The sequence below is a fragment of the Novosphingobium sp. RL4 genome (genome assembly GCF_035658495.1).
Taxonomy (GTDB): domain Bacteria; phylum Pseudomonadota; class Alphaproteobacteria; order Sphingomonadales; family Sphingomonadaceae; genus Novosphingobium.
In genome coordinates this window covers 995858-1053528 of sequence record NZ_CP141945.1, presented here as the reverse complement: position 1 = coordinate 1053528, position 57671 = coordinate 995858, and the positions used below count along the sequence as shown (strand labels likewise).

Below are 57671 nucleotides of genomic sequence, written 5' to 3'. Positions count from 1 at the left end.
CTCGGCGTAGGGAACCTGCATCGCCAGCGCCCGGTCGTTGAACAGGCTGCCGGCGCAGGACGTGAAGGGGGAGCCCAGCGTCCGCCCGATCAGGAGCGCGCTGAAGCCCGAGCAGTCGAGGAAGAAATCGCCTTCGATCCGGCGGCCATCGGCCAGCATCAGGGCGGTGATGTCGCCGCTGCCGTCCTTGCGCTCGACCGCGGCTACCGTGCCTTCGATGCGGGTAACGCCGGCGGCCACCGAAATGTCGCGCAGATAGGCGGCGAAACGGGCGGCGTCGAAGTGATAGGCATAGTTCATCGGGCCGGAGAAATCGGGGTCTTCCGCCCGTTTCGGCGCGCGACCGGCGCGGATGACCTGTTCCTGCACGGTGACCGCATCGGCCCATGACGGGCGCGCGGCGCTGTCATCGCCGATCCAGTGCGGCAGCAGCGCCTCGTCCTCCCCGCCGACGGGCAGGTTGAACGGGTGGAAGTAGCTGTCGCTGCCGGTGGCCCAGCCATCGAACAGCACGCCCTGCTTGAAGGTGGCGTCGGCACGGGCGAGGAATTCCGCCTCGCCGATGCCGAGGCCGGCCAGTGTCGTGCGGATGGTGGGAAAAGTGCCTTCCCCCACGCCGATGATGCCGATCTCGCCGGATTCCACCAGCGTGACGTCGGCCATCTTCAGCGTGCGGGAAAGATAGGCGGCGGACAGCCATCCGGCCGTGCCGCCGCCCAGGATGACGACGCGACCGGAAGAGGGATAGTCGGTCGTCATTGTCCTGTCCTTTCAGCTTTCGATCAGAAGCTCGCGCGGGCGCGGACGCCCCAGGTACGCGGCGGCTGGAGGTTCGAGAGGAACACCGGATCGTAGCGCGGCGCGCCGAAGGCGCCGGCACCGGTGCGGATGTGTCCGTTCTCGATGTTCTGGACGAAGGCTTCGACCGAGTACTTGCCGTCAGCCGGCTCGAAACGGATCGAGGCGTCCGAGCGGAAGTAGGCCTTCTGCTTGTCCCACGAGGTGCCGTTGGTGCCGCGGTCGGGCATGTTGTCCGCCGGATCGTTGGCATTCACGAAGGGATTGGCATCGCCGTTGAAGTAGCTCAGCCAGCTCTTGGTCTCGTAGTGCGTGGTGAAGCGCGGGGTGATCCGCGCGCCGCTCGCCAGTTCGAAGTCGTGCTCGTAGCTCAGCGTCGCCGAGAAGCGCGGCGCGTGGGCCAGTTCGTTGCCCTTGAGCTGCACGATCGAGGAGGCCTTGCCGCCGTCGTAGAGACGACCGTCGACGCTTTCCAGATCGTCCAGCTTGGTCTTCTGCAGCGTGGCCGAGAAGTTCAGGCGGTCCGCGGCGGTGAAGGCCGCATTCATTTCCGCTTCCAGGCCGTAAGCCTTCGCGCCCTTGGCGTTCTGGGTCACGATCTGGCTGCGCACGACATTGCCTTCATCGTCGCGGAAGGTGACGGCCTGGTTGACCTGGTATCCCTTGAAGTCGGAATAGTAGGCGGCCAGGTTCAGCGTCACGGCCCGGTCGAGCAGGCGGGTCTTGAGGCCGACTTCGTAGTTGGTCAGGGTTTCCGGATCGGTCAGCCCGGCATTGTCCTGGATGTTGCCCGACTTGAAGCCGGTGGAGATGCTGGCATAGCCCAGGGTGTCGGCCGCGATGTCGGCATCGACGCGGGCGAGGTAGGTCAGCTTGTCCCACTTGCCCTTCACGTCGTTGTTCGAGATCGAGAAGCCGGGCAGCAGGTCCACCAGCTGCGCGGCGGTGGCGCCGGGATAGGCGCCGAAGATGCCGCCGGTGCAGGCGCCGCCGGGGGCCTTGTCGGCATCGGTGCAGCCTTCGCCAGAGAAGGTCACGTTACGGCCGCCGATGTCCTGCTTCTTGTCGGAGGTGTAGCGCAGGCCGCCGGTGAAGCGCAGCCAGTCAGACGCATGCCACACGGCCTGGCCGAACACGGCGCGGCTATCGATCTGGCGATTGGCCTGGATGAAGCTGCCCGCCCAGCTGAAGGTGCCGTCGCGGTAGCCGTTGCGCTGGTCGATATCGAAGCGGATCTTGTTCTTCTCGTGGCTGTAATAGGCGCCGAGGATCCAGTCGATGTCGTTCTCGCCGGTGGACTTGAGCTGGAGTTCGTGGCTCTGGAAGTCATAGCGCGAGGAGAGCGTGGCGTTCTCGTTGAAGGCGCCGAGCGGCAGGTCGTTGCCGTCCGCGTCCACCTGGCCGGTCGGGGGCAGGGCGCCCGCGTCGGCGTCGGTGCGGGTGCTGCCGCCGATGCGCGACCAGCCACCGATGTAGCTGAGCTGGATGCCGTCCGTGATGTCGTAGTTCATCGTGCTGCGCACGGCGACCGAGTAACGATCGGTTTCAGGCGCGGTATCGCTGAGCGTGGACCAGCGCTTGGTGCCCGCGCGCGGGGTCTGGAGCAGGCCGATGACCGGCGCGCCGTTGTCGAGGAAACCTTCGGCCGAAAGGTTCCAGCTGAAGCGGTCGCTCGGCTGCCAGAGCATCGAGACGCGGCCCGACTGCTGGTCCGCCGCGTAGTACTTCTTGCCCGAAGTGACGAAGGCGGACTTGTTGATGCCGACGATGTCGGGCGCGGCCTGGTAATCGGCATAGCCGTCATGACGGTCGCTGACGAAGGCGACGCGGAAGGCCAGCGTATCGGTGACGGGGATGTTGATCGCGCCGCGCATGCCGAAGCGGTCGTAATTGCCCGCGGTCAGTTCGAGGTTGCCGCTGAATTCGCCGAGCTTGGGCTTGGCCGAGATCAGGCTGAGCGCGCCGACGGTGGCGTTGCGGCCGAACAGCGTGCCCTGCGGGCCGCGCAGCACTTCGACGCGTTCCATGTCGTACATCAGCACCGATGCGCCCTGCGAGCGCGGCGAGTATACGCCGTCGATGTAGATGGCGACTTCGGGGTCGGCCACTTCGGTATAGGCGCTGTCGTTGCCGATGCCGCGCAAGGTCAGCAGCACGGCCGACTGGTCGCCCTGTTGGTTGAACTGCAACGAGGGGACGAAACGGGCAAGGTCGGTCACGTCCTTGACGCCGTTCTTGGTCAGCGTTTCCTGGCTGAAGGCCGAGATCGCGATCGGGGTCGATTGCAGGGTGGTTTCGCGGCGGGTCGCGGTAACGATGATATCGTTGTCGGAAACGGTCTGCTGCGCCGATGCCGCGGCATCCTGGGCGTGAGCGGCAGATACGGAAAATAGGCAAGCCGCGAGCGCTGTGCCCGCGACGAGATCGTGCCTCGTCATGTCATCCTCCCGAATGTTTGTTACTTGTGAGGGTGCAATGCCCAAGCCCTGACATCGTTGTCAAGCCTGATTTGACATCGATGTCAGGGCTTGGGTCAGGATAAGGCCGGCGCTGTGTCTTCGGGGAAACAGTCCTTTTGCCATCCCGGGCGCAGTGCCATAGATGCCTCACATGTCGCGCACCGCCCCACCCGTTCTGCCGTCCGATGCGCAGGAATCCCTCGTCAGGCGGCTGTTCTGGCTTTCGATCGGCGTGTTCTTCATCGGCGGCTTCCTGAGCGCATCCGTCAGCCTGCTGGTGCCGCAGCTCAAGGCGGTGCTGGGGCTGGACTACAAGGGCGCGCTGCTCGTCCAGCTTGCCTTCCATTCGAGCTATCTCCTGTTCGCCCTACCGGCGGCGCTGGCGGTGGTGCGAATCGGGTACATGCGGGCGATCGCCATCGGCCTGTCGGTCATGACGGCGGGATGCCTGTCGCTGGCGCTGGCGCAGGGGATGCGGCAGTTCCTGCTGGTACTGGGCGCGCTGCTGCTGCTTTCGGCGGGGCAGACGGTCCTGCAGATCGCGTCCAACACCGTGGTCACGGTGATCGGGCCGTCTCGCGGGGCGGCGGTGCGGCTCAACCTGCTGCAGGGCTTCAATTCCCTGGGCACGGTGCTGGGCCCCGTGCTGAGCGCGCCGTTCCTGCTGGCGAACATCACGCCGGGGGATCGGGGCGGCGGAACGGCATCCGTCCCGTTCGTGGCGATCGGCGCGGTGCTGGCGGTGCTGTCGGCCCTCTATGTCGGCCACCGCGCCCTGCTGTCGGCGGCGCCTGCCGGCGCGGGCAGGATGCTCCCGCCGGACTGGTCGCGGCAGATATTCTCCGTCCTGCGCGATCGCCGGCTGCGATGGGGGACGGCGGCGATCTTCGTCTATGTGGGCGCGGAAGTGACGATCGGAACCCTGATGACGAACGTGCTGATGCTGCCCGAACGCCTGGCGCTGGAACCGGTCAGCGCGGGGAGGCTGGTCGGCCTCTACTGGGCCGGCGCCATGGTCGGGCGCTTCGCGGGCGCGTGGATGCTGACGCGCATGGCCGAGGCGCGCCTGCTGCTTTACGCCGCGCTGGCGGCGATCGCGCTGACGGTGGCTGCCACCGTGCTGCCCGGAGCGGCAGGCGCCGCCGCGCTGATCGCGGTGGGGCTCTGCAACGCGATCATGTATCCCACCATCTATGCCCTGGCGATGCCGCAGGACAGCCGGCAGGCGCCGCTCGCCTCGATGTGGCTGTGCATGGCCGTGGTCGGCGGAGCGGTGGTTCCGATCCTGACCGGGGCCGCCGCCGATGCCGCGGGCCTGCTTCCGGCCTTGCTGCTTCCGGCGCTGTGCTATGCGGGGATCGCGGGGTTCGCGGGCATGTGCCGGCGGCCGAGGGAGGTGGCGGCATGAGTATCGTGACGATCAAGGATGTCGCCGCAAGGGCAGGCGTCTCGCCGAAAACCGTTTCGCGCGTCATCAATGGCGAAGCGCATGTCCGCCCGGAACTGCGCGATCTGGTGCAGCGGATCGTGGCGGAGCTGGACTACCGGCCCAATGCCTTCGCCCGCAGCCTTTCAAGCTCGCGCTCCTATCTGCTGGGTCTGTTCATCGACGATCCGGTGTCCGGCTATGCCGCCGATGTCCAGCACGGCGCCCTGATGGGCTGCCGCGCGCGCAGCTATCACCTGGTGGTGGAGCCGGTCGACCTTGCCGCGCCGGACTGGGCGCTTGAAGTGCGCGCCAGCATTGCGGCGCTGCGGCTGGACGGGGCGATAGTCGCCCCGCCGATTTGCGACGATGCGGCGCTGATGGCGATCTTCGCGGAGGCGGGGCTGCCCACCGTACTGGTCGCCCCCAGCAAGGCCCCCGCCGGTTCCGGCACGGTGCGCATGGACGATCGCGGCGCGGCGCGGGAAGTGACCGAATACCTGCTGGGCCTCGGCCATCGCCGCATCGGCTTCGTGCAGGGGCCGCTCAGCCACAGCGCATCGGCCCGCCGTGAGGAAGGCTTCCGCGCGGCCATGGCGGCCGCCGGCGTCGATATCGACGAGGCCAGCGTGGTGCGGGGAGATTTCACCTCGCGGTCCGGGTTGGCGCTGGGCGAACGGCTGCTGGCGCTGAAGGACCGGCCGACGGCGATCTTCGCCTCCAACGACGACATGGCGCTGGGCGTGCTCATCACCGCCATGAAGCACGGCATCGCCGTTCCCGAAACGCTGTCCCTGTGCGGGTTCGACGATGCGCCCTCGTCGCGCGCGGCATGGCCGCAATTGACCACGGTGCGCCAGCCCAAGGCGGAAATGGCGGCGGCGGCGGTGGATATCCTCGTCGATCCGCAATTCCGCCGCACCGCCGGGGGAGAAGGTTCGCACCTGATGCTGCCGCACGAACTGATCGTCCGGGGCAGCACCGGACCGGCCTGAGAGCAGCGCGGCGGCGCGAAAGCCATTGACGGTCCGCCCGCGCCGCGCAACGTTGATTTATCGGCAGATCTGGCTTCGATTCAGGGGGATATGATGGGGGCAATGGGTTCGGTGAAACGTGCGGCGGCGATCGCATGCAGTGTGCTGGCGCTTGCCGCCGGCGCGTGTGGCAGCGCGGGCGCGAAGGATATCGTCATCCATGCCGGCCGCTTCATCGACGGCACCGGCGCGGCCGCGCGCCAGAACGTGTCGATCCTGATTACCGATGAGCGCATCACCGCGATCCAGCCCGGCTTCGTCACGCCGCAAGGCGCCGAAGTGGTGGACCTTTCCGGCAAGACGGTCCTGCCCGGCCTCATCGATACGCATGATCACATCACGGCGGGGTGGCATTCCGGCGATCCGATCCGCAACAGCGTGACCCGCAGCGCTTTCGAGGATGCGATCGAGGCCACGGTCTTTACCCGCGACACCCTGCTGGCCGGGTTCACCTCGGTGCGCGATTGCGGGGCCGATACCCAGGTGGTCGTCGCGCTCAGGAAGTCGATCGAGGGCGGCGTGGTTCCCGGTCCGCGCATGTGGGTTGCGGGCACTCCGCTCGGCCCGACCGGCGGCCACGGCGATGCGGTGAACGGCCTGCGGGTGGAATTCGCCGATATTCCCCATGTCAGCGACAATGTGGTCGATAGCCCCGAATCCGCCCGGCTGGCGGTGCGGCGCCTGAAGCGCGAAGGCGTGGACCTTATCAAGATCATGCCGTCTGGCGGGGTCATGTCCATCGGCGACGATCCCCGGCACCAGCTGATGACGGACGAGGAGATCAAGGCGGTGATCGACACCGCCCACGCGCTGGGGATGAAGGTGGCTGCCCACGCCCATGGCAAGGAGGCGATCGACCATACCATCGAGCTGGGCGTGGATTCGATCGAGCATGGCTCCTACGCCGATGCGGCAAGCTACAAGCTGTTCAAGCAGCACGGGACCTATCTCGTGCCGACGATGCTGGTCGGCGAGCGGGTCTACCAGCGCGCGAAGGAGCATCCCGAGCAGCTCAACCCCTCCACCGCGGAAAAAGCGCTCGCCATTGCGCCGCTGCTGCGCCGCAACCTGCACGATGCCTATGCCGCGGGCGTGAAGATCGCCTTCGGCACGGATACCTTCGGCCTTTCCCGGCACGGCGAGAATGCGCAGGAATTCGCGCTGCTGGTAAACGCGGGGATGACCCCGATGGACGCGATCAAGACGGCGACCGGGAATGCCGCCGACCTTCTGGGCAGCACCGATGTCGGCACGCTGCAGGTTGGCCGCTATGCCGACGTCATCGCCGTGGACGGCGATCCGCTGGCCGACGTCAAGGTGCTGGAAAACGTCGGCTTCGTGATGAAGGGCGGCGCGATCGTCAAATCGGCGGGAAAGCCCCTGATCTGAGGGCTTCCGTTTCGGGAACCGGGGCAGGTCGCCGGGCGGACACGCCGAACCCGGCGATCACCGCGTAGCACAGCGCGGGGAGAACCAGCGCCATGCCCAGGTTGCCGCCGGTCAGGTCTGCCAGCGCCCCGGTGGCGAGCGGCACCAGCGCGCCGCCGCAGATCGCCACGTTGATGATGCCCGAACCGTCCGCCGCGCGGGCGCCCAGCTTCTCGCAGGCGAGGCTGAAGATCGTGGGGAACATGATCGAGTTCATCAGGCCCACGGCCAGCAGCGCATAGCCCGAGACGGTGCCGGTGCTCGCCACCGAAAGCGCGAGCAGGGCGATGGCCGTGAAGGCATTGACGGCAAGCACCCGTCCGGGATCGAGGACGCGCAGGACGGCAGAGCCGATGAAGCGCCCCAGCATCGCACCGCCCCAGTAAAGCCCGATCAGCTTGCCGGCGGACTGTTCCGGCAGGGCCATGACGTGGTCCTGCATGAGGTAGCTGACGATCAGCGACCCGATGGAGACTTCGGCGCCGACGTAAAGGAAGATGCACAGTGTGCCGAAGCGGAAACGCGGGCGCTTCAGCAGGTCGAACCCGGCGAATCCTGCATGGTCGCCGTGCTGCTGCGGCGGCAGGCGGTTGCGGAAGGCCCAGACGGCGGCGATGACGAGCGCGAGCGCGCCGGCAATGGCAAGATAGCCGTGGACGATCGCCTGGCTTTCGGCGCGGCGATAGGCATCGAGCGCGGCGCCGGAAAGGTCGTGCGCCGAAACGGCGGCAAGGCTGCCCAGGATCAGCACGGCGCCGGCGATCGGGAAGATGGTGGTGCCCAGCGAATTGAAGGCCTGCGCGAAGGTCAGGCGCGAACTGGTCGTTTCCGGCTTGCCCAGCAGGCTGATGAGCGGGTTGGCCACCACCTGGACGATCACCACGCCCGCCGCGAGCACGAAGTAGGCGGCGAGGAACAGCCAGTAGGTGGCGGTCTGCGATGCCGGAATGAAGGCCAGGCAGCCCACGATCATGATCGCCAGCCCGGCCGCTGCCCCGCGCATGTAGCCGATCCCGCGTACCAGCATCGCGCCGGGAATGCCGATCACCGCATAGGCCGTGAAGAAGCAGAACTGCACCAGCATCGCTTCGGTGTAGCTGAGCGTGAACAGCTCCTTCAGCTTGGGAATGATGACGTCGTTCAGGCTGGTTATGCCGCCGAAGATGAAGAACAGCGCCATGACGAAATAGCGCAGCTCCGGCGCGTCGACATGACCGCCGGGGGCTTCCTCGCTCGGTTCGGAACTTGTGATCGCTGACGTGAAGGCCATGATTTTTGCTCGACTCGCGCTGCCGGGCGCGTTCCACGCGCCAATTCAGGGATGAAGGGTGGGGACGCGCGGGCGTCCGGGGCGATGGTTCAGCCCGAGCCGGTGTCGGCTGCCGTGGTGAGCACCGCGATATCTCCCATGTCGTTCTTATTGGTTTGTCATCCCGGGTGCGATCGATTCGCCTTTCGGCGAAAGGGCCGCACCCGGGATTCCAGCGCTGTCGGCTTTGGAGGAGATGACAACGTTGTACCGGATGATTAGCGCGCAATGCGCGATCGATCAAGGCAATCCTGCAGGGAGGCATTCACGCCGCGATTATGCGACGATCCCGGAGAACGGCCGGGAATTTCCGTAAAACCATTCTCAACCGCAATCTTGTGTGGCAAGGCCTGCAAATGACCAGCATTCGTGACGTTGCTGCCGCGGCAGGCGTATCCATCAAGACCGTGTCCCGCGTTGTCAACAAAGCGCCGAATGTGAGCGAGGATCTGCGCACGCGGGTGACCGAAGCGATCGACCGGCTCGGCTACAGGCCGAATCAGTCGGCACGCCGCCTGGCCGGGGGGCGCTCGTTCATGCTGGCCTTCCTCTACAACAACCCCACCCCCGGCTACACTTCCGCAATCCAGGTGGGCGCGGCAAACCGCTGCCGCGAACTGGGCTACCATCTCGTTGTCGAACCGATGCCGCTGTCCGGTGACGAGCGCTTCGAGATACTCGACCGGCTGGTGGCGGCGCTTCGGCCCGACGGCGTATTCGTGGCCCCGCCGCTGTCGGACGACAGGGCGTTGCTGCAAAGGCTTTCGGAACTCGACTTGCCCTGTGCGCGGCTGGCAGGATCGCTGGTGACGGAGAGCTTCAACATTCCCACACCGGAGCGGGCGGCGGGGCGGATGATCGCCGATCACCTGATCGAACTGGGGCACCGCCGGATCGGCGTGATCGCGCCGCCGGCGGACCACCGCGCGGCGCTCGCCCGGGTCGAGGGTTTCCGGGACGGGCTGGAAGCAGCGGGCATCCCGGCCGGGGACGTCCGGTTCGTGCCGGGCAGCTTCGATTTCGATTCCGGCCTTCGCGCCGGGGAACAATTGCTCGCCGGCGAAGCGCCGCCCACCGCGATCTTCGCCACGAACGACGCCATGGCGCTGGGCGTGCTCACATATGCGCATCGCACCGGGCTGAGCGTGCCGGATGACGTGTCGATCGTCGGCTTTGACGATACGTCCGCCAGCGCCACCACCTGGCCGCCGCTCACCACGATCCGTCAGCCGCTGGAGGAGATGGGGCGCGCCGTCGTGGATGCGCTGGTCGGCGCGCCGGACGAAGCGCCCGTGTTCCGGTTCGAGCTGGTCCGGCGCGAAAGCAGCGGGCCGGCCCCCACTGGCTGACGATCTAGTGTAGCTTCAGGCGGGGGCGGACGATGCGGTTGACGTGGCTGACCGCGATCAGCGCCGAACCCTTGATCCAGCCATGGATCGCCAGCAGGTGCATCCGGTACAGCGATAGGTAGATGAACCGGGCGAGCCGCCCTTCCACCGCCATGCGGCCGCCCACCAGATTGCCCATGAGCGTGCCCACGGTCGAGAACCGGCTCAGCGACACCAGCGAACCATGGTCCTTGTAGACGAAATCGACGAGCGGCTTGCCTTCCATCGCGCGTTTGAGGTTCGCGAAGGCGGCGTCCGCCATCTGGTGCGCCGCCTGCGCGCGCGGCGGGATCGGCCGGTCGCGGCCCGGCAGGATGCAGGAGGCGCAGTCGCCGATGGCGAAAATCCTGTCGTCAGTGGCGCTTTGCAGGGTGGGGCGGACCACGATCTGGCCCGATCTGGCAAGTTCCAGCCCGCCAAGGCCCTCGGCGATGGGCTGGGCCTTCACGCCCGCCGCCCAGACCTGAAGGTCGGCGTCAATCCGCTCTCCCGAGCGCGTGACCATTCCTTCGGCGGTGGATTCGACGATGGGCGTATCGACAAGGACGCGCACCCCCAGCGTTTCCAGTTCCTGATGCGCGGCTCCGGCCAGTCGGTCCGGCAATTGCGGCAGGATGCGGGGACCGGCTTCGACGAGAGTCACGTCAAGGCGGCCCCGGTCGAACACTTCCAGCCCGTAATATCCCAGTGCATCGGCGGCGTTGAACAGTTCAGCGGCCAGTTCCACCCCGGTTGCTCCGCCGCCGACGATCGCCACCTTGACCCGCGCATCGCTGGCCGGATCGGCGGTCATCGCGCGCGAGACGCGCAGGCACTGGTCCAGCAGCTTGTCGCGGAAACGGTCGGCCTGCGCGCGGCTGTCGAGGAAAGTGCAGTTCTCGGCAACACCGGGCGTGCCGAAGTCGTTGGTGACGGAGCCGAAGGCCAGCACCAGGTAATCGTAGCGGATCGAATGCGGGGCAAGCACTTCGCGCCCTTTTTCGTCCTGCACCGCGGCAAGGTGGACGCGGCGGTTCGTGCGGTCGATCCCCGAGAGCGTGCCGTAGAAATAGCGATAGCCCCAGCGGTGGCAGTGGCTGCGATAGCCCACCTCGTCGAGATTGGCGTCAAGCGAGCCGGTCGCCACCTCATGGAGCAGCGGTTTCCAGATATGCGTCCGGTTGCGGTCCACCAGGATGATGTCGTGGCGCTTGCGGCCGTAACGGGCGCCGAGCTTGGCGGCGAGTTCCAGTCCGGCGGCACCGCCGCCGACGATCACGATCTGGGTCTTGCTCGGGAGCAGGGGGCATTCCTTCCGCGCAGGTGTTGCCCCGCTCCTATGGCACAGCGGCGCACGCCCTAGAAGTCCTTCCGCAGGCCCGCGAACTCAGGCGTAGCGATAGGGGCCGCCCGCCGCCAGCGCGGCCTGATAGGCGGGGCGCGCATGGATCTTCTCCAGCCAGGCCGTCGTTGCCGGGCGCGAGGCGTCCAGTCCGGCCCGGTCGCGCGCGGCCTCCAGCGGGAAGCTCATCATCACGTCGGCGGCGGTGAAGGCATCGCCGGCGAACCAGGGGCGGGAGGCGAGTTCGCTTTCCACGAAATCGAGGTGGACGTCGATCATCGGCTGGACCTTCTTCTGCGCGAAGCCGCCGACCACCGGGATCATGCCGAGCACCAGCTTGATGAGCAGCGGCGGCATGAGCGAGCCTTCGGCATAGTGCAGGTAATAGCGATAGCGCAGCGCGGCCTCCCGTGCCTCCGGCGCACTTGCGCCTTGTGCCTCCGGCACAGCCCCGATTTGTGCCTCCGGCACACCCAGCCTCCCGTCCGCCTTCCCGACGAGGTATTCGATGATCGCGCCGGTTTCGGCGATGGTGAGAGGCCCGTCCCCGGCATCCTCGTCGACGATGACCGGCGATTTGCCGAGCGGGTGCACCGCGCGCAGTTCCGGCGGGGCGAGCATCGTCGCCTTGTCGCGCGCGTAATGCACCACGCGGTAGGGCAGGCCGAGTTCCTCCAGCAGCCAGAGGATGCGCTGCGAGCGTGAATTCTCCAGATGGTGGACTGCGATCATCGGTCTTTCCTCCAGCGGGCGCCGGGTCATGAGGCGCCGCGATCATAACGCGGGCGGTGCAACAAGGTGCCGCGCCGCCCGGTGGCCGGCATTTACCGCCATGGCGGGCCAACCTGCCGGGCGCCCCATTGACGGTGGCGCCGGACGGTATAGAGCTTGGTGGAACAATTGGAGTCACGTCCCGCAAAGTGGGTATCCCAGGGGATGAGTCTCTCCGGAAAGACGGGAACTATGACACCTCGCGACGATAAACCCGAAGTCGAGGTCAAGGGCACGCAGACGCTGATGCGCGCGCTCGACATCATGGACGAAGTGATCGGCGGACCGATCCGCGCCGCCGACCTCGCCCGCAAGCTGGGCATGAGCAAGACCACCGCACACCGGCTGGTGCAGGCGCTGAAATCGCGCGGCTATCTCTCCGTCACGAACGACGGGTTCGGCCTTGGCCCCAAGCTGCTCGAACTGGGCGTGATGGCCACCGAGCAGATCGACTATGTGCGCGTGGCCCGCCCCTTCATGGAAAAGCTTTCGGAAGAGACCGGCTTCTGCGTCTTCGTGGGCAAGCGCGAGGGAGACTGGTCCCGGCACCTTGACCGTGTGACCGGCCGCCAGCGCCTGCGCGTGGCCACCGCGCCGGGCGATCGCCGCCCCATCGCCGAAACCGGCCTGGGCAAGGCGTTGCTGCTGGATGAGGATGAAAAGATCTGGGAAGACCTCTACCGCGACGCCAATGGCGGCAAGGTCCCGGCGAAGGCGGTGAAGGAATACGTCGCCCTGATGCGCGAGCACAAGGCGCGCGGCTATGTGCTCCATGACAGCGAACTGGGTGACGGCGTGCGCTCGATCGCGGTGCCGATCCGCGACGCGCGGCGCCAGATCTGCATCGCGATCTCGATCGCCAGCGCGGCCCACTACCTCACGGACGACATCGTCGACGATCTCGTCGCCGCCATCGTCGCCACTGCGGGACAGATCGGCGCAGCGGTGGGCTATCGCGCGCCGCGCGGATAGGGCGCTGGCCCCAGGTCGTAAGCTTTTCAAGCACCGGCGGGTTTGCCGACTTCGCTGCCGCATTCATCGTGCCGGACCAGCGAATTGCGGCCCCAGAGCTGGTCGTAGCGCCAGCCCGACAGGTCCTCCACCACGGCCTGCGCCTCGGGGCTGGTCGGCGTGCGGGCGCCCGAGCGCAAGTGTTCGATCTCGTGCATCAGCACGGCGTGAGTTGCGGGCGAAAGCCGGAAGCGCAGCGAGACGATCACCCCGAAGACCAGCATTCCCACGGTCCCCAGCCCGAGCAGCACCGCGATGGTGCGGATCGCGCCGTCGGACTGCTGCGCCGCGCCGGAAACGAAGCCGCCGGCCTGCATCACGAAGCCCACGCCCGCCACCGCGGCCGCCTGCGTGGCCTTGCGCACGAAAGTCATGACGCCTGCGAAGCTGCCTTCGCGGCGGGTGCCGGTGACGATCTCGTCCACGTCGGCCATGTAGTTGTAGGTTGCCCAGGGGATGTAGTTGAGCGCGCCGCGCCCCAGCCCTGCCAGTCCGATCGACAGCCAGATCGTATGGCTCGTTGCCGTGATGCCCATGGCCCACAGCCCGATCAGGGTGAGCGCGCCCGCGCCGAAGCTGGCGGCGGCGATCTGGTAGGCCCGGCTGGGAGAGGCGCGCAGGGCCATGTTGATGGCGATGATGACGGCGACGAACTGCACGATGTACATGGTGCCGAGCAGGCCGGAGGCGATCGCGGTGGTGCCTGCCAGCGCGAAGATCACGAAGAAGGTGAAGGCGGCGTTGAACACGTCCTGGCTGATGTAGCCACCCAGGTACATGCCCAGATGCAGGCGGAAGGCGCGGATGCGCATGGTGGAGAACAGGTTGCGGTAAAGCGCCTTCAGCGCGTCCAGCGGGCTGGCCGAATGGCGCTGTTCGGCGGGGAGGGGGACACCGCCCGGCATGTGACGTTCCCAGCTGAACAGATAGAGCATCGCCGCCGTCACCATGAACAGTGCGGCGAAGATCAGGCCCATGTAGAAGAACGTGTCCGCACTGTCCCGGCCCAGCGCCTCGATCAGCCAGAGCGGCAGGAAACCGGCGAGGATCGCCGCGGCCTGTCCGAACAGGATGCGCCAGCCCGCGAACTTCGCCTTGGTGCGGTAGTCGCTCGACATCTCCGCGGCGAGGGTCTCGAACGGGATGATCTCCATCGCGTAGACCAGTTCGAACAGCACGTAACTGACGAGGTAGTACCAGAAGCTCTGGCCCGGCAGCCACATCAGGCCGAAACTGGGCAGGAGCGGGATCGCGGCGAGGATGAAGAAACGCCGCCGCCCGAAACGGCGGCCCAGCGCGGTCGTGCCGAAGTGGTCGGAGATATAGCCGATCATCGGCGATGCAAAGGCATCGAGCACGCGCGCCACGGCGAAGATGGTGGCAGCCTGCCCCGCCGAAAGCCCGCAGAATTGCGTGTAGAAAATGAGCACCCAGCCCGAGATGACCGCCATCGACCCGGCCCCGAGCACGTCGTTGGAGCCATAGGCGAGGTAGTTTCGGAGGCGCACGGGACGCACGGCCGTATCAGGGCTCTGGGGCACTACAGGATCCTTCACCGTCTTGTTCTTCGCGCGGTTCGCCTTCGTGGGCGGACCGATTGGTTTCGACTATTAAGTCGGAGTAATTGTCTTGTCAGCAGGTATGAAACGAATGGCCTCGATCTTCACGGCGGGATCGCCGGCTTCGAGCGAAACCTCATGGCGACCCGCGCCGAGCGTTGGGGCGAGCGGCATGGCGATGCGGTTGTCGAGCACGGCCATGGCCCAGTCCCGGTCGCCGGTGCGGCGCGGAATTTCGAGGGTCTGCGCCGCGCCGTCGATGCGGACGGTGAGACGCAGCACGTCTCCGTTGTCGGACGGATAGGCGGGCAGCAGGTCGATCACGGCGCGCCAGTTTCCGGCAGGCAGGGTGACGGATGCGCGCGCCGGGGCGGAAGGCGAACCGGCGGCGAGAAGCGCGCCGTTACGCCCGAGGCCGTCAATCAGCCGCCAGCCTTTTGCGCGGGTGAATGCGTCCGGCCGCAAGAGCGGGAGAGGCGCGGCGGGGGAGGGGGCCGGGCGCCCGGCATCATCCCCATCGGGTATCGAGGCCGCGGCGGGCACTACCGGCAGGCTCTGGCGGAAGCTGCGCCATTGGCCGTCGGCGGGCTCGACCGCCATGATCCCGCGCCATTTCCCGCCGGCGACCTCGCGGTTGTAGCGGCGGGTCAGCGCGGTGAGGGTCTCCTGCGCCTCTGCCGCGATCCGCGCGCGGCGCCAGCTTTCGGCCGGGTCGGCATCGCGCAGGGCATCGTGGGCCTCGGCAGCGAAGAAGCGGCGATTGGCGGCGGCCGAGGCGGAGAGCGGATAGTCCAGCAGTTCGAAGAAAGCGTCCGCGCGGGCCGGGGGAATCAGCGGGCGAAGCGCGGCCACTCGCCGCTCCATCGCCGCGAACCCGGCAAGGCGCTCGTCCGCCTCGGCAATGGTCAGCGGGCTGGCATGGGGCTTTTCTCCCGGCAGGTACCATTGCAGATGTTCGGGGCGGCGCGCGAAGTTGAGCCGGTAATAATCGCCCAGCAGCGCCGCCGCCTGCTTGCCGGTGCCATTGCCAAGCGCATCTTGGGCCCATTGTCCCACCCATGTCTCGATCGGCTGGGCGCGTGTCCCTTCGATGTCCCAGGCAAGGCTCAGGAAATAGTCGATCTGGAGTTCGGCGGGCTTGATGTCTCCCGCGTTGGCGATCCACATCCGGCGCGCGCCCATGTCCCAGGCACGTCCCATCTCCTCGCGGATCAGCGCGGGCGGCGTCGTCGACAGCCAGAGGTAGGAGAGCGGCGCGCCAAGGTAGGAGAGGTGGTAGTAGATGCCGTTGCCGCCCGCGCGCGCCCGTTCGGGGGCATCGGGGAAATGGCGGATGTAGCCGAAGTTGTCGTCCGTCCACATCAGGGTCACGTCGTCCGGCACTTTCAGCCCGGCGCGGTAGATGCCCAGAACTTCCTTGTAGGGCGTGAAGACCTGCGGCGCGCCGGCGAGGCCGGCCCGGCCCAGCATGTCCCGCTGGTCGGCGAAGACCTGTTCGAGGGTGCGGCGGCGCTCCTCGTCGGTGTTCGGGCCGATCATGCCGCTGTCGTGAATGCCGCGCAGGCCCAGCGTCCAGATCGTTTCGTAGGCGGCATGGCCGCGCACCCGCTCGCGCCAGTATTCGCCGATGGCGGCGCGATGGGTCAGGTAGTTGAAATCCTCCGCCCTGCCGGTCCATTCGCTCACGTTGTTGCGAAGCATGGGCTCGGCGTGGCTGGTGCCCATGACCACGCCGTAGCGTTCGGCCAGCGCGGCATTGGCGGGATCGGCGTTGAAGGCGCGGCTGGCCTTGTGCATCGCGGGCCAGAGCGTGTTGGCCCTGAGCCGCAGCAGCAGGTCGAAGACTTTCTCGTAAGTCCCGGGGCCCGGCGCGGGCTCGCCGGGGAAGGCACCCTGAGCCCAGGGCACGAGGCCCCAGTCCTCGTCATTGATGAAGATGCCGCGATACTGCACCGAAGGCGGGCCGAAACGGCGGGTTCCGGCGGCAACGAAAAGGCCATCGTGATGTTCGGGCGGCACGTCCGCCCACCAGTGCCACGGCGATACGCCGATGGCGCGGGACAGTTCGTAAGCGCCATAGGCGGTGCCGCGCCGGTCGCTGCCCACGATCACCAGCGCCTGCCGGATGCCGGGCGCGGGATCGGACAGGGGCACGATCAGGAAGCTTTCCCAGGCGCCCTTCAGCTTCGCCGCGTCGATCCTGCCGCTGGAAACCAGCCGGTCGATGGCAGGATTGCGGCCCAGCGTGCCGATCCAGACTTGCGCGCCGGACGCGGCCATATCCGCCTTGCTCGCGGGCTGGCCGGTCACTGCCGCAAGGTCCGCGCGCAGCCCTTCGGCGGCGATGCGGACGAGTTCGTGATCCTGCGGCGCGGTGACGATCCGCGCCGTCCGGCCGTTTTGCGCGAGCGCAAAATCGCCTCGGGAATAGGCAAAGCGCACCAGTTCCGGCGTTTCCGCCCTTACCGGCGCGCCGACCAGCATGGTCGCAGCCAGGGCAAGGGCGGAAACGCCGCGCATCGTCAGATGTAGGTCCGCAGGAACTCGGCCAGAGCGCAGATCGCCAGGCTCTGACCGTACGGCATGGAGGTGAGGGCGATGTCCTTGTAGAACTGCAGGCTGTCGCCCATCGCCGTGCCGAAGCTGACCTGCTGAAGCTCGCCGGCATCGTCGATATTGGCCAGCACGCCGCGCACCGCCTTGATGCCCACCGCCTCGTATTCGCGCGGGAGGTAACCCTTGCGGACGGCCTTCAGGATGCCATAGGCGAAGCCCGCCGTGGCGGAGGCTTCGAGGTAACTGGTGGGATCGTCGATCAGCGTGTGCCACAGGCCGGTGTCGCCATCCTGCGTGGCGGCCAGGGTGCGGACCTGCGCGGCCAGCGTGTCGATCAGGAACGAGCGGAAAGCATCGCCCGGTTCGAGATCGAGCAGTTCGATGATCTCGGGAATGGCGATCGTCACCCAGCAGTTGCCGCGCGCCCAGAGCGCCTCGGCAAAGTTGTGGCGTCCGTTGAAGTCCCATCCGTGGAACCACAGGCCGGTCTTGCGATCTGCCAGATACTTGATGTGGACGAGGAACTGGCGCTTGGCTTCCTCGATATAGTGCGGGCGGTCCAGCAGCAGGCCGATCTTGGCCAGCGGCAGCACGCTCATCATCAGCGTGTCGTCCCACAGTTCGCCGGGGTTCTCATCGTTGTAGACGATGTGCTGGAAGCCGCCTTCCTCGGTCTTGGGCAGTCCGTCCGGCGCCATCAGCCATTCGGCCCAGGTATCGAGATAGGGGATGTAGCTGGGATCGCCGTCCAGTTCGTAAAGGTAGGCGAGGGTGATGAAGGGCGCCACCGTGTTGATGTTCTTGGTGGGCGTGCCTTCGGCGAAGCGGTCCTCGAACCACTGGCGGATGATGTTCAGCGCGGTCTCATCGCCGGTCTGCTCGAAATAGCGCCACATGCCGAACAGGCCGACGCCGTGGGTCCATTCCCAACCGGCCCAGCCCTTGGTGTCGATCACGCGGCCATCTTCGAGGCGGAGCAGGAATTCGCCGGTCTCGTCCTTGATATGGACGAGGTTGTGCATCAGCTTGCCGATGGCGTCGGTGATATTCGCGCGCGGAATATCGTGCGTTAGCGCGGCCAATTAAGGTCTCCTGGTCATGGTTCTGGTGGCGCTCGCGGAGCGCCGGATAAGGGGCTGGCGGCTCATTTGAGCTCTGCCGGTGTCTGGGGGGCGGGCACCGTCTTCACGGCAATGCCGCCGCGCGCGTTGTGCAGGGTGACAAGTTTTACCGCCTCCAGCGCATCGCCGGGGGCGCCGTCGCTCGTCACGGCCAGCGCCACGTGGTTGGTGCCGTGGTGGCTGAGGATACCCTCGGGGATGGGGAACACGCGCTGCGGGCCGACATGGGCGATGAACTGGCCCATGTTCCAGCCGTTGACGAAGATCAGAACGCGGTATTTCGCGGCCGAGCGCGGGGTTTCGGTATCGCCGAAGGCCAGCGCGATGGTGGCGTCCTGCCCCTTGGGCACGGCCAGGTCGAAGGTGGTGCGATACCATGTCGTGCCGGGATTGGCGCTGCTTGCCGGAACTTGCGCGGCAGACCACCGGCTGTCGTCGAACAGCGGCAGGTGCCAGCCCATGCGCTCGCCATGGAGACCGCCGTTGTTGGCGGGGCCGCGCACGGGGTCGGCCAAGTCCTCGCCGCCGCGCTGGCCCTGGATCTTCCACGCGATCGGCACCGCGAAGCTGCGCCCGCCGGGCTGCGAGATCGACGCGGAGATCAGCCCGCGCGCTTCCTTGTGGAAGTCGTCGGAATCGAGGTCCCAGTTATGGCCGTTGTTGCGCACCATCACCGAAAGCACATGGCTTCCGTCCGCCTGCGCTTCGGGCGGCAGGTCCAAGGTGACGGTGCCGGTGGTGATCGGGCGGGGGAGGCCACTCGGCGTCTCGGCCTCGCCGATGAACTTGCCGTCCAGCCAGGCCTGCACCAGCCCAGAGCCGCCGGCGCCGTAGAACAGCGAGACGGTTTTCGCCCCGGCATTGCCCTCGAACTTGCCGCGATACCAGACGTCGCCCTCGTGGAAGCCATAGGCATCCATCGCCATGTTCGGCTGGCCGTCAGGGCGCTGGGTGATGGTCGCATTGGGACGATTACCGCCCACGGCCTGCCAACCGCTGTCGTCGAATTTCGGATCGGCCTCCGGCGAACCCTTGGCCATGCGCCAGCCGGTGAGGGCGGGAAGCACGACGGGGACAGGGCCGGGCAAGGGCGCGGTGGAGGAGATGCTGCCAACGGCAGATGCCTTGGCAGGGACACGGGCGCCATTCCATGACAGCGCGCGAACGGCACCGGGCGCCCAGACTTCGAGATTGCCCTCTTCGCCGGTGTCGCCGGTCAGCGCCAGCGCGCCGGATTTGAGCGACGCGTGACGGACCAGCTGCGGACCGCGAACGAGAACGGGTCCGGCAGCGGTGTCGGCGCGGGTGTAGCGGGTGGCTTCGGCCTCGCCGGCAAGGATCAGGATCAGGTCGCCGCGCCCGCCGCCGGTCAGGCGCAGCACGGTGCGGCCTGCCTGACCACTGGCGTGCGTGTAGGTGACTTTCAGGTCGCCCTTGGTGTCGTTGAAGGCGGTTTCTGCCGCGCCTTCCAGAACCGTGATTTTGGGGGCCGAGGCATAGCGCAGCACGGTCTCGCCCGGCTCCCCGGCACGGCCGTAGAGCAGCAGGAGATCGGCGGTTCCCGCCTTCGATGCCGATTGCAGTTCGGAGGTCGAATAGACCAGCCGCTGCCCGCCAAGGTTCACACCCGCGACCAGCCACTTGGCATCGAAGCCATTGAGACGTATCGGAAAAGTATATCGCCCGTCGGGCAGGGCGGCGGTGACGGTGAAGCTGTCGTCGGTCTGCCCGTTCGACGGCTTGTGCGCCACCAGCAGGAAGCGCGCGTCGGTCTCCGGGCTCTTGTTGTGGTAGATCTGGATGTTGGGCGAAGAGGCCTCAGGCGCGCCCGCCGGGATCATGCCCGCAAGGTCCGGGACGGAGGCGATGAGCCCGCCCAGCTGCTTCATCTCCAGCGCCTTTTCGCGCAGGTTCCGCGCCTCGGAAATGGCGGCGCCATAGTCGTAGCTGGTGAACACCACCGGGGCCGGAAGCCAGCCCCAGCTGGTGCCGCCATAGGTCATGTAGAAGCTCTGGATGCCGATGCCGTTGGCCAGATTGGTGCCGTAGAACACCCGCTGGAATCGCTTGCCCCGCTGCACCGCGTTGCATTCGTAGCCGCCGTTGGAACCCCAGTAATCGAACCAGCCGCCGCCGAATTCGGCCAGGAATCCGGGCGTTTTCGGCGAAGCGGAGGCGCCACCCTTGGCGCCGCCGGGGCCGTAGAAGCCCCAGTCCGGCGCAGCCACGCTGCGCGTCGGCTTGCCTTCCACGGTGCAGGTGCCGCCGGGGTAACCGTCGAACGCATACATGTCGTTGGGGCCGTGGACGACTTTGTCGACGGGCGAGCCTTCCGGCACCCAGTAGCCGTTGCGGCCCTGATCGTTGTGGAAGATCGGTACGGTAATGCCGTCGGCACGCGCCTTGGCATAGAGGTGGTCCATGTAGCGGCGCTGCGCGGGGGTGGTCAGCGCCAGTTCGTTCTCGATCTGGTGGAGGATCACCGATCCCTTATGACCTTTGCCATCGCCGTTGATCTGGTGGCGGGCAATGATCGCGTTGATCTGCGTCAGCCACTCGTCGGCTGCGGCGAGATACTCCGGATCGTCGGTGCGGGCGCGGGCCTTCTGGTTGACCAGCCAGCCCGGAAAACCGCCGCGCGACAGTTCCGCGTTCACATAAGGCCCGGCGCGGGTCATCACCCACAGGCCCTCTTCCTCAGCCATCGTCAGCAGGCGGTCGAGGTCGCGAATTCCGCTGAAATCGTAGACGCCCTGCCTGGGCGAGTGGTAGCCCCAGTCGAAATAGAGCGCGACGGTGTTGAACCCGCTGGCCTTCATCTTCTGCAGCACGTCCCGCCAGAGGTCGGGGCTGGGCAGTCGGAAGGGGTGAAACTCGCCCGACCAGATCACTTGCCGCTTGCCGTCGATCATCAGCGATCGCGCATCGAACGAGACGCGGCCGAAGGTCCGGGCCGGGGCGGAAAGGTCGGCGGTCTGCTTCGCGTCCTGTGCCGATGCGGCCGAGGGCGAGGCAATCGGAACGGCGGAAAGCAGCAGGGCGGTGAGGAAAGCGCGCTTCATCGGCTCAATCCATATGGAACATGAGCGGGAGCGAGCGCTCGACCGGGCGGTTGCCAGGCTCCACTTCCATCAGCGGCGCCATATAGTCCCACCAGCGGCGCATCACCGGGTGGTCGGGCAGGGCTTCGCGGCTATTGTCCGGCAGGACGCGCAGCACGGCGAAGAGGGCAAGGCTGTCCTCGTCCAGGAAGATCGAATAGTCACGGATGCCTGCCTCGATCAGCAGCGCGGAGAGTTCCGGCCAGATCGCGTCGTGACGGCGGCGGTATTCCTCAACCGTGCCGGGCTTCAACTGCATCCTGAAGGCGTGGATCGACCCCGTCCCAGTATCCGGCACTCCATTCTCCCATTTGTTCCATTATGTGGATATCAATGCCGTTATTTGGTAACTGCTCCGCACGCGTCCGTCAATCGCCATTCTGCCGGAGGGGTGTGTTCGAAAAGCGCGGAAATGCCACGTTTTCGAGCCGGATCGGCGCGCGGACGTCCTTCAGGATCGTTTCGGCGTGGAACTTGTCGACAGTCAGGCGTTCCACATGGCGGACCCAGAGCGCCCATGCCGGGAGCACCCCGAACATGCTGGGTTCGGGGTAGGCCCCTGCAAGTTCAGGCACTTGCCGGACGGGTGCGGGCGCAGAATCGCGTCTTTTTCCGGCCTCGCCGTAAACGAGGTGGATGTCGCGCATCTCGATCGATTCGATAGGGTGTCCGGCAAGGCCCGCGAAAGTTGCAGGAAAGCGCGGGTCGATTCCCCTTGCGTCGATCTCCGATATGACCACGCGGCGCACCGCGCCCACGCCGGTGCCGTCCGGCCCGCGCCGCCGGTCTCCCAGTCTCACGAAAAGGGGGGCGGTGGTCACGTCCCGCATGGTGAGACGGCTTGCGACGACGTTCTCCATCACCCCGCCGTCCACGGTCTCCAGCGCGAGGCCCCGGCAGCGGGTGAAAGTGCAGTCCTGAACCACGACATTGCGATAACCGCCGTTGCTTTCCGTGCCGAGCTTGATCCTACCGGTAACGCGATCGCGGTCGGGCGCGATGTGCTGCGCGGTTCCATGGGTGCCGTCCAGCATCGTACCCATGTCATAGCCGGAGACGGCGCAGTCGCGGATCAACACGTTTTCGGCGGGGAGCGGTTCGCTCAGCGCCAGGCTGGACTTCACGACGATGCCGTCGTCATTGGGCGAATTGACCTTGCAGCCACGCACAAGGGTGTCTTTCACGCAGTCCAGGTCGATGCCGTCCCGGTCCGTGTCGATGGTGAGGCTTTCGATCAGCAAGGCGCTGGTGCCGGTGGCGAGAATGGCGAAGTGCCCGCCTTTCAGCACGGTGAAGCCGGACAACCGGATATTGCGCCCCCGTTTCAGCGCAATGGCCTTGTTGCCGAGCCCCTGCATCGCCGCCACGGCGGGTTCGAGGTCGGCGATATCCCTTTCGCTCATGCCCTGCATCGAAAGCGGCCGCTCGCCGGTCTGCGCTTTCCAGCGTGCGCCGGGCCCATCGCGGGTGAGACCAAGCCCATGGATCAGGCCGGGGCCTTCAATGGCCATGTCCTCAATGTCTTCGCCCCAGATCAGGCTGTTGCGCCAGTGGCTATGGCCAAAGTCCTGGTAGAGGCCGGGGGCAGGTTCGGGCAGATCGTAGCTGCCGCCATGAAGCGCGGGGTCGGCGGCCACGATCGTGGCGCCCTGTTCGAACACGATCCTGATGCGGCTTTGCAGGCGGATCGAGAAACAGAGATAGCGGCCCGCCGGAACCAGCACCGTGCCGCCTCGGCGTGCGGCCTCGGCGATTGCGGCATTGAAGGCCGGACTGTCGATGGCCGTCCCGTCGCCCTTTGCGCCGAAATGGCGCACGTCGAAGCGGCCTTCAGCCCCGAGTGCGGCCCGGGGCATCAGCGGCGTCAGTGCTCCTGCCATGCAGAGGCCGGAGAACATGCGACGGGGAAGGTCCATCGGCTCAACTCCCTTCCGGCTTGCTTTCCTCGAGCGAGATGCTCGGCGCGATCGGCAAGGCTTCGGGCAGAGGCGGATGCGCGGGATCGAAGTTCCCCGGCACGACATTGGGCGCCAGTTCGGGGATCTTCTCGCGCACCTGCCGGGCGATGGCGGCGGCGAAGAGCCAGGCGCCGTAGTTGTTGTTGTGCGTCCTGTCCTTGCCATTATCGGCGAAAGCGCGGGGCGAGATGTCCGGGCCGAGCGCCTGCATGATCGCGATGCTGTCCCGGTTGAGATCGATCAGCGGCACGTTCTCTTCCGCCGCAACCTTGCGCACTGCCGCGGCATAGGCGCCGAGCGTGTCCTTGATCCTGCCGGCATCGTCGAAATTGCGCCGCTCGGGCGAAGTCACCAGCACCGGATGAACGCCTCTGCGGCGGACTTCGGCGATATAGCTGCGCAAATAGGAAGGGTAAGTCAGTTCGGGATCGAGATAGGTCATCGGCCACTCGGCCTTCTGGTCGTTGTGGCCGAACTGGATGAACAGCCAGTCGCCTTCCTGCATCTGGGTCAGGAGCTTGGAGAAACGGAGTTGGGCGATGAACGACTTCAGAGTCGCGCCCGACTTGGCGTGATTGGCAACGGCAACGCGATCGTCCAGCATCGCGGGCAGCATCTGGCCCCAACTCGTGAAGGGCTCGGTGTACTGGTCGGCCACGGTCGAATCGCCGGCGAGGAACAGGCGGGGGGCCTTGGCGGGCTCGATGTGGATCGCCGAGACGCGGGGCTGGCCGAGGAACTCGAATGTCAGCTTGTCATCCCAGCTGAAACTGGCGAGGTCGCGCTCGTCCAGCAGCACGGTCTGGCCGAACCGGGGGGCGCCGGCAGGCTGGGCCGGGAGACGTGCGTTGCGCACATCGACAAGAAAGCTACGCGTTACCGTCTGCCCGCGCCGGGTTGCGACGTCGCGCAGGACCAGGCGGCGGCTTTCGGTCTTCACGGTGGTGCGTCCGGCGCTGCGCCTGTCGCCCAGGGTCAGGGTGACCCGGTACAAGCCCTCGGGCAGCGCCACCGAGTAGAGAAATTCACCCGATTCATCGCGCCGCTCCACCCCGGATCCGCCGGCGCGGTATACCGGCATCTGCTCGGGCGACCTGCCGCCGAGGTCGATGTCTATCGTGGGACTGGCCGCCACGCTCGCGGTCAGGACTAGGGCGAGAGCCGGACTCAAGGGCATTGGGATGATCCTCTCCTGGGTTTCCGGCTGCATCGATTATCAGCGGAATATCCCACATGGCGATTTATTACGGCATATATCGGGATGAAGGAGAGTCAATCGCGGCGAGCGCTGCTATTTGGCCGCGTCTTGCGATGAAATGCACCGCTGCTGCGTGGAATCGCCGGCCGCCCATCGGATCGGTAGCGATTTTGACTGGAACTGAGCGAAAATGTCGTATAATGTAAAACTCAATCCCACATAGTGGGTAATGTTCGAAACAAGAACAAAAATTGGGAGTGAGGAAATGGGAAGGGCTTTCTCGAAATCCGTCATGCGCAGCCGCGTCTCCGCGCCGGCGCTGGTTGCGGCATTTCTTGTCACGCTGCCGCTTTCGGCCTTTGCGCAGGACGGTGCGGCCGCTGCCGGGCAGGACACCTCCCGGGCCAGCGATTCCCCCAGCACTTCGGAAATCATCGTCACCGGTTTTCGCGCCTCGCTGAATGCGGCATTGGCCGACAAGCGCGTGGAAACGGCCGCGATCGACACCATCAAGGCCGAAGACCTCGGCAAGTTCCCCGATTCCAACCTTGCGGAATCGATGCAGCGAATTCCCGGCGTGGCACTTCAGCGCGGTGACGGCGGCGAAGGCAAGAACATCTCCGTGCGCGGCCTCGGCGCCGATTTCACCCGCGTGCGGATCAATGGCATGGAAGCTGCCGCGCAGACCGGCGGTTCGGATATCTACGGCGCAGGCAACAACGGGCGCAGCTTCGACTTCAACGTGTTCCCGACAGAAATCTTCTCGGCGCTGACCGTGCGCAAAACCCCTTCGGCCGATATCGAGGAGGGGTCGCTCGGCGCCACGGTGGATCTCAGCGCTCCGAGGCCGATGGACCAGGCCAGGGATTTCGTGTTTTCCGCCACGGCTCGCGGCGTGTGGAACGAACTGTCGAAGAAGGTCGATCCACGCGCATCGGCGCTCGTTTCCAAGCAATTCGGGGACAGCGGCTTCGGCATTCTCGGCTCGCTCGCCTACCAGAAGCGCCACACCCGCGAAGTGGGCTATTCGGCGGTGGACATCCTTTCGGCCAACCAGAACGGCATGTTCTGCTCACCCATCGGCTTCACGCCGCAAAGCCCGGCAAACAGCGCGACGACCGGGGCCGATGCCGCCAACTGCTCCACAGGCAATCCGCGCACAAGCGATCCCGCTGCCTATCAGACCGTCTATGATGCCCGGCGCGACGATATGCCGAACACCCCCGGCAGCGGCGCGTTCTTCCCGCGTATTCCGCGTTACCTGAACTCGCAGCAGACGCAGGAGCGCATCGGCGGCACGCTGACCCTGCAGTACAAGCCCGACGACGACACCGACATCTCGCTCGACATGCTCTATTCGCGCTTCAACGTCACGCGGGACGACAATTACATCGAGGCGATCTCGTTCGGCCGTTCCGCGTCGAACCAGGGCTATCCGATGATGTCGCTCAAGGACGTGCAACTCTCGGACCTGGGCTCGGTCGAATATGCCCTGCTCGATGGCGTGGACGTTCGCTCGGAAGGTCTTCATTCGAAATATTCGACGACCTTCAAGCAGATGAATTTCAACTTCATGCACCGCTTCACCGACAGGCTGACGGTCGATGCCAGATTTGGCCTCAACCGCTCGGTCTGGAAGGACAAGGTCCGCATGCAGTACTTCATGGATGCGCTGGACACCGACAATTTCTCGATCGACTATACCGGAGGCGGGCGCACGCCGGTGCTGGGCTTCGGCTTCGACGTGTCCGACCCGAACAACTTCCTCTATGGTCCCACACCGGGCGCAGGCGTCGTCACCGGCGGGTTCAGTCTTCAGGGCAAGCCTGGCACCAATACCACCAACGGTCTGATGGCCGAATGGAACGCTCATTACGAATTTTCCGACGCCTTCAAGCTTCATTTCGGTGGCCAGTACAGGTCCAGTGACTTCAAGCAGCGCCTGACGACTTACTACACGGCCGATACGCTGGTTCAGGCGCTGCCGGCCGGGGTTTCGCTAGCCGACCTGACGACCCAGATCACCGGGGTGGACAGTCTTTGGGGTCACGGCGCGCCGGCGAGCTGGGCGACGCTGGACTGGCAGAAGCTGGCCGATACCTACAATCTTTTCGACGCGCGCACCTGCACCGGCTGCGGCGAGATCAATCCCGCCGTCAGGGAGGAGGAGACCAGCGCCTTCGCGATGGGAACGTTCGACCTGACGGACGCCGTGGGCATCGGCCTGCGCGGCGACGTGGGCGTGCGATACATCCACACCTCGCAGCGCTCCTCGGGCTATCTCAACCTTTCGGACGCAACTTCGCCCACGGGCCTGTCCGGTCAGTATCGTTCCGCGACGCGCAGCTATGACGATTGGCTGCCATCCGCGAATATCGTGGTGGAGCCGGTCCAGAACCTGCTGCTGCGTTTCTCTGCCGCGAAGGTCATGTCCCGCCCGGCGTTGACCGTGCTGGCGCCTACGGTGACGATCAATGCCGTGACCCGGTCGGGCTCGCTGGGCAATCCCTACCTCAAGCCCATCCGCGCCAACACCTTCGATGCGGCCGTGGAATGGTACTTCCGCCCCGGATCGCTGATCTCGGCGGCCTTCTTCTACAAGGACATCAAGACCTACGTCCAGAACGTGAACTCGCTGATTCCATTCAACGAACTGGGCCTTCCGGTCGAACTGCTCACGGGCAGCAACACCACGCCGGACGAAGAATTCAACATCGCCACGCCCACCAACACGCCGGGCGGCAAGTTGAAGGGCATCGAACTGAACGCGCAGCTCCCGTTCAACTTCGTGTCCGGCTTCATCAGCCACTTCGGCGTTCTGGCGAACTACACGCACGTGATGTCGAAGATCAATTACTGCCTCGTCAGTTCCGAGGGCGTCTGCACCGAGACGACCAAGGACGATCTGGTCGGCCTGTCCAAGGATACGGCGTCGGGAACGCTCTATTGGGAAGACAGCAAGTTCTCGATCCGCGGCACCGTGAACTATCGCGGGCCGTTCATTCGCGGCATTCCTGCCTCGCCGGGCAGCGATCTGGTGGGCAACCGCTCGACCGTGTTCGTCGATGCCTCGGCTTCCTACAACATCTCGGACAGCATCAAGCTGATCGTCGAGGGCACCAACCTCACGGACGAGCAGAACAGCCTCTACACCGACAGCCAGCGGCAGGACACGCTGTTCCAGACCCGCGTCGGCCGGACGATTTCGGCAGGCGTGAATGTGAAATTCTGAATTTGACGACCTCGGCGGGGCCCTCCCACGCCGGAACTGAAGGCTCCCGGGTCCTCCACCCGGGAGCCGCTTTTTCAGGCCCTCTCTGTTCAGGATTCGTCTGTTCAGGTTTCGAGCGCGGAGAGCAGCCTGCGGTCGATCCGCACAAGGGAACCGTGACGTGCGCCTTGCGGCATGACGAGCCGGTCGCTGACGTCATGCCAGGTCACCATGTCGCGCGTGGTCTTCGCGCCCCAGCGGCCATCGCGATAGACATCGTAGTAGCAGACCAGTTCCGCGCCGGCCTGCGCCGTCATCGGGCCTTCCACCCAAGGCGGCGTGAACGGCTCGCCGAGCGGTGCGAACGGTCCGAGAGGCCCGCGCGCGGATGCGGCGCGCAGCCATTTGCGGGGCGGGTTCAGGGTCTCGTCCTTGACCACCAGCCAGAGTCCGCCGTTCGGCGCATGAGAGAACGTACCGTCGATCACGCTGAAGCCGGGGTCATAGAGCACTTGCGCCGGGGCAAAGCTCTCGAAGTCGGCGGTGGTGGTGTACCAGAGCCGGTGGTTGTAGCCGCCTTCGGATGTGCCGGCGGTTTCGCGAAAGCGGCCTTCCACGGTGCTGGACCAGAAGATCACCGTGCGGCGCGTGGCGGGATCGTAGATCGCCTCGGGCGCCCAGCAGTTGCGGGTGCCGGGAACGGCGGCCATGACCGGGATCGCGCGCTGGGGTGTCCAGTTCACGAAATCGCGCGTGGTTGCATGGCCTATCGTCACGCCCTCCCACGCCGTGGTCCAGATGCAATGCCAGGGCGCATCCGGTCCCTCGCCGCGCCAGAGGAAGGGATCGCGCAGGAGCTTCTTCTCGCCGACCTGCGGCACGAGGAAGGGCTTGCCCCCGCCGAGCGTGCGGAAGGTGAAGCCGTCCTCGCTCACCGCCAGTTTCAGCCCGTCCGCCTCGCCCTTGCCGGTGCTGAAATAGGCGAAGAGCAGCGGACCTGCCGGTTCCACCGTGCCGGTGCGCGTGGTCGCGCAGCCGGCCAGTGCGGCCGCGCCCAGGCAGAGCGCGCGGCGGTCAAGCAGCGGGTTCATCGGCGCGCTTCCTTCGGCGGCACGAGTTTTACGTGGGTAGCGCTGTCACGGTCCACGGCGATCACTCCGTCCTTCTCCTTCAGTTCCGCGATCTGGAGCACGCTGCGGCGGTTCCAGTCGGGGTTTGCCTTTGCCTCGTCCTCGCCGCCCTGATGCACGAAGTAGACGATATAGGCACGGCCCTCCGAGACGATCACATCGGGATGCTGGCCCTTGGCGCGGTCGGTCGGTGCCTGTCCGGGCGTGGCAAGGATGTGGCCGGGCTGGGTGGTCCATTGCTTGCCGTCATCGCTGCGCATGACGAGCAGCCCCTTCCAGGCGTCGGAAACCAGCCACCAGCGGCCTTTCCACCGGAACGCCTTGGGGCCTTCGCCGGGGGTCGCGGTGAGGCGGTCCTTCACGCTCCAGTGGACGAGATCCTTGCTGTCCGCCGTGCGGATCGCCTTGCCCATGCGCTCGTCATTGAAGAACAGGCGGTAGCCGCCCTCCGGCAGCGCGACGACACTGGCGTCGATCACCCTGTCCGAACCGAGATCGAGACGGTCGCCGCATGTCCACGATTTCAGGTCGGGGCTGGTGAGATGGACGATGAAGCGCGGGGCGTTCCAGTCGCGGAACACGCCGGGTACGACCGTCAGCCACATGTGCCACTCACCGTTGAAACGCTCGATATCCGGCGCCCACAGCGTTTCGCCGGTGCAACTAGTGGGGATCGAGGCGGTGCCGCCGTAGCGCCAGTGCACGCCGTCTTTCGACCGCGCGGTGCCGATCGCGGTGCCGTGGACCCAGCGCACGTCCTTTTCGTCCTCCATCGGCAGGTCGGCGCGGCGGTTCGTGTAGAACATCACCCATTCGCGTGTGGCGGGATCGTAGACCGTGCTGGGATCTGCAGCGCCGTCATGCACCGGATCGCGGAACAGTGGCTTCGGCGCGACGTCGGCGGCCGGAGCGGTCGCGGCGGCGAGCAGGAGCAGCGAAGCGCCGATCATGCCGCGCGGTCCAAAAGTCGAATGAATTTCAACATGTTCCAATGCATAGAAAGACCTTCCGAGGAGAGTGCAATATGTCGAGTGATCGCCGCCGGTTTCTTGGCCAATATCTGGCTGCGTTGGCCGCTGCGCCGCTGCTGTCCGGCCGCGCGATGGCGGCGGCTCAAGGCGGCATCGCCGTGGGCGAGCGCTTTCCGATCTGGCCGGGCTTCCCGCCCGGACTGCCCAAAGCGGGCGTGAAACAGGAAAGCGTCCTGCGCTCCGGTCCCGCAAACCCGGACGACCTTGCCTGGCCGCATGTCGAGACACCGATGCTCACGGTCTGTCCTGCGGCGAAACCCACCGGCGCGGCGGTGCTTGTCATTCCGGGCGGTGGTTATGCCCGCGTCGCCATGGGAACCAGGCCCTCCGCGATTGCGCGCTGGTTCGCCGGGCAAGGAGTGACCGCGTTCGAACTGCTCTACCGCCTGCCGCACGACGGCTGGGCCGGCGGGCCGGACACGCCCCTGCAGGATGCCCAGCGCGCGATGCGCGTGATCCGCGTCCATGCGGCGAAATGGGGGGGGGATCCTGCCAACGTCGCCGCCATCGGTTTTTCGGCGGGCGGACACTTGTGCGGCAGCCTCGCGACGCGCTTTGCGGCCAAGGTCTACGATCCGGTCGACGCCGCCGATGGGCAGGATGCGCGGCCGATCGTGGCGGGCATGTTCTTTCCAGTCGTCAGCATGGTGCCGCCGCTCGCCCACGGGCAGTCGCGCCGGGAACTGCTGGGAGCGAGCCCGGGCGACGACCTGTCGCGCCGCTATTCGGTGAACCTCGATGTTCCGGCTGTCACGCCGCCGATCCTGCTGGGTCATGCCGCCGACGATGCGGTGGTCGATTGCGGTAATAGCCTCGCCATGTTCGAGGGCTGCAGGGCGGCGAAAGTTCCTTCGGAACTGCACATTATAGAGAAGGGCGGGCACGGCGCCCCGCTGTTCGAGCCGGATGGCCGTGCCGGACTGTGGTTGACGCGGTTTGCCCGTTTCGCGGCCCGGCATGGGCTGCGGATTCCCTCCGACGGGGCGTGATATGCGGGAGCGACGATTGAATTGAAGCGATGGGACTTTGAGGAGCGGCATCTTGCGGCCCATCAGCGTCCCGTCCCGAGCGGAACGATCCGGAAATTGCGGATGCGCAAGTGGCTCCTGGTCGTGCGCAACGCGAACCAGCCCCGGCGGTAGGGCGCGGTATCGGCCATCGTGAAAAGCCGCTTGCCGCCGAAGTCCACCGTCACAGTCACGCCATCGGCGGCAAGGCGCATCGGCACCCAGCGATTGGCAACGAGCCGCGCAGCCGGATCGGTCCGGTCATGCTCGGGCCGCAGCGGACGATTGCCCGGTTCGCCCACATAGCGGCGCATCCGCGTGGTCGTGTTGCGATTGCCGCCGATGCCCACGTAGTAAGTCTTGAGTGTGTCGTAGTCGGCAAAGGCCCCGCTGCGGGGGCGGGCCAGGGGCGATCCGTCCCGCGCGGCGGGGTCGGTGGCCATCCAGAAGGCGTTGACGTCGCTCACCGCATCGTTCGGCCCGCCGGCCGAAACGGCCATGACCTCGTATTCGATGGCGACGGCGCCGCGCAGTTCCTCGTCCCACCAGACCGAGAGCCCTTCCGGCGTATCGATGTCCATCACGCCGCCCTGCACGGTGATGCGCGGGGGCGCTTCCGCCTCGACGCGCCAGTGCGAGAGGCCGTGGCGGAAGTCGTCCGTTAGAGGGTTCGTCGCCGCCGACAGCGACACAAGTATCAGGGCGGCAGCGAGGCGCTTCACTCCAGCGCATCCCCGATCAGCGTCAGGTTCACGGTCGCGGCGATGCCCCACTGCGCGGCATCGTTGGTGGAGACTTCGGCGATTTCGTCCACCGGCTTGAGCACGGCAGCGCCCGCCACCTTGTTCGCGCCGCGCGACTGGTCGCGCCCTTCGCGGTCGCCTGCGCCGAAGAACTCGCTCCAGGCGCGCTTGACGAGGTCCGGCTTGCCGAGCTGGACCCCGGCATAGGCGGTGTAGCGCGAATGCGCCTGCGTCAGCGCGCGGCCCTTGCCCGATGCACCGGTGCGCGCGCGGAATTCCGCCTCCGGCGCGTTGTAGAGTTCGCAGTATTCGAGCCAGGTCTTGCGGAACGCCGGTTCGTCCAGCAGTTCCAGCAGTTCGGCAGTGATCTCGAACACGCCGAACACGCCGTTGAGGTGGCTCATGTTCACTTCGCTGCCGCCGCCAACGAAGCGGCCCGAGGCAAGGTCGAAGGCGCCGCCGCCAGCCAGCCAGCCCTTGGGCAGGGCGGCGATGGAGCGCATTCCGGCGACGATGCGGTCGCGCCATCTGGTGTCTCGCGTGCGTTCCCATTCGGTGAGCCAAGCGCCCAGCAGCGAGCCCCACACCGTGCCGAACTGCATGAAGATCTGGCCATCGGGCAGCGGCTGGTCGGCCACTACCGCGCCGGTTCCGGCGAGCGGTCCTGCGCGGTGGAGGACCTTGCGGCCGATATCGACCGTTTTCAGCGCATGATCGCTGTCCACCAGACCGCGCATCAGGTCGCCGCAACGCTCATCGGTGGTGAGATAATAGTAGAAACGGCGATAGGCGGCGTTGGAGATGCGCGGCTGCTTCGAACTGTCCGCCCAGTGCTGCACCCCGTGGCGCGTGCCCAGGCCCTTGAAGCGGCCGGAGTGATAGACGTCCACCTCGCCGGTGTGGCGCGTCATCGCTTCGGCGAGGCGGAACACGTCGGCGCGACCCGTGCGCAGGAAGCCGTACCACAGCCACATGTCGGTCGAGAGTTCGCTGTTGTCCCACGCGAAACCGCCGATGTCGTAGCGCCAGACGTGCCGGTCGTTGTCATAGCTGTGCATGACGTCGCCGTAGTTCCAGAAGCCGTACCAGCGGCGCTGATCCACTTGCCCGATGTAGAAATCGAGTTCCTGGTTCGCCCGCGCCTCGATCTTTCCGCGCAGCGGGCCGCCGGCAGCAATCGGACTCCACGGGCCGAACAGCCCGGCGGAATGGACTCGCGCGACATTGGCGACCAGACGCGGCGGTGTGGCAAGGCCCTTGCCCATCTCGGCCAGACGTTCGCGCGGCGGCGTGGCGGGCAGGGCCCAGATGCGGAATTCGGTGGTGCGGGCGATGCCCGAGGCATCTCCCCAGCCCGGTTCGTAATCCTCGTAAGTCACGTCGAGCCCGCGGTTCTGCGCTTCGAAGCTCTCCATGCCCATGACGTCGTGATAGAAGCGCAGGTCCATCGCCGGGGCATCGGGGGCGTGGTACCAGACGGTGAAGCGGGCAGTGTCGCCCGCCGCATCCGAGATGTCGAGGCCGACAGGGCAGCGCTGCCAGAAATCGTGCATTCCGAAAGCGACGCCGCCCGATGGACCGCCGATATAGCCGAATCCCGGCGCGCGGCCTGCAGTATCGACGTCGATCCAGCCGCAGCCCGGCTTGGTGCGCTTGACGATGGAAAAGCCGTCCGAATTGGGCTGACGCAGGCGGAAATCGCCCCATGCGGGAATGTATTCGATGTTCTGGCGCACCGCCGCGCCCATCTGGTCGAGCGGGGGCGTGGCCGCGCCCGCCACTTGCGCATCGCGGAAGGCCTTGCCAGGATCGCGGCGCAGGCCGGTCAGCGGGCGCACGGCCTCGCCCCAGAGGCCGCCATTCTCGCCCGCAAAACGAACGTGGCGATCGTGCAGCTTGTCGCGCATCGGCACCGCGCCTTCGAGGCCCAGCCCGCGAATGAAGCGCCTGGCGGGATCGCCATCGAATATCATCGAATGGACCAGCCGCACACTGTCCGAGCCGGTGTGGAAATAGAGGCGGACGGAGAAGGGCATCCAGTCTCCGGGCTCGTTGCCCATTTGGCCGCGATGGCGCCCGTCGAGCTTGATGACCGCGCGGATCGGGCCGCTCTGTTCTACCGTGGCGCTTTCGATGGCGCTGGTCCAGCGGGCGAGTGTGGGAGCGCCGTCCTCGTCATCGGGGCGGTCCTGCGCGCTGGCGAGCAGGCGTACCGATTGCAGCACTTCGCTCGCCCCCACCCGCGCCGAGCGGATCAGGGCCTCGCCGGATTTGCCTACGTTCCAGACGGTCTGGCCCACGGTGACAGTGATCGCATCGCCCGCCTCATACACGGAGAGCGTCTGCTCCGGTTTGGCAGTGCCGGGAACGACGCGCAGCGAGCCGGTGCGGGCCCCATTGGCGGCTGTCGCATGTCCGGTCCACTTGATAGAGCCGTCCGGCCACCAGGCCATTGGCCAGGTCTGCACCGCCTCGCGCTTGCCGCCTGCGGCTTCGAGAACATAGCCGCGCTTGTCGAGCCGGGTGCCGCGCGGCCAGGGTTGGCCCCAGGACTGGCCCTCGTGCGCGGAGGGTGCGCCGCCGTCGAGCCAGACCACGTCGTCACCCGGGGAAATGCGGGAGCCCAACGGCTCTTTCGTGGCGAGCGGTGCAGCTTCGACGCGCCCGGCCGTGAGCGCCATCGAACCGACAACGGCGGATGATGCCAGGCTTTGCGCCAACATCTCGCGGCGGCTCCAGACCAGCTTGCTCATGTTCTCTCCCTTCCCGAACGGGTATCTTATGTGGGATGGTATTTCATCATGTGGGTTTAACCGTCAACCGGCCGGATAAGAAAAAGTGTGCCGGCGACTTGGTCGCAGCCGATCTGTTTTCGAGGATTGCCAACCACGGCGCGCGCCGCCATGCCCGCTTCATGCCTCTTTCGCGAATGCACGAGCCCGGCACAGCGGTGCCGAAGCGCTCTTTGCCGGTCTGGTTTCCTCTGCTTGCCCTGATCGTTCTGGGTTGCAACTTGCGCAGCCCGTTGACAGCGATCCAGCCGGTTCTTGGCGAGCTTCGCGCCAGTCTCGGACTGGGCAGCGTAGGCGCGGGACTGCTGACCAGCATTCCGGTGCTGTGCTTCGGCTTGCTGCCGCCGCTGATGTCGCCCTTGATTGGGCGTATGGGCATCGACCGGTCGATTCGACTCGTACTGATCGGCGTGGCTGCGGCGGCCGTGATCCGGCCCTATACCGGGATCATCGGCATGTTTGGCGGAACGCTGGTGATCGGTGTCTGCATCGCAATGGGCAACATCGTTTCGCTGATGCTGATCGCGCGCGATTTCCGGCGCAATGTGAACGGGGTTACCGGGTTCTACACCGTATCGCTCAATCTGGGCGCGATGCTGACACTGGGCTTTACCGCACCGATTGCTGCATGGGGAGGCTGGCAGATCGCGCTTGCCGGGTGGGTCTGGCTGACGCTGCTGGCTTTGGCATCGCGGTGGCTGATCGACCGGCAGGGGCGCCTGGCGGAGCAGGTCGAGCCCGATGCAAGTGACGCATCGAAATCACAAGCCGCTCCTGAAAGCGCGATGCCCGCCATGGTCGTCTGGCTCATGATCGCGGCATTCGCGATCCATATCTTCGCTTATTACGGCCTCACCGCCTGGCTGCCGACCTTCCTGAAAACGGCCGCGGGAATGAGCGGCACGCAGGCGGGAGTGGTGGCATCCTCGTTCCAGATTCTCTCGCTTACCGGCTCGCTGGGCATTCCGGTGCTGGCGCGGCGCGTTTCATTGGGGCGGTTGCTTGTGCTGATGGGAGCGGTCTGGACGGTGACGCCGCTGTGGATCGTGGCAGCGCCCAGTCAGTGGATGTTGTGGTCGCCGATCGGCAGTATCGCGCATGGAGGCACGTTTGTGCTCATCTTCATGATGATCATGAAGTTCTCCCGCACGCTGGACGAGAACCGCAGGATTTCGACGAAAGTTCAAAGCGCGGGCTATTGCTTTGCGGCGCTGGGGCCGGTCCTCATCGGGTGGCTTCAGGGATGGCCCGAGGGCTGGTGGCTGGCGTTCGGGCTGCTGGCCGTACTGACCCTTGGCCTGATCCCGGCAGGGCTGGCGATCGATCGGTACGAACAGCGGCGAGGCTAGCCTCGCCGCTGGAATTTCGGGTCATTTGCCCGGCGGCGGCGCACCGAGGTAGAAACCGGTGTGTGGCGGCTGGTTATAGGCCGTGTTCTGCCATGCCACGCCCGCACGATAGACGGGGTCCTGCATCAGTGCGACGAAGCGGTGCTCGGTCGGATAAGGCGTCGTGTAGATGCGCAGTTCGCGGTTGTCGGCCCGGCGCCAGATCACTTCCTCGCGCCAGTCGCCGATGAGATCGGCCTGGAGTGCCGGGTTCGCCTTGGTGCCGTTGTTCGATGCAAGCCCTTCAGGGGCGAGAATCGGTGTCGCCACGCCGCGCTCCCAGTCCCATTTGGAAATGGTGGTGCCGTCCAGCAGTTCGCGCAGCAGGTCGCCATCCCACCAGATCGCGAAATTCATCTGGCGCGGGCGTGGGCCGATCGGCTGGCCCTTGGTGTCGAAAAGACGGTCCGAGTTTGAGCCCCAGAACTCCGCGCCGTAATGCCGGGGATCGATGTCGGCGGCGACACCGCGCCCGGTGTCCTGTTCGGCCGGCGTCGTCCAGAGCACTTCGCCGGTCCGCGCGTCGAGCAGGGCTGAGCCGAGCCCGCCATTGCTGCGGATATCCTCGAAGACGCCGAACTTCTCGAGCCCGGGACGCGCCGGGTCGAGGTCGCCGACATGCATCGTGTCGCCGTGGTACAGCGGCCGGGTCCAGAGGCCCTTGCCGTCATCATCGATCGCCATCGAGCCGTAGATCACCTCTTCGCGCCCATCTTCATCGACGTCGGCGATGGAAAGCTGATGATTGCCGCGCCCGGCGTAGTCACCGTTGCCCGGAGCGGAACTGTCGAACAGCCAGCGCTGGGTCAGTTTGCCGCCGCGCCAGTCCCAGGCGGCAATCGCGGTGCGGGCGTAGTAGCCGCGTCCGAACACCATGCTCGGCAAGTGCCCGTCGAGATAGGCGACGCCGGCAAGAAAGCGGTCGGAACGGTTGGCGTAGCCATCTCCCCATGCGGCAGCGAGCTGTTCCGGCGTCGGATTGCCGCCCGGATAGCGCGGGGGATCGTAAGGTGCGGTAGCCAGCGCCTTGCCGGTTGCGCCTTCGAAAACGGTCAGGAATTCCGGACCTTTGACGATCCGCCCCTGCATCGGCGCGACCTTGGTGCCATCGGCCAGCACTTTGGCCCCGGTGCGGTCCTGCTGCGGCACTTCGCCGCCGCTGCTGCGCCAGTCCGCCCTGGCGTCGCCCATGACCTTGCCCGTGCCGTCCATGGTGCCGTCGGCGGTTTTCATCGCCACTTCGGCGCGGCCGTCCCCATCGAAATCGAAGACGAGGAACTGGGTATAGTGCGCTCCGGCGCGAATGTTCCGGCCGAGGTCGATGCGCCAGAGGCGGGTGCCGTCGAGGCGATAGGCGTCAAGGAAAACGCTGCCGGTATAGCCGGTGTGGGCATTGTCGTGGCTGTTAGTGGGGTCCCACTTGAGCACGACCTCATACTGGCCGTCTCCGTCGAGATCGCCCAGGCTCGCATCGTTGGCGGTATAGGAAAAGGCCTCTCCGGCCGGAGTCACGCCGTCGGCAGGGGGAACGAGCGGGATCGACAGATAGCCCTTGTCCCACATCATGGCACGCTGCGGGCCCGCGCGATCACCGATGCGCTCCACCGAATAGCTGCTTTGCGGCGTGCCGTGGGCATCGACGAATGTTGTTGCCGCGCCGGCTTTCGTGAGGTGAATCTGCTTGCCGTCACGCAGCACGCGGAAGCGGGAATCCTGCGGATCGTCGGCAAGAAATCGCCAGTTTACAAGGATTCCACCGTCCTTTGCGGGGAGAGCGACTGCCCCCCGGTCCAACCGTTCGGCGGCAAGGCGGCCGGGCGGATTCGCGCCGAGCGCGGGGCCGGTTCCCGCTGCGAGGCAAACAAGCCCGATCATCAGGTTCAGTGCGCGGATTTTGGCCGCCATTTGCAACATCCTCCGGGTTTGGAACCATCGTGGTCCAAATTATAGCATTGCATCCCACATATCGGTTCAATAAGTGTCCGTCTAGAAACTGATTCGATCAGCGACCGGAAAACCGGAACAGACAAGATCGACAGGGGTAAAAGAGGGGATTGGATATGCGTAAGCATGCCGTTGGAAATACGAGGATTTCGCGCACATCGAAGTTCACCGGCCATGCCTTGAGAGGCGTTTCCGGACTGGCTCTGGCAGGAGCCCTCGGCGTATCCCTCCCCGCATATGCTCAGACTAGTTCCGAAGATCAGGGCGCTGTTGCCGAAGAACCGGCCAAGAAGCCGATAGACGACAAGACAGCGGAAAAGATCATCACTACCGCCAACGACATCGTCGTCGTCGGTACGCGGGCCTCGCTGCAATCGGCAACCAACCGCAAGCGCGAAGCGAGTACCATCGTCGATTCCATCGTGGCGGACGATATCGCCAGTTTCCCTGACAAGAACATCGGAGATTCGCTGGCCCGCATCACCGGCGTCCAGCTTACCCGCGATTTCGGCGAGGGAACCGCAGTCTCGATCCGAGGTGTCGAGCCGGACCTCAACCGCGTGGAGATCAATGGTGTCAGCCAGGTCAGCGCCACCGGCAGCCGCGCGGGTGACTTCCGCGAACTGGCGACCGAACTGGTTAAGTCGATCGACGTCTACAAAGGCTATGCGGCCGACCTTACCGAGGGCGGCATCGGCGGCACCGTGCGCGTGGAGACGCGCAAGCCGCTCGACCTGAAGGCCCCGCTGATGACGGGGGTGGTTTCATACCAGAACCTCGATACGGCGGAGACCTGGAAGCCGCGCATGACCTTCGTGGCCGGCACACCGAAATTCCTGATCGACGGCCTCGGCGTGCTGGTGAACGTCACTTACAGTGACGTGGATACCCGGCAGGATTATATCAGCAATACCAACTGGTCGCGCCTTGCCGACTTCGATCATTCGACCGAAAAGACCGTCGCGAACCCGCTTTACGCCAACTACAACACTTACGAGAGCTGCGCCGGCGTAGGCGGGGTGACCACTTCGGCGGCGACCGCCAACCGGCTGGCTTGCGAAACCCAGTTCTTCGACTGGGCACCAACGGTTCCGCGCTATCGTAGCTGGGTTCGCAATGACAAGCGCATTTCCGGCGATCTCGCGCTGCAATACCAGATCGCTCCGAACTTCCGGGCCTATGGCCAGGTGCAGATTAACAAGCGCAACCAGAACCTGCAGGATACCAATTATTCCGTCGACCTGACCCGTGTCGAGCGATTCAACCTCGATCCGGCATTGCCGGCGGGCGCAAACGGCGGAACTTCGCGCCGCCAGGTCCAGCTCGGTACTTCGACGGTCAATGAGAACCATGTCGTTACCAGTGTGCAGACCGCGCTGAATGCCGTGAACATCGGCACGGTGGCCGTGCCCAACTGGAACGGCGCTGCGAATATCGTCGGCGTGCAGCGCCGCGATTTCAGCTACGATCAGGATTCAAAGTACTTCACCGGTGGTTTCCGCTGGGACCTGAACCGCCTGCATATCGATTTCATGGGCTCGCACGCCAAGGCGACCACCGTGTCGGAAAGCAACCTGATCTCGCTTGGCACCAGCGTTGCCGGCATCACCGTCGATCGCAACAACGAGCAGGGAATCCCGGTCTTCACTTTCCCGTCGGAGTTCGATCCCGCCGATCCGGCCGTCTATTCGGACTTCACGCGGACGGGCGCCAACGGGCAGGTCCTGCCGGTCTACGGCCCGGCGCTGCAGTATCGCCCTTCGCAGGCAAGCAATACCGAGGACCAGCTCAAGTTCGATGCGGACTGGGAAATCGATCACCCGATCGTCAGCAAGTTCGAGTTCGGCGGACAGTTCCGCAAGCAGAAGTACGTCAGCTATAACGGCGGCGGCACCCGTCTTATCGACCCGGCGACCCTGACCTACCAGCAGAGCGCCAACGTGTCCTATACGACCCAGATCCAGGACAATCCCGCCCAGATCCGCAACGGCAACACCTGGTATCTGACCCCGGCGCAGTATCAGTCGCTGATTTCCGCGGTCGGCGGCACGCTGGGCGGGGCTCCGCTGTTCAGCGGCCTCAAGAATGCGCCTTCCGGCATTCCCTCCAACATCGCGTTCCCGAATTTCGATGCCGATGTGCTGTCGCAGTATTACGACCTCTCCGGCTTCGACCAGGATCTGGTGCGCAATGCGGACGGCCTCTCGCAGATTCCGGCCTATCTCATCAAGGAGACGGTCTACGCCGGTTACATCATGGCGGATATCGACACCGAGATCTTCGGCATGCGCCTGACGGGCAATGCCGGCTTGCGGTGGACGCAGACCAAGGATCAGGGGCTAGGCACCAACATCTCGCGCGTGACGCGCACGACGGCGACCGGCGGCACCGAAACCGTGGTTATCGCAGCCCAGGAAGCGCGTATTTCCAATACTTACACGGACTTCCTGCCCGCCTTCAACGCCAACCTGGCGATTACGCCGGACCTGTCGCTCCGCGCCAACTACGCCAAGAACCTGGCGCGTCCGCGGCCGACGGATCTGGTGCCGAACATCAACTGCCTCGACGACCAGACACTGACCGGCGCCGAGGATGTCTGCACCGCAGGCAATCCAGACCTCAAGCCCTATCGCGCCGATCAATGGGAAGTGAACCTGGCGTGGTATCCCAACGCCGATACCATGATCAGCCTCGGCTACTACAAGAAGTACGAATCCAGCTTCGTCATCCCGAACGTGGTGCGCAGCGGCGTGGACCTGTTCCACGACGGCATCACCTATACGGTGCGTCAGGCGGTAAACGGCTACGGCGCGCTGCTCGACGGGATCGAGGTAAGCGGCCAGACCGTGTTTACCTTCCTGCCACAGCCCTTCGACGGGCTCGGCCTGACCGGCAACATGACCTATGCCCGCGCAATCCGCACGAACCTGACGAACAGCGCGACGGGTCAGGAACTGAAGGAATATCCGGGGCTTTCGAAGTACACCTACAATGCCAGCGTTTTCTACGACAAGGGCTTCCTGAACGCACGCCTCAGCTACAACTATCGCTCCAAGTGGCTGAGCACCGTGCTGGATGCGGCGAATGGCAATAACCCCTTGTACCGCAAGGCGGAAGGCTATCTCGATGGCAAGGTAACGCTACGGTTCCCGAAGTATCACTTCAACGTTTTCTTCGAGATGCAGAACATCAACAAGGAATACTCGAAAGTCTACATCAACAAGGATATGCCGGTGGATCTCTACTATCCCGGTCGCCGCATGTTCATCGGTGTGCAGGCCAAGCTCTGACCTGAGCCGGAATTTTCGGTATCTGTTGCGGATCGCCCGTCCTGCCGATCAGGCAGGGCGGGCGATCCGCATTCAGGCATGGCGGTTCAGTCCGCCGCCTTCGCAACTCGGGCAAGGCGGCGCCGCACGAGAACGATCGTGCCGGCAGCAAGGACCGCCAGCCCCGCTGCGGCCATGGCGACATGTTCGATGCGACCCAGCTTTCCGAATGCCATTTCTATCGCCTGCCCGAAGGTATAGCCGATAGCTGCAATGACGATGCCCCATACCGTTGCGGCCAGCGCATTCAGGACGATGAAGCGGCGTGCGGGAATGGACGAGGTGCCGATAGCGATGGGGCTCACGGTTCTCAGCCCGTAGAGGAAGCGAAAGGCCAGGATGAAGCCCACCGGGTGCCGCTCGAGCAGCGCGAGCGCACGCGCAAAGGCCGGCTTCTCCGACAGCGCGCGCACGGCTGGCCGGGCGCGGAAATGCCGGCCGAGGAAGAAGAAAATCTCATCGGCAAGGAAGGAGCCGATCGCCCCGGCCGCCATCACTCCGCCGATCGGCAGAAGCCCTTGATGCGCGAGCAGCCCGCCCGTCATCAATGCGGTTTCACCTTCCGCGGCGGCGCCCAGCCCTACCGCCAGAAGTCCGAAATGGGCGATGAAGGTTTCTATGGACATTGGCTGCACTGCTCGGCCAGCCAGGCATCCAGCAGGTCGGAGGTTTCCCGTGGCACGTGAAGGCCAAGCTTGCTGCGGCGCAAGAGAATGTCTTCGGCCGTCCGCGCCCATTCCTCGCGCACGAGATACTCGGCTTCGCATTCATGGAGCCCGCCGCCGAAATCCCGGCCAAGGTCGCCGGGGACGCGGGCTGGCCCGAGCCAGGCGGTAGCTTTCGTGCCGTAGGCGCGGGCGATGCGATGAAGCAGGAGCGCCGGCATCAGGGGATAGCGGGCCGTCAGATCGGACAGGAACCGCTCGAAATCGGCATCTGGGAAATCACCGCCGGGCAGCACTGCCCCGGCGGTCCATGCACCTCCCATTTCGGGGAAAAGGCCGGACAGCTGCGCCATCGCGTGCTCGGCGAGCTTGCGATAGGTCGTGATCTTCCCGCCGAAGATGCTGAGCACGGGCGGGTGGTTACCGTTCGCCTCCAGATCGAGGACATAGTCGCGGGTAACCGCGGAGGCGTTGCGGGCATGGTCTTCGTAGAGCGGCCGGATGCCGGCGTAACTCCACGCGATGTCGGCGCTCGTGACGCGGCGATCGAAGTAGCGGTTGACCGTGTCGCACAAGTACCGGATCTCCCCGGCGCTGATTTCGGCCTTGGCCGGCGGCCCTTCCCATGCTTCGTCGGTCGTGCCGACAAGGGTGAATTCGTCCTCGTAGGGAATGGCGAAAACGATCCGGCGATCCGGGTTCTGGAGCATGAAGGCGTGTTCGCCCGGGTAGAGGCGCGGCAGGACTACATGGCTACCCTTCACGAGGCGCAGGCCGCGATCGCTGTTGTCTTTACCGAGCCGGTGCAGAACGTCCTTCACCCATGGCCCGGCCGCGTTGATCAGCGTTCTGGCCCGAACTTGCCGCTCTTGCCCGTCCTGTTCGAGCGTCGCCAGCCAGTGGTTGCCCTCGGCCCTTGCCGAGGCGAGACGGGTGCGGGTAAGAATTCGGGCACCGCGCGCGGCGGCGTCCATGGCATTCAGGACGACGAGGCGGCTGTCGTCCACCCAGCAGTCCGAATAGACGAATGCCCTGCCGGGATCGGGCTTCAGGCCGCTGCCTAACGGAGAGCGGGAGAGGTCAACGCTTTCGGTGCCGGGAAGCGTTCCCCGGGCACCGAGATGATCGTAGAGGAACAGGCCAAGGCGCACCAACCACGCCGGGCGAGGCGACTGCGACTGCGGCAATACGAAGCGCAGCGGCCGAATGATATGCGGCGCCATTCCCAGCAGCCGCTCGCGCTCTATCAAAGCTTCGCGAACCAGACGGAATTCGCCATATTCCAGGTAGCGCAGGCCGCCATGTATCAGCTTGGTCGATGCGGAGGACGTGTGACCGGCCAGATCGTCCTGCTCGACCAGCATCACCGAGAGCCCGCGGCCCGCCGCATCGCGAGCGATGCCCGCGCCGTTCACGCCGCCACCGACGATCAGCAGGTCAAACGTCTGCGGCGCGGTCGAATTCGGCAAGGTGATACGGCGTCTCCTGACTTGGGGCCGACCGTGTCCGCTAATCCGCTGCGTTGCAAGAGCTTCGGGATAGGCGGCAGGTTCTCATTCCACCAGCACGTTGCCGGGCAGGAGTGCGAGATTCTGGATTGCGGCAAGGCCCCACTGGGCCGCGCTGTTGGTCGAGAGGCCGGGGATTTCCACTTGCCCTTCCGCGACATTGTGCGCTGCCAGATCGGCGGGCAGATCCCGGTCGTGGAACTCTGCCCAGGCGCGTCTTGCCAGTGCCCTGTCGCCCAATGCATGGGCCGCATAGGCGGTGAGGCGCGAGTGTGCCTGGTGCAAGTTGTGCCCGCGCGGAGGTTCGCCGAAGCGGCGCTCCCAGTCAGCGGCGGGAGCATTGTACCAGGCGCAGTAGTCGATCCAGGCGGCGCGGTAGCGGGGGGCATCTACCAGCGGGAGCACTTCGGCCATGATCTCCACCACGCCGAACACGGCATTGAGGTGGCTGACGCTGATCTGGTCGCCGCCCGACACGAAGCGGCCGCTGGCGAGGTCGAAGTTGGCGCCGCCCGCCCACCATTGACGTGGCAGGGCGGCGATGCTGTCCATCCCGGCGACGATGCGGTCGCGCCAGCGGCGCTCGCCGGTGCGCTCCCATTCGGTGAACCATGCCGCGACAAGACTGCCCCAGCTCGTGCCGAACTGTAGCTGGATCACGCCGTCGGGCAGGTCCTTCGGCTTCGTGACCGCGGCGATGCCGCCGGGCGGCAGAGATTCCGGCGCACGGTCGGCGACCTTGCGGCCGATATCGACTTTCTGAAGCGCCCGGTCGGAATGTACCAGCGCGCGCATGAGGTCACCCACGCGTTCGTCGCCCGTGAGGTAATAATAGATCCGGCGATAGGCGGCATTGGAAACGCGCGGCTGCTTGGAACTGTCGCTCCAGTGCTGGACGCCGTGGCGGGTGCCGAGCCCTGCCCAGGGGCCAATGTGGTAGACGTCGACCTCTCCGGTGTGGCGGGTCATCGCCTCGGCCATGCGGAAAAGGCCGGCGCGGCCGGTGCGCAAGTAGCTGTACCAGAGCCACAGGTCGGTCGAGAGTTCGCTGTTGTCCCAGGCATAGCCGCCGATGTCGTAGCGCCACTGATGCCGGTCGGCATCGTAAGTATGCATGACGTCGCCGTGGTTCCAGAAACCGTACCAATGGCGCCGCTCGATCTCGCCCTGATAATGGCCGAGCAGCAGGTCGTTCTGACGTTCCACGTCCGCCGCTGCCGGGCCGGTGATCGCGGGTAGAGCCCAGTCTCCGAAGACCCCGGCAGCCCGGATCTGCGCGGGGCTCGCCAGGAGGCGCGGCGGGCGGGCGACGTGGGCGGCGTAGCTTTCCAGCGTTGCGGTATCGGGTGTGGCGGGCAGCGCCCAGAGCCAGAGTTCGTTGGTCCGCGCGATGCCCTTGGCGCAATCCCAGCCCGGCTCGTAGTCCTCGTAGGTCACGTCGAGGCCGCGGTTCTGCGCGGGGTAATCGGTCATGCCCAGCACGTCGCGATAGGAGCGCATGTCCAGCGCCGGAGCATCGGGCGCCCAGAGCCATGCGGTGAGTTCGGCTTCGTCTCCGGCAGCCCCGGCAATGTCGAGCTGGACCGGATGACGCTTCCAGAAGTCCGCCATGCCGATCGCCGCGCCGCCTTGCGGCGAACCGACATAGGCAAGACCGCGCGCACGGTGCCCTTCGAGAGACTGGATCGGCGCGCGCCCCTTGCGGGTGCGCTTGGTCACGACGAACCCCTCGGACGTACCCTGAAACAGCCGGAAATCGCCCCAGGCGGGAATGCTGTCGAGGAGCGGCGCGAACTTTTCCGGCAGCGCCGAGATACCCGGTGCGGCGCGGCCGTCGATCTGCGCTTGTCGGAAATCCTCGCCCGGATCGCGGCGCAGTCCGGTCAGCGGGCGCACGGCTTCGGCGAACAGGATCTTTTCGGTGGCGAGGCGGACGTGCCGGTCATGCAGCGCGCCGCGCATCGGAACGCGGGCCTGCACGCCAAGCCCCGAGAGGAAGTCGCGATCGGCGTCGCCGTCCCAGATGAAGCTGTGCACGATCCGCACGGCGTCGCTGCCGCTTGTGAAGTAGAGCCTCAGGCTGAACGGCAGCCAGGCGCCTTCCTCGCCGGCATGGCTGCCCTCGACCTTGAGCACGGCGCGGACCGGGCCGGATTGCTCGATGGTCACGCTGCCTATGCGGCTGGTGAAATGGCGCTGGGTAAGGGTGTCTGCTTCCTCGCCCGAGGCCGCATCCTGCGCGCGGGCGACCAACGCGACATCGCGCAGGAGCACGCGGCCGTCGCGCTCGGCCGAGGCGATGACCGCGCTGCCCTGACGCGGCACGCGCCAGCATGTCGGGCCGACCTGCACGGCGATGGTTTCGCCCTGTTCCCTGACGGTGACTTTCTCGACCGGTGCAGCGGGGCGTCCGGGGGAGATCTTCACGGTCCGGGGCGCTGCACCGCCGCCAAGCGCATGGCCGCTCCACTTGATCGAACCGTCCGGCCAATAGGCGAGCGGCCAGCTTTGCACCGGCAGCGCGGCGCCTTCATTCGCTTGCGCGGCGAGGTTTCCGACCTGGCGCAAGACCCCGCGCGGCCAGGGAACGCCGAAGCTCTGGCCGCTGTCCCAACTGGGTGGCTCGCCATCGAGCCAGTGCAAGTCCGCATCTGGAGCCAAGGGCGAGGCGGCGAGAAGGCGGCCCGGAAGGGACAGGGCGGCGCCTCCGAGGAGACCGGCGCGCAGCAGCGCGCGACGTGAGCAGGGCATGACGGATCCTGGATTCAAGCGAGGCGGGAAACGGTGAAGTCGCGAATTCTGAGATGGCTTGCGGTGGTGCGCAGCGCGAAGTGGCCGCTGGCCAGCGGTGCCGGATCGTCGAAAGCGAAAAGCTGCCGGTCGCCCCGGAAGAAACCGATCCGCGCGCCGTCGGCCGTGAGACGGATGCGCTGCCAGCGGTTGCCGACAAGCATGTCCTCCGCGCCGCGCCGGTCGTTCTGCGGCAGCAGCGGGCGAATGCCGGGCGTTCCGACATAGCGGCGAAAGCGCGTGGTTGAATTGCCGTTTCCGCCGAGGCCGACATAATAGGTTTCGAGGTCGTCGTAGTCCTCGAACCTGCCCGTGCGCGGGCGGGCCAGAGCGTTGCCTTTCGGCGCTGCCCGGTCCTGCGCCATCCAGAAGCAGTTGAGGTCGCTCACCCGGTCATGGGCGCCGCCTTCGGAGACCGCCTGCGCTTCGTAGTCGATGGCGATACGGCCTACGAGGCGCGGCAGGAACCAGAGCGTCAGTCCTGCCGGTGCCTCGATATCGAGCACACCGCCGGTAGCGGACACGCGCGCCGGAGCCTCCGCTTCGATCCGCCATTGGCCGAGGCCGTGGCGGAAGCGGTCCGAGAACATCGTCCGCTGCCCGCCACGCGTGAAGGCCGGGACCGGCAGGAGACATGCTCCCGCCAGCCCCGTCATCATCGCGCGCCGGGAAAGTGCCCGTGCGCTCACAGCTTGGCCCGTACGCCGAAGTAGACGCGGCGGCCGTAAGTCTCGATCACGTTGCGGCGGTAGATGCTGTTGGCGTTCTCGATCCGGGTGGAATCGGTGAGGTTCACGCCCTCCAGGAACACCGAGACATGCGGGTTGATGACATAGCTTGCCGAGGCGTCGAACTGGCCGAAGGATTCGCCGAACGAGGGGTTATTGCCGCGATCGACGGCGTTGATCAGGTAGCGGCTGCGCCAGTTGTAGGACCCGCGGATGGCGAAGCGGCCGTCGTCGTAGAACACCGAGGCGTTGTAGCTGTTGCGCGAAACGCCCGGGAACGGCAGGGAGCCGCCGGTGAAGTAGTCCTTTCCTTCATAGCCGCTGTCGCTGTTGAAGGTGTAGTTCGCGGTCACGCCCAGGTTGCTCAGCAGGCCGGGCAGGAAGTCCAGCCCAAGCTGCGCGCCTGCCTCGAAACCCTGAATGGTGACATGCTGGGTGCCGTTGACCGGAAGCCTGATGGTGTAGACCTGCCCGTCGATCTCCTCTTCCTGGCTCTGCGTGTCGATGAACGACTTGATGTCCTTGCGGAAAGCCGTGACCGAGACGTAGTTGGTGCGCGACAGGTAGTATTCGAAGCCGAGGTCGTACTGCCATGCGCGGTAGGGCTTGAGGCCCGGGTTACCGCGCGAGCCCGTGAGCGCCACGGAATCCAGCCTGACGTTGGGCGCCATCTGCGAAGGGGCAGGGCGGGCGAGCACATCCGAAGCGGTGGCGCGAACCACCAGCTTGCGCGGGATCACTTCGGCGCGCAGGTTCAGCGAGGGCAGCAGGACGGTATATTCGCCGGTGTAGCGGGCGGGCGTGATGACACCGTCCGTGCTCTGGCTACCGCTGGAAACCGTGCGCGTATGGACGAGGCGCGCACCGACCACGCCCGAAAGGTCAAAGCCCAGATCAAGGTTGAACGACCCCTGGAAGTATCCGGCGATCGTGCTCTCGCGGACCTTGTAGGTATCGAGCGGTGAAATGCTGGTGTAGGGATCGGGAATGCCCACGGCATTGGCGAGATTGTCGCCAAGGTTCCACCAGCGATCGATGCCGGAGAAGCCGAGGTCGCCGGTCTTGAAGAAGCTGCCGTCACCCATGCCGCCGTAAGTGTTCAGCAGGTCCTGGATTCTGGCGAGCTGCGCGGCCGGGGTGGTGGTGGCGAGAACCTGCGTGCCGGTTACGCCCGAGCGGGTCAGCGTGGTCTGCCCGGTGATGCCGTTCAGCGTATAGACCGCGTTCTGGAAGCGGCTGCTCGACACCAACTGGTTAAGCTCGACGCCGCTCTTGAGCGAGGTCAGGAACCCGCTTTCATCGGGCTTGTACTCGGCATCGAACTTGGCGCCGGTCTCGCGCTGCTTGTTGAGGCGCGGGCGTGCCTCGACCGAGAGGGTATTGATGCCTTCGGTCGTGGTGGTGTCGATCGGCAGGATGATGTTCGGCGCGTTCTGCGGGTTGTTGTAGTCGATCGTGATCCACGGCAGCGCGTCCTTGCCGGAAACCGAGGCGGTCACGTCCACTTCGTCGTTAAGCACGCGCGAGGCGGCATAAGTGCCGCGTGCCGAGAGCTTGAACTTGCCGGTGGTCCACTCGGCACCGAGAATGCCGTTGAAAGTGCGGCGGTTGAGGCTGCCGATCACGCTGCGGTAATTCACGCTCGGCCCGGAGCCGGGGTTCGAGCTGTTGACGAAGGTCACGGTCTGCGCGGTCTCGTCGCGAATGACGACACCGGTGGGATCGATGCCGCCGTTCGCCACGGATTGCGTGGTGCTGAGCTGGAGGTACTGGTCGTCCGAGGTCGTGTCGCTGCGGGTATAGGTGCCTTCGACATAGGCGCGGAAATCGTCGCTGGGCCGCCATTCGAGGATGCCGTTGAGGGCATAGCGCTTGGTCGGCTCGGTTGCGGTGATGTAGCGCGGGATGTCGGGATAGAAATCACCGAAGCCGCTGCCGTCGAGATCGACACAGCGCGCCTGGTTGCGGCCGGAGAGGCAGTTCTGCGCGGCGGGGGTGGCGGGCTGGGTGGTTTCGACCTGTCGCCACCCGGTCGTGCGCGCCTGGTCGTAGCGGATCGTGCGTTCTTCGTAAGTGCCTGAGAGCAGCACGCCGATGGTGTCGTGGGCAAAGAGCTTCGAGCCGATCACCGCGAACTTGGGGTCCACCTTGTCGGCCAGTTCGTTGTAGATGCCCTGGGCCGAACCGGCGAGGTAGCCTTCCTTGCTGTCGAACGGGCGGCGGGTGATGATGCGCACGGTGCCGCCGAGGCCGCCCTCGGTCATGTCCGGCGTGGCGGACTTGAGCACTTCGAGGCGCGAGACGAATTCGGCAGGAAGATCGCGGAAATCGACTGCGCGGTTGCTGCCGTTGCCGGCCGCTGCCGCGATCGAGGTGGAAAGCGCCGACTGGCCGTTGATCTCGACGCGGTTGAGCGAGGCATCGGCGCCGCGAATGGTGATCGCCTGCCCTTCGCCGCCGCTGCGGGTGATCTGGACGCCGGTAATGCGCTGGAGCGCCTCGCCGATGTTCTTGTCCGGGAACTTGCCTACGTCCTCGGCCGAGATGGCGTCGACGACTTGTGCGGAATCGCGTTTCACGGCCAGCGAGTCAGCCAGGCTCTTGCGGATGCCGGTGACGATGATGTCGGCGCGCGAAGTGTCGTCAGCGGCGGTTTCCCGCGTGTTCTGCTGCTGCGCATCCTGCGCGAAGACCGAGGTGCTGGTGAGGAGAAGCGCAATGGCTCCGGTGAAACGATACACGACAATGTGCCCCTTTTTGTCGGACTAAAAAGCGACGTCGGGCTAATCTCTACCGATTTGGTTGACAAAAAAGATTTTCTACGGGCACCGGAAGGCCGTAGCCGTCCGCAATGATAGATGAGCAGGACGAATATATTGCGCCATGCCAATGGCCTGCCCGCTGCGGCAAACCCGCCGATCGGCTCAAATCCTCGCTTGGCGCTGAACAGGTGCATGCTTCAGCACAACTCATAAAAAGATGCGCGAAACGCAATTAAAAGGCTGCATTACGCAAGCCGGATGTCCGGGCGCTAGTCAGGCCAGGCGCGCGATTGACGCCGTTCTGCAACCGATGCGGCGCTAGAGGCGTTATGCCCTCGTCCAGTCGGCTTCAGCCGACAGGCGGGGCGTGGCCGCAGGAAATGCCGAATTTCGGCCGACAAAGGAGAAGCGATTGCGGGGCTGGGTCCTGTTTCATCGAGAGCTTGATCCGGCCATCCCGGAGGTTCCGGAAATCCTGCGGTTTCAGGAAGCCGCAAGCGCCATGGGCATCGAGCTGCACATTCTCAATCCGCATCGCTTCGATCTCATCGTGGGCGCGGGGGACGATTGGGGGACGAAGTACCAGGGCCATCCGATGGAGCGGCCCGACTTCATCCTGTGCCGTACCGGCGCTGAGACGGACTACTTCACACTGGCACTGCTGCGCCATTTCGAGCGCCGCGGAGTGCGGCTGGTGAACGGCCCTGCAACTATCGAACGGGTGGCGGACAAGCTGCATACGCTCCAGAGCCTGAGCCGGGCGGGCCTTCCTATTCCGCGTACGATCCTGGGCACTTTTCCGATCGACGTCGGACTTGTGGAGCGTGAACTGGGGTTCCCGCTGATCGTGAAGACGCTCAAGGGAACGCGCGGCGCCGGCGTCCTGAAATGCGAGGACCGCGAGCAGTTCGAGGATCTTGCGGGCTTGCTGGAAAGTGCCGAGGCCAAGGCCGATTTCATTCTCCAGCACTATGTCCGTGCCAGCCATGGCCGCGACGTGCGCGTGCTGGTGGTGGGAGGCCGCGTGGTGGCGGCCATGGAACGGCGGTCGATGACGGGCGGTTTCAAGTCCAACGTTTCGCTGGGAGGCGTCGGGGTGGCGTACAACCCGCCACCCGAGATGGCCGAGCTTGCGGTGCAGGCGGCCGACGTGCTGGGCCTCGACGTGACCGGGATCGACATCCTGTTCGACGAGGACGGCTATCGTATCTGCGAGGCGAATTCGGCGCCGGGGTTCCAGGGCCTCGAACGCGCCAGCGGAATGGACGTGCCTTCCGCCATTCTCGAATGGATCAGGTCGACGCAGGACGCGCCTGCCGAAACGCCGGTACCGGCCGAAAGCAATGCCTTGGCCGAACTTATGTTCGGCGGCCGCACGGGCCTTCGGTCGATCAGCGATCGCAACGCCGATCCCAGGCGCTTCGCCCGCGCAATCGGTCTCAGGATGATCGCCGCCGGGGTCAACTGCCTTGCCCATGCCGCGATCCCGGCACCTCTGGTTGACCGGAAGAGCCGCACCAGCCTTGGTCTTCGCACCTTGTTCGAGGGCCGGGTCCGCACCGATCTGTCGGCGCTGGACGATCTCGAACAGGAGCGGACCTTGCTGGTCGTGCTGGGCGTGGCGATCTGGGCGGCGGTGCTTCCCTGGCTTGCCGGGGCGGAAGCTGCCCTGAGCGGGCTCCTTTCGGTGATCGCGCTGAGCTTCCCCATGCTGTTCCTGTTCACCGCGCCGGCCGGACGCTTCGGCAAGCCCGCCTCCCAATTGCGACGGAAGATGCGCCGATGATCGACCCGGCTACGATACCCTGGTCCGACCTGATCCCGTTCATCCTGATAGGCTTCGCCGCACAGACCGTGGACAGTGCGCTGGGCATGGCCTTCGGTGTGATCGGCAATTCCTTGCTGATGCTGCTGGGCATGCCGCCCGCGCTGGCTTCCTCGGTGACACATACCGTCGAAGGTTTCACCAGCGGCGCTTCCGGCGTTGCGCATGTTCTCCAGCGCAACGTCGACTGGTCGCTGTTCGCGCGGCTGGTGATCCCCGGTATCGCGGGCGGGCTCTGCGGTGTCTGGCTCCTCTCCGTGGTGAGCCTGACCATCGTTCGGCCTGCGGTGTTCGTCTACCTCGCGGCCATCGGGGTCTATCTTATCTGGCGCGGAGCAAGGCGCCCGCAGGCCTATCGCCGGATGAAGCTGGTCGGTCCGCTGGGGCTGGCCGGTGGCTTCCTCGACGCGGTAGGCGGCGGTGGCTGGGGGCCGGTGGTGACGGGCAACCTGCTGGCGCAGGGCATGACGCCGCGCATGGCGATCGGCACGGTGAATGCCGCAGAGTTCTTCGTCACCGTTACCGTCCTGTCGGCATTCATCGGCAAGCTGGGCTTGCAATCCTTCACGATCGCCGCCTCGGGGTTGCTGATCGGCGGGATCGTGGCGGCGCCGGTTGGCGCGCTCGTGACGCGGCGCCTTTCCTCGACGAGCCTGCTGAGAGGCGTCGGCAGCGTCCTGATAGCGATCAGCCTCGTCGGGCTGCTCTCGCTGATGTTCGGGGCGATCCCGGTATTCGCCCGCTTCTAGGCCGCTCCACCCGGCGCATACGTCAAATGCCCCATCCTGGGTGCGGCGAAGATTCGTATGAATATCGCGATGATTATTCATACTCAATCGGCGGCTTGGGCGACTCGCTCGTTTAGGCGCAGTGCTTGTCGCAGCGCGGCTGTTGCGGCCGCCCTGCTGTCTGCCCACCCGGCCTTGGCCGAGGAGGAAGTGCCTGTGGCGGCGGACAGGGAGATCGTTGTCTACGGGCGCGGTCTTGCGCAGATCGGGATTGCGCAATCCGGCTCGCAAGGCGTCGTGGGCTATGAGGATTTCGCGGACAAGCCGCTCAGCCGCGTGGGCGAACTGGTCGAGAATGTGCCGGGTGTGATTGCCACGCAGCATTCGGGCACGGGCAAGGCGAACCAGTATTTCCTGCGCGGCTTCAATCTCGATCACGGCACCGATTTTGCGGGATTCGTCGACGGCGTGCCCATCAACATGCCCACGCACGGGCATGGGCAGGGCTATCTCGATCTCAACTTCCTGATCCCTGAACTGGTTGAGCGGATCGACTATCGCAAGGGCCCGTACTTTGCGGATGTCGGGGATTTCTCAGCCGCCGGAACCGTGCAGTTCAGGACCGTCGACAGCCTGTCCCGCCCGCTGATGGAGGCGACGGCAGGCAGTTACGGCTACTACCGGGCGCTGGCGGCCGGCAGTGTGAAGGCGATGGGCGGAGACCTGCTCATGGCGGTGGACGGCACGCATTCCAACGGCCCCTGGGATCTCGATGAGGACCTGAAGAAGGTCAACGGCCTGCTGAAGTATACCCAGGGCACACAGAAACATGGATGGAGCATCGGTTTCACCGGCTACCGCGCGACCTGGAATGCGACGGACCAGGTTCCCCGGCGCGCCATCGACGAAGGGCTGATCGATCGTTGGGGAAACATCGATCCCGCACTTGGCGGACGCACGACCCGGCTTGGCCTGTTCGGGAACGCCGCGCTCGGGAATACGGAAATCTCCGCCTATGCGACCTATTACCGGTTCCTGCTGACGTCCAACTTCACATACTTCCTGAATGACCCGGTCAACGGCGACGAGTTCCAGCAGCGCGACCGGCGCGGCGTTTTCGGCGGCTCGGTCCGTCACCGTATCGAATCGCAGTTCGCCGGGCTGCCCGTCACCTTCACGCTGGGTGGGGACGGGCGGTGGGATCATATCGGCAAGATCGGGCTCTATTCCTCGGTCGCCGGCGTAACGCGCGCGGCGATCCGGAAGGACAAGGTCGACGAGTACAGCGGCGGTGCCTATGGCGAGGCGGCGGCCGCGCTTTCTGGCCGGCTGCGCCTGACGCTGGGCCTGCGCGGCGATGTCTATGGTTATGACGTGAATGCCCTGACGATGGCCGCCAATTCCGGCAAGGGTTCCGGCGCGATGCTGAGCCCGAAAGCCGCGCTGGCCTGGCGAGCGACCGACCGGCTGGAGTTCTACGCCAATTACGGAGAGAGCTTCCATTCCAACGATGTGCGCGGGGCGGCGATCCGCAACGATCCCGTCACGGGGGAAGCGGTGGACCGCGTGCCGGTGCTGGTGAAGGCGCGGGGTGAGGAACTGGGCGTGCGGCTGGAACTGCCGCGCTTTACCGCCTCGCTCGTGGCCTTCCACCTCAGCCTCGGTTCGGAACTGGTCTTCGTGGGTGACGGTGGCTCCACCGAGCCCAACGATGCCACGCACCGCCGGGGCGTGGAGGCGACGCTGTTCTGGCGCCCGGTGGACTGGCTGGCGCTGGATGCCGCCGGTGCGCTCACCCATGCGCGGTTTCGCGGCGTCGATGCGGGGGAGGACCGCATTCCCAACGCCGTCAGCGAAGTCCTTTCGGCCGGAGCGGCGGTCGAACTGGGCCATGGCTTCAGCGGCGCCCTGCGGCTGCGCCACTTCGGCGCGGCACCGCTGATCGAGGACAACAGCGTGCGTTCGCATCCCACCAGCCTCGTCAACCTGGGCGCCTATTACACGCGCGGTGCCGTGAAGATCGGTCTCGACGTGCTCAATCTCTTCGATGCCAGGGATGCCGACATCTCCTATTACTACGCCTCGCGTCTTGCCGGAGAGCCGGCGGAAGGCGTGGAGGACCGCCACATTCACCCGGTAGAGCCGCGCCAGGTTCGCCTTTCCCTGAGGTATCGCCTGTGATCGATCCGGCCACGCTCTCGTTTCAGGCGCTTCTGCTGACCGGTTTCGCGCTTGGCGCGCGCCATGCGCTGGATGCCGATCATCTTGCCGTGGTAGACGCTGCCGCGCGGCGATCTGCGGTTTCCCGGCCGTGGCACGCCCGCATGGCGGGGGTCTCCTTCGCGGCCGGTCACGTTCTGGTCGTGACCGGGATCGCTTTTGCCGGATGCCTGTTCCTTTCCCGCCAAGTGGCCCCGCCCGACTGGCTGGCGCTGACGGGAGTGGCCATATCGGCCACGACACTGATCCTGCTGGGCATGATGAACCTGCGCGCGGTACGTCGCCATGCCGGAACCGGGCCGGTCCCGGTCCGGGGCTGGCGCAGCCGGCTGGTTCCTCCTGCCGACAGGAGCCTGATGATCGTGCTGACCGGCGCCCTTTTTGCGATCTCGTTCGATACGGTGGCGATCGCGCTCGGGCTGGGGGTTGCGGGAAAGCTGCTGGGCGGCTGGCCCTGGGCGCTGATGGGCTGTGCAGGTTTCGCGGCGGGAATGGTGCTGGTGGGAACCGCGAACGGGGCCTTGACCGTCCATCTCCTGCGCTCGGCCGACGCGCGCGCGGCGATGGTCTCGCGCGCCGTCACCGGCGGGATCGGACTTGCCAATCTCGGGCTGGGCCTGCTGGGAATGGCGGCCCTGCTGCTGCCGAGGCTGGATCAATGGCGCGAGGCGCACGGGCTTGCCGCCAGCGCTGCGGTCGTCGCGCTCAGCGCCGGGACTTTCGCCTTCGCTGCGCTGCTGCACGCCCTGCGTGCCAGAGGAGGGCGCGCCGGGCCTTCACTTGCTGCGCGGTGACATATGCGCATGGCCGTGGTGGTCATGCGCGCCAGCGTGGTCGTGACCGTCTCCGGCTTCCACGTCGAGCATGTTGATCGTGCCGAAGCGCACGCCCCGCTCGGCCCGGACCCGGTCGGCGAAAGCCTTGACCTGGCGGGTCGGCCCCTTGAGCATCACGCTTTCCAGTCCGTGGTCATGGTCCAGCCGGACCAGCGTGCTGGCCGCCACCAGATCGTGGTGTTCGTGCTGGAGATCGGCAAGGCGCTGCGGCAGCGAGCGGGTGCGGCGGTCGAAGACGTAGGACAGGTTGGCCACGCAATGCTCGCTGCGGCTGTTCTCCTGCCGCCAGCTTTCGATGGCGCCGCGCACAAGGTCGCGCATGGCTTCCGAACGGCTCTGATAGCCGCGCTCGGCAATCAGCTGGTCCAGCGTCTCCACGAGTTGATCGTCGATGGAGATGGTCACGCGCTGCATGGATCGGGCACTTTCGGGATGGAAAAGACAGGCCCTGTCTGGCGCGGTGATCGGGCCCCGTCAAACCCGGCCTCCAGCTCGGATACTCCTGACCGCGCCCCAAGGGCGAACGGACCGAGCCGGAGCGGATGCGGAGGGTAATGGATGCGAAAAGGGGAAGCCCTTTCGGGCTTCCCCTCGAACCTGTCCGCGTATCGCTGAGCGATCAGCGAGACAGCGGCGTGGTGGCCGATGGCGTGGTCGTGCTTCCCACTGAATCGCCGACGCGCAAGTTGTTCTGCACATGGCGCACGCCGGTGATGTCGTCCGCAAGGTCTTCGGCGCGGCGCTTCGACTGGCGGCTGCTCACCGTGCCCTCAAGCGTGACTTCACCGTCCTTTACCACAACCCGGACATGGCTGGCGTCGATCCGCCAGTCATTCGTCAGCGTATCGTTCACGTCCTCGCGAATACGTTCGTCGGAGCGGGTGTAATCGGACGGCCCGCGGCCGCGATGATCCTCGCGGTGGTCTTCCTCGCGCCGGCGCGTGGCATCCTCGCTGCCGAACCAGCTTGCGATCTCGTCGCCCGCGCGTTCGAGGAAGCCGCGGCGTTCGCCATATTCGCGCCAGCCGCCATAGTCATCGCTGGATGCCCAGCTTCCGGGGCCATGGCTGGGCCGATAGGAACCGCTCGGCCTCATGCCGCCGGTCAGGCCGCCGCCGCGATTGTAGAAATCCCGGCCGCCATAGTCGTCGCCGGTGAATTCGGCGAAGTCGTTGCCGCCACTCGCATCGAAAGTGTGCGTGGGGTATTCGGAGGTGCTTGCAGAGCGGCTCTCCCCGGAGAAGCGATAGCGGCGTTCGCCTTGCAGGGGTCGCCTGTCGTCGCCGCGATAATCGCGCGAGCCGGTATCGTAGCGGCTGGCGCCATCCGGGCGAGCCCTGTCGCGGGCGCGGCCTTCACCGAAGTGGCTGGTGCCCTGATCGTCATCCTGCACCCAGTCACCGCCGGCCTGACGGTTTGCGTCGGCTTGCCACTGATGGGTCTGGCGCGGCGAATCCCAGGACGATTCGTCACTGCGATAGCCGCCGGAAGGCTGCTTTCCGGCCGAGGGCGTGATGTTGGGATCGCGTCGATTCATGGCTGCTCTCCTTGGCGTTTTTCAAAACTTTCGGACGGAGGAGATGTCCGGGACTGGCCGGCTCTCTCGGCGTCTGAAGTTCAAACGGGCCGCCGGGGATTGCGATCCACTGTCCGGCGCGAATTGCGGGGCGTCTGTCGCAGAGGGCGGCGCAGGGGGCGGCGTTCAGGACGAAAACCGGTAGGGGTCGAACCCGTCGCCATCCGGGTCGGGCTCACCCGCAAGCTCGCGCTCCAGCAGTTCCGCGGCGAGAGCGGCGAAGGCTATGCCGTTGCCGCCGAACCCGGCCGCCAGCCAGACATGCTCCATCGAAGCGCTGCGGCCGATCGCGGGCAATCCGTCGGGGGAACTTCCGAAGGTCGCGCTCCAGGCGCGATCCCATGCGATCGGCCCGGACCCCAGCGTGGCGGCCAGCTTCGCGGCGATCGTTCCCGCCTTGCCGGGGAGCAGCGCATCGCGGTTGTCGGAATCGGCCAGTTCGACATCCTCGCCGCCCGCGATCACCCGCCCGTCGGGTGTGGTGCGAACGTAGAGGTAGGGATCGCTCGCCTCCCAGATCATGGCGTCCTCCCGCCAGAGCGGAGCGATTCCGGGCCGCGTCGCAATGGCAAAAGTCGAAAGCAATGAGAAGCTGGAGGGCAGGAACAGGCGCGCGCGCTCGTAGCCGGTGGCCAGGATCACGTCCCTTGCGCGGAACGAGCGCCCGTCGGACGCCTCCAGCACGATCCCGGCGGGATCGGGGTGCAGCGCGGCGATGTCGATCGGATAGACCACTTCCGCGCCGGACTGCCGGGCGCGGCCCAGCAGTTCGTGGCAGGTATGCACGGGGTCGATGGAGAAGGAGCCGGAGGAGACGATACCGGCGCGGGGCGCCACTCCGAAACGTTCGGCCACGGCCGCCGCGTCGAGGTAGTCGGACGGCAGGTCATGGCGGCGATGGGCTTCGGCTTCCTCCCGCAGCCCATCGGCATCCAGCAGGTCGCCCGCGAGATAGAGCGTGGGACATGTGCGCTTGCCGTCGATCCCGAGCCGGTCCAGCCGTTCGCCGAACCGCTGGAC

General features: G+C 65.9%; 38 protein-coding genes (2 of these 38 running past the window's edge). 13 read left to right on the top strand and 25 right to left on the bottom strand.

Annotated features, from left to right (window positions below):
• Both U9J33_RS21695 and U9J33_RS21690 read right to left on the bottom strand, forming a co-directional pair.
• Positions 1-759, bottom strand: the 5' portion of a protein-coding gene (locus tag U9J33_RS21695; protein ID WP_132469598.1) for a tryptophan halogenase family protein. The gene continues 798 nt to the left of window position 1, outside the view; the window shows 759 of its 1557 coding nt (coding positions 1-759); it begins with the start codon at positions 757-759; its stop codon lies beyond the left edge, outside the window.
• 23 nt (positions 760-782) lie between these two features.
• On the bottom strand, positions 783-3236 hold the full coding sequence (locus U9J33_RS21690) for a TonB-dependent receptor (protein ID WP_054436398.1): 2454 nt from the start codon (positions 3234-3236) through the stop codon (positions 783-785).
• A 172-nt stretch (positions 3237-3408) separates the two neighbouring features.
• Between U9J33_RS21690 and U9J33_RS21685 the strand changes: the two genes are divergently transcribed.
• The 3 genes from U9J33_RS21685 to U9J33_RS21675 all read left to right on the top strand — a co-directional run bounded on the left by U9J33_RS21685 (position 3409) and on the right by U9J33_RS21675 (position 7106).
• On the top strand, positions 3409-4665 hold the full coding sequence (locus U9J33_RS21685) for an MFS transporter (protein ID WP_132469597.1): 1257 nt from the start codon (positions 3409-3411) through the stop codon (positions 4663-4665).
• Positions 4662-5678: a LacI family DNA-binding transcriptional regulator gene (locus tag U9J33_RS21680; protein ID WP_185999206.1), complete on the top strand. Its 1017-nt coding sequence runs from the start codon at positions 4662-4664 to the stop codon at positions 5676-5678. Before U9J33_RS21685 ends, U9J33_RS21680 begins: the two co-directional genes overlap by 4 nt.
• 102 nt (positions 5679-5780) lie before the next feature.
• Positions 5781-7106 (top strand): metal-dependent hydrolase family protein, encoded by a 1326-nt coding sequence (locus tag U9J33_RS21675; protein ID WP_185999205.1) that lies wholly within the window; start codon positions 5781-5783, stop codon positions 7104-7106.
• Here the strand turns inward: U9J33_RS21675 and U9J33_RS21670 are convergent.
• A complete protein-coding gene (locus U9J33_RS21670) occupies positions 7078-8415 on the bottom strand; it encodes a sugar MFS transporter (RefSeq protein ID WP_185999204.1) in 1338 nt (445 codons plus the stop codon). The genes U9J33_RS21675 and U9J33_RS21670 overlap by 29 nt on opposite strands.
• A 395-nt stretch (positions 8416-8810) precedes the next feature.
• Here U9J33_RS21670 and U9J33_RS21665 point away from each other — a divergent pair, with 395 nt between their 5' ends.
• The gene (locus U9J33_RS21665; protein ID WP_185999203.1) at positions 8811-9803 is read left to right on the top strand and encodes a LacI family DNA-binding transcriptional regulator; all 993 of its coding nucleotides are present in this window, start codon (positions 8811-8813) and stop codon (positions 9801-9803) included.
• A gap of 4 nt (positions 9804-9807) precedes the next feature.
• On the opposite strand, the gene U9J33_RS21660 is transcribed toward U9J33_RS21665, so the two are convergent.
• Positions 9808-11124: an NAD(P)/FAD-dependent oxidoreductase gene (locus U9J33_RS21660; protein ID WP_054436395.1), complete on the bottom strand. Its 1317-nt coding sequence runs from the start codon at positions 11122-11124 to the stop codon at positions 9808-9810.
• An 84-nt stretch (positions 11125-11208) separates the two neighbouring features.
• Positions 11209-11895 carry a glutathione S-transferase gene (locus U9J33_RS21655; protein WP_324699160.1) on the bottom strand — a complete coding sequence of 229 codons (687 nt, stop codon included), beginning with the start codon at positions 11893-11895 and terminating at the stop codon, positions 11209-11211.
• A 231-nt stretch (positions 11896-12126) separates the two neighbouring features.
• On the opposite strand from U9J33_RS21655, the gene U9J33_RS21650 reads away from it, so the two are divergent.
• Positions 12127-12906 (top strand): IclR family transcriptional regulator, encoded by a 780-nt coding sequence (locus U9J33_RS21650; protein WP_054436394.1) that lies wholly within the window; start codon positions 12127-12129, stop codon positions 12904-12906.
• A gap of 26 nt (positions 12907-12932) precedes the next feature.
• Here the strand turns inward: U9J33_RS21650 and U9J33_RS21645 are convergent, their stop codons facing one another.
• From U9J33_RS21645 to U9J33_RS21615, 7 genes are all read right to left on the bottom strand, one after another.
• Positions 12933-14486, bottom strand: coding sequence for an MFS transporter (locus tag U9J33_RS21645; protein ID WP_132469594.1), 1554 nt, complete (start codon positions 14484-14486; stop codon positions 12933-12935).
• A 69-nt stretch (positions 14487-14555) separates the two neighbouring features.
• A complete protein-coding gene (locus U9J33_RS21640) occupies positions 14556-17024 on the bottom strand; it encodes a glycosyl hydrolase 115 family protein (RefSeq protein ID WP_243692714.1) in 2469 nt (822 codons plus the stop codon).
• Positions 17025-17026: 2 nt separating this feature from the next.
• Positions 17027-18142 (bottom strand): glycoside hydrolase family 88/105 protein, encoded by a 1116-nt coding sequence (locus U9J33_RS21635; protein ID WP_054436126.1) that lies wholly within the window; start codon positions 18140-18142, stop codon positions 17027-17029.
• A 62-nt stretch (positions 18143-18204) separates the two neighbouring features.
• Positions 18205-21243: a glycoside hydrolase family 35 protein gene (locus U9J33_RS21630; protein ID WP_324699159.1), complete on the bottom strand. Its 3039-nt coding sequence runs from the start codon at positions 21241-21243 to the stop codon at positions 18205-18207.
• A 4-nt stretch (positions 21244-21247) separates the two neighbouring features.
• Entirely contained in the window at positions 21248-21541 is a 294-nt protein-coding gene (locus U9J33_RS21625; protein WP_324699966.1) for an L-rhamnose mutarotase, read from the bottom strand.
• A gap of 109 nt (positions 21542-21650) precedes the next feature.
• On the bottom strand, positions 21651-23198 hold the full coding sequence (locus tag U9J33_RS21620) for a rhamnogalacturonidase (RefSeq protein WP_420719896.1): 1548 nt from the start codon (positions 23196-23198) through the stop codon (positions 21651-21653).
• 4 nt (positions 23199-23202) lie between these two features.
• Entirely contained in the window at positions 23203-24417 is a 1215-nt protein-coding gene (locus U9J33_RS21615) for a rhamnogalacturonan acetylesterase (protein WP_324699158.1), read from the bottom strand.
• Between the two features lie 286 nt (positions 24418-24703).
• Between U9J33_RS21615 and U9J33_RS21610 the strand changes: the two genes are divergently transcribed.
• Entirely contained in the window at positions 24704-27670 is a 2967-nt protein-coding gene (locus U9J33_RS21610) for a TonB-dependent receptor (RefSeq protein ID WP_324699157.1), read from the top strand.
• Between the two features lie 104 nt (positions 27671-27774).
• Here the strand turns inward: U9J33_RS21610 and U9J33_RS21605 are convergent, their stop codons facing one another.
• Positions 27775-28740, bottom strand: coding sequence for a glycoside hydrolase family 43 protein (locus tag U9J33_RS21605; RefSeq protein ID WP_324699156.1), 966 nt, complete (start codon positions 28738-28740; stop codon positions 27775-27777).
• A complete protein-coding gene (locus tag U9J33_RS21600) occupies positions 28737-29729 on the bottom strand; it encodes a family 43 glycosylhydrolase (protein ID WP_324699154.1) in 993 nt (330 codons plus the stop codon). The genes U9J33_RS21605 and U9J33_RS21600 overlap by 4 nt, the downstream gene beginning before the upstream one ends.
• A 74-nt stretch (positions 29730-29803) precedes the next feature.
• Between U9J33_RS21600 and U9J33_RS21595 the strand changes: the two genes are divergently transcribed.
• Positions 29804-30799: an alpha/beta hydrolase gene (locus U9J33_RS21595; RefSeq protein WP_324699153.1), complete on the top strand. Its 996-nt coding sequence runs from the start codon at positions 29804-29806 to the stop codon at positions 30797-30799.
• Positions 30800-30861: 62 nt separating this feature from the next.
• Here U9J33_RS21595 and U9J33_RS21590 read toward each other — a convergent pair whose 3' ends face one another.
• Positions 30862-31539: a DUF6250 domain-containing protein gene (locus U9J33_RS21590; RefSeq protein ID WP_324699152.1), complete on the bottom strand. Its 678-nt coding sequence runs from the start codon at positions 31537-31539 to the stop codon at positions 30862-30864.
• The gene (locus tag U9J33_RS21585) at positions 31536-34313 is read right to left on the bottom strand and encodes a Tat pathway signal sequence domain protein (protein WP_324699151.1); all 2778 of its coding nucleotides are present in this window, start codon (positions 34311-34313) and stop codon (positions 31536-31538) included. The genes U9J33_RS21590 and U9J33_RS21585 overlap by 4 nt, the downstream gene beginning before the upstream one ends.
• 161 nt (positions 34314-34474) lie before the next feature.
• Between U9J33_RS21585 and U9J33_RS21580 the strand changes: the two genes are divergently transcribed.
• Positions 34475-35701, top strand: a complete 1227-nt coding sequence (locus U9J33_RS21580) for a CynX/NimT family MFS transporter (protein WP_324699150.1) — start codon at positions 34475-34477, stop codon at positions 35699-35701.
• A 21-nt stretch (positions 35702-35722) separates the two neighbouring features.
• Here U9J33_RS21580 and U9J33_RS21575 read toward each other — a convergent pair whose 3' ends face one another.
• Positions 35723-37645: a rhamnogalacturonan lyase gene (locus U9J33_RS21575; protein ID WP_420719895.1), complete on the bottom strand. Its 1923-nt coding sequence runs from the start codon at positions 37643-37645 to the stop codon at positions 35723-35725.
• Positions 37646-37800: 155 nt separating this feature from the next.
• Here U9J33_RS21575 and U9J33_RS21570 point away from each other — a divergent pair, with 155 nt between their 5' ends.
• The gene (locus U9J33_RS21570; RefSeq protein ID WP_185999196.1) at positions 37801-40974 is read left to right on the top strand and encodes a TonB-dependent receptor; all 3174 of its coding nucleotides are present in this window, start codon (positions 37801-37803) and stop codon (positions 40972-40974) included.
• Between the two features lie 86 nt (positions 40975-41060).
• Here the strand turns inward: U9J33_RS21570 and U9J33_RS21565 are convergent, their stop codons facing one another.
• From U9J33_RS21565 to U9J33_RS21545, 5 genes are all read right to left on the bottom strand, one after another.
• The gene (locus U9J33_RS21565; RefSeq protein ID WP_324699149.1) at positions 41061-41639 is read right to left on the bottom strand and encodes a DedA family protein; all 579 of its coding nucleotides are present in this window, start codon (positions 41637-41639) and stop codon (positions 41061-41063) included.
• Complete coding sequence (locus U9J33_RS21560; RefSeq protein WP_324699147.1) at positions 41630-43147, bottom strand: glycerol-3-phosphate dehydrogenase; 1518 nt, start codon at positions 43145-43147, stop codon at positions 41630-41632. Before U9J33_RS21560 ends, U9J33_RS21565 begins: the two co-directional genes overlap by 10 nt.
• Before the next feature lie 84 nt (positions 43148-43231).
• Positions 43232-45937, bottom strand: coding sequence for a Tat pathway signal sequence domain protein (locus tag U9J33_RS21555; RefSeq protein ID WP_324699146.1), 2706 nt, complete (start codon positions 45935-45937; stop codon positions 43232-43234).
• Between the two features lie 14 nt (positions 45938-45951).
• Positions 45952-46665 (bottom strand): DUF6250 domain-containing protein, encoded by a 714-nt coding sequence (locus U9J33_RS21550; protein WP_324699145.1) that lies wholly within the window; start codon positions 46663-46665, stop codon positions 45952-45954.
• A complete protein-coding gene (locus tag U9J33_RS21545) occupies positions 46662-49445 on the bottom strand; it encodes a TonB-dependent receptor (protein WP_324699144.1) in 2784 nt (927 codons plus the stop codon). The genes U9J33_RS21550 and U9J33_RS21545 overlap by 4 nt, the downstream gene beginning before the upstream one ends.
• A 433-nt stretch (positions 49446-49878) precedes the next feature.
• On the opposite strand from U9J33_RS21545, the gene U9J33_RS21540 reads away from it, so the two are divergent.
• The 4 genes from U9J33_RS21540 to U9J33_RS21525 all read left to right on the top strand — a co-directional run bounded on the left by U9J33_RS21540 (position 49879) and on the right by U9J33_RS21525 (position 55033).
• On the top strand, positions 49879-51252 hold the full coding sequence (locus tag U9J33_RS21540) for an ATP-grasp domain-containing protein (RefSeq protein WP_185999192.1): 1374 nt from the start codon (positions 49879-49881) through the stop codon (positions 51250-51252).
• Entirely contained in the window at positions 51249-52040 is a 792-nt protein-coding gene (locus tag U9J33_RS21535) for a sulfite exporter TauE/SafE family protein (protein ID WP_054436148.1), read from the top strand. Before U9J33_RS21540 ends, U9J33_RS21535 begins: the two co-directional genes overlap by 4 nt.
• Before the next feature lie 195 nt (positions 52041-52235).
• Positions 52236-54200, top strand: a complete 1965-nt coding sequence (locus U9J33_RS21530; protein ID WP_324699143.1) for a TonB-dependent receptor — start codon at positions 52236-52238, stop codon at positions 54198-54200.
• Entirely contained in the window at positions 54197-55033 is an 837-nt protein-coding gene (locus U9J33_RS21525; protein ID WP_185999190.1) for a hypothetical protein, read from the top strand. The genes U9J33_RS21530 and U9J33_RS21525 overlap by 4 nt, the downstream gene beginning before the upstream one ends.
• On the opposite strand, the gene nikR is transcribed toward U9J33_RS21525, so the two are convergent.
• The 3 genes from nikR to U9J33_RS21510 form a co-directional block, all read right to left on the bottom strand.
• Positions 55016-55489: a nickel-responsive transcriptional regulator NikR gene (gene nikR, locus U9J33_RS21520; protein WP_054436153.1), complete on the bottom strand. Its 474-nt coding sequence runs from the start codon at positions 55487-55489 to the stop codon at positions 55016-55018. The two genes, U9J33_RS21525 and nikR, sit on opposite strands and share 18 nt — an antisense overlap.
• A 205-nt stretch (positions 55490-55694) precedes the next feature.
• Positions 55695-56612: a BON domain-containing protein gene (locus U9J33_RS21515; protein ID WP_054436155.1), complete on the bottom strand. Its 918-nt coding sequence runs from the start codon at positions 56610-56612 to the stop codon at positions 55695-55697.
• A gap of 165 nt (positions 56613-56777) precedes the next feature.
• Positions 56778-57671 carry the 3' portion of an FAD-dependent oxidoreductase gene (locus U9J33_RS21510; RefSeq protein WP_324699142.1) on the bottom strand. Its footprint extends 342 nt past the window's final position, so the window shows 894 of its 1236 coding nt (coding positions 343-1236); the start codon falls outside the window, past its right edge; it ends in the stop codon at positions 56778-56780.

Bases quoted from the DNA above. Each gene is read 5' to 3' on its own strand.
- U9J33_RS21690 (WP_054436398.1), bottom strand. From the start codon at position 3,236: ATGACGAGGCACGATCTCGTCGCGGGCACAGCGCTCGCGGCTTGCCTA.
- U9J33_RS21685 (WP_132469597.1), top strand. From the start codon at position 3,409: ATGTCGCGCACCGCCCCACCCGTTCTGCCGTCCGATGCGCAGGAATCC.
- U9J33_RS21680 (WP_185999206.1), top strand. From the start codon at position 4,662: ATGAGTATCGTGACGATCAAGGATGTCGCCGCAAGGGCAGGCGTCTCG.
- U9J33_RS21675 (WP_185999205.1), top strand. From the start codon at position 5,781: ATGGGTTCGGTGAAACGTGCGGCGGCGATCGCATGCAGTGTGCTGGCG.
- U9J33_RS21670 (WP_185999204.1), bottom strand. From the start codon at position 8,415: ATGGCCTTCACGTCAGCGATCACAAGTTCCGAACCGAGCGAGGAAGCC.
- U9J33_RS21665 (WP_185999203.1), top strand. From the start codon at position 8,811: ATGACCAGCATTCGTGACGTTGCTGCCGCGGCAGGCGTATCCATCAAG.
- U9J33_RS21655 (WP_324699160.1), bottom strand. From the start codon at position 11,895: ATGATCGCAGTCCACCATCTGGAGAATTCACGCTCGCAGCGCATCCTC.
- U9J33_RS21650 (WP_054436394.1), top strand. From the start codon at position 12,127: ATGACACCTCGCGACGATAAACCCGAAGTCGAGGTCAAGGGCACGCAG.
- U9J33_RS21640 (WP_243692714.1), bottom strand. From the start codon at position 17,024: ATGCGCGGCGTTTCCGCCCTTGCCCTGGCTGCGACCATGCTGGTCGGC.
- U9J33_RS21630 (WP_324699159.1), bottom strand. From the start codon at position 21,243: ATGAAGCGCGCTTTCCTCACCGCCCTGCTGCTTTCCGCCGTTCCGATT.
- U9J33_RS21625 (WP_324699966.1), bottom strand. From the start codon at position 21,541: ATGCAGTTGAAGCCCGGCACGGTTGAGGAATACCGCCGCCGTCACGAC.
- U9J33_RS21620 (WP_420719896.1), bottom strand. From the start codon at position 23,198: ATGGACCTTCCCCGTCGCATGTTCTCCGGCCTCTGCATGGCAGGAGCA.
- U9J33_RS21615 (WP_324699158.1), bottom strand. From the start codon at position 24,417: ATGCCCTTGAGTCCGGCTCTCGCCCTAGTCCTGACCGCGAGCGTGGCG.
- U9J33_RS21610 (WP_324699157.1), top strand. From the start codon at position 24,704: ATGGGAAGGGCTTTCTCGAAATCCGTCATGCGCAGCCGCGTCTCCGCG.
- U9J33_RS21605 (WP_324699156.1), bottom strand. From the start codon at position 28,740: ATGAACCCGCTGCTTGACCGCCGCGCGCTCTGCCTGGGCGCGGCCGCA.
- U9J33_RS21600 (WP_324699154.1), bottom strand. From the start codon at position 29,729: ATGATCGGCGCTTCGCTGCTCCTGCTCGCCGCCGCGACCGCTCCGGCC.
- U9J33_RS21595 (WP_324699153.1), top strand. From the start codon at position 29,804: ATGTCGAGTGATCGCCGCCGGTTTCTTGGCCAATATCTGGCTGCGTTG.
- U9J33_RS21585 (WP_324699151.1), bottom strand. From the start codon at position 34,313: ATGAGCAAGCTGGTCTGGAGCCGCCGCGAGATGTTGGCGCAAAGCCTG.
- U9J33_RS21580 (WP_324699150.1), top strand. From the start codon at position 34,475: ATGCCTCTTTCGCGAATGCACGAGCCCGGCACAGCGGTGCCGAAGCGC.
- U9J33_RS21575 (WP_420719895.1), bottom strand. From the start codon at position 37,645: ATGGCGGCCAAAATCCGCGCACTGAACCTGATGATCGGGCTTGTTTGC.
- U9J33_RS21570 (WP_185999196.1), top strand. From the start codon at position 37,801: ATGCGTAAGCATGCCGTTGGAAATACGAGGATTTCGCGCACATCGAAG.
- U9J33_RS21565 (WP_324699149.1), bottom strand. From the start codon at position 41,639: ATGTCCATAGAAACCTTCATCGCCCATTTCGGACTTCTGGCGGTAGGG.
- U9J33_RS21555 (WP_324699146.1), bottom strand. From the start codon at position 45,937: ATGCCCTGCTCACGTCGCGCGCTGCTGCGCGCCGGTCTCCTCGGAGGC.
- U9J33_RS21535 (WP_054436148.1), top strand. From the start codon at position 51,249: ATGATCGACCCGGCTACGATACCCTGGTCCGACCTGATCCCGTTCATC.
- nikR (WP_054436153.1), bottom strand. From the start codon at position 55,489: ATGCAGCGCGTGACCATCTCCATCGACGATCAACTCGTGGAGACGCTG.
- U9J33_RS21515 (WP_054436155.1), bottom strand. From the start codon at position 56,612: ATGAATCGACGCGATCCCAACATCACGCCCTCGGCCGGAAAGCAGCCT.